Origin of the sequence: Pseudomonas sp. SWRI81, from assembly GCF_014268545.1 — a bacterium.
Classification (GTDB): Bacteria; Pseudomonadota; Gammaproteobacteria; order Pseudomonadales; family Pseudomonadaceae; genus Aquipseudomonas; species Aquipseudomonas hamedanensis.
Genome location: NZ_JABWQS010000016.1, coordinates 54,699 through 112,218, shown reverse-complemented (window position 1 = coordinate 112,218; position 57,520 = coordinate 54,699). Strand labels below are relative to the sequence as shown.

Below are 57,520 nucleotides of genomic sequence, written 5' to 3'. Positions count from 1 at the left end.
CTGATACACCGCAATCGCGAGCAGGCTCACTCCTACATGGGATCTGTGTTTAAGCGGTTTTCCAGGTGATCTCTTCTTCTCCATCGGCGCTGATGCGAATCCAGCGGTCAGCCGTTTCTTCACCTTCTTCCTCAACCCACGTACCCGGTGCGCAACGCACTTCAACGTTCAGCGCGGCAAAGGCTGCGCGGGCACAGGCGATGTCGTCGTCCCACGGGGTCTGGTCGCTTTCCAGGTACAGGCTGTTCCACTTGCCCACGGCTTTCGGCAGCCAGGTCACCGGCACGTTGCCGGCCTTGCATTTATACGTCTGGCCTTTCTGCACCCAGTCGCTGCACGGGCCGAGTGCTTTGCCGAGCCAGGCGGCGATGGCCTTGTGGTCGACGTCGGCGTCTTTCAGGTAAATCTCGATGTCTGGTTGGCGCATGGATGTCCTCACTGCGGGTCTGAAAAATCCATTCGCGGATTTAGCCGGCCCCGGGCCTGTGCCCGAGACCAAAAGTTATTGAAGAACGAAATAATCGTAGCGCATCGACACGGTGGTCACGAACGGCTCGGCCTGTTCGATCACCGCTGCGCGGCGTTCGGCACTGGCGCGCCAGCCGTGGGGCGTCATCGCCAACAGGTTGGCGCGATCCTCAGGCTTGTCCAGCGTCAGCTTGAACGCCAGGGTTTCACTGTGCGCCAATGCCATGCCCTCAGGCACCAGGGCCAGGTGCTTGTCATCGGTGTATTCGCGCACTTCGTCGTACAGGCGTTCGCGCAGTTCCATCAGATGGCCGCGGGTCGGGCCGACTTTCATCAGGCCGCCGCCGACGCTGAGCAAGCGCTTGGCCTCTTCCCAGTCCAGCGGACTGAAAACACTCGCCAGAAACTGGCAACTGCCCGAGGCCAATGGCACACGCGCCATGCTGGCAATCAACCAGGTGATCGCCGGATTGCGTTTGCAGGCGCGTTTGACGGCTTCGCGCGAGATATCCAGCGCATAGCCATCGGCGTTGGGCAGAGCCTCGGCGATTTGCGCGGTGTAGTAACCCTCGCCACAACCGATGTCGACCCAGCGCTCCGGCGCATAACCGGCCGCCAGTTCAGCCAGACGCCTGGCGACCGGCGCGTAATGCCCGGCGTTGAGGAAATCACGCCGCGCCTCGACCATTGCCTGATTGTCGCCGGGGGCGCGGCTGTTCTTGTGCTGCACTGGCAGCAGGTTCAGATAACCCTGGCGCGCGCGGTCGAAACGATGCCCGGCGGGGCAGGCCACGCCGTTGTCCACCGTGTTGAGCGGTTCACTACAGATCGGGCACGCGAGCATCAGGCAAGCAACTTGATCAGGGTCTGGTAGTAGATCTCGGTCAGTACGTCGAGATCCGCTGCCAGTACGCGTTCGTTGACCTGGTGAATGGTCGCGTTGACCGGCCCCAGCTCAACCACTTGCGTGCCCATGGTCGCGATGAAGCGGCCATCGGATGTGCCGCCGCTGGTCGACGCCTTGGTTTCGCGGCCGGTGATGTCCTTGATGCTCGATGACACGGCATCGAGCAACGCGCCCGGCTCGGTGAGGAACGGCAGACCAGACAGCGCCCAGTCGATGTGCCAGTCCAGACCATGTTTGTCGAGAATGTCGGCAACGCGTTTCTGCAGGCCTTCGACAGTGGATTCGGTGGAAAAACGGAAGTTGAACACCGCCACCAGATCGCCGGGAATCACGTTGGTCGCGCCGGTGCCGGAATTGAGGTTGGAAATCTGGAAACTGGTCGGTGGGAAGAAATCGTTGCCGTGGTCCCAATGCTCGGCGGCCAGTTCTGCCAGTGCCGGAGCGGCGAGGTGGATCGGGTTCTTCGCCAGATGCGGGTAGGCCACGTGACCTTGCACGCCTTTGACCGTGAGCTTGGCGCCGAGGGAGCCGCGACGGCCATTTTTCACCACATCGCCGACCAGCGTGGTGCTCGATGGCTCGCCAACGATGCACCAGTCCAGACGCTCGTTGCGCGCGACGAGCCGCTCGACCACCGCTTTGGTGCCGTGATGCGCCGGGCCTTCTTCGTCGCTGGTGATCAGGAAGGCGACCTTGCCCTTGTGGTTCGGGTAATCCGCAACGAAGCGTTCGGCGGCGACGGTCATCGACGCCAGGCTGCCTTTCATGTCCGCTGCGCCACGACCGCAGAGCATGCCGTGCTCGTCGATCACGGCGTTGAACGGATCGATCTGCCACGCGGTGACCGGACCCGTCGGCACTACATCGGTGTGGCCGGCGAAGCACAGCACCGGGCCCTCGTTGTTGCCGTGAGTGGCCCAAAAGTTATCCACATCTTCGATGCGCATCGGCTCCAGAGTGAAACCGGCATCGCCCAGGCGCTGCATCATCTGCTTCTGGCAGTCAGCATCGACCGGGGTCACGGAAGGACGGCGGATCAGGTCGATGGCCAGTTGAAGGGTCGGCGATAGGTCGGCGTGGGCCGTCATGGAAAACTCCGGATCATGGGGTATGGGCTTGGCTTCTAATGTGGGAGCGAGCCTGCTCGCGAAAGCGGTGTATCAGACAACCTAAAGGTTGAATGTTACAAAGCCTTCGCGAGCAGGCTCGCTCCCACAGGGGCAGTGCCGTCAGTCAGACCGGATGCCGCGCCAAGCCCCGCAAAATGGCGGTTATCTTAAAGCAAAACGGCGACCATTGGCCGCCGTTTAGTGCATCGGTACGGATTTAGACGACCGGCGCCGGTTCCGCCACTGCCGCAGGTTTTGGCAGCGACGACAGAAACGCCATGATCAGCGCCGCCACGTACGGCAGCGACTGCACCAGCAACATGGCGACCCAGAAGCGCATGTCGTTGCTCGGCATGCCGTTGACCAGATAGATCCCCAGTGCCGCGCCCCACAACAGCAGCATGATGAACAGCTCTTCCCGCGCTTCGGAAATCGCCACCCAGAAGCCATGGTTGTCGGCGTTTTTCGGCGTGCGGAAGAACGGAATGCTGCTGGTGAAGAAACCGTACAGCACCGCTTTGGCGATGGTGTGCGACAACGCCAGCCCGGCCAGTGCCGCGCAGAACGCATCCTTCAGATTCACACCGACGGCGCGGCGATAAAGAAAGATGATCTTGCCGACCTTGAACACGAACAGCGCCAGCGGCGGGATCGCGAAAATCAGCAACGGCGGATCGACCCGTTGCGGCACGATGATCATCGCCGCCGACCACAGCAACGCGCCGACGGTGAAGAAGATGTTCATGCCATCGGCGACCCACGGCAGCCAGCCGGCGAGGAAGTGATAGCGCTGACCGCGCGTCAGTTCGGTGTCCTTGCCGCGCAGCAGGCTGCGGGTGTGGCGCTTGATGATCTGGATCGCGCCGTACGCCCAGCGGAAGCGCTGTTTCTTGAAGTCGATGAAGGTGTCGGGCATCAGGCCCTTGCCATAACTGTCGTGGTAATACGCCGCCGACAGGCCTTTTTCGAACACACGCAGACCCAGTTCGGCGTCTTCACAAATGCACCAGTCGGCCCAGCCCAGTTCTTCCAGTACCGAGCGCCGGGTCATGGTCATGGTGCCGTGCTGGATGATCGCGTCCCGGTCGTTGCGGGTGACCATGCCAATGTGGAAGAAGCCTTTGTACTCGGCGTAGCAGAGCTTCTTGAAGGTGCTTTCGTTTTGGTCGCGATAATCCTGCGGCGACTGCACCACGGCGATTTTCGGATCGGCGAAGTGCGGCACCATGTGCTTGAGCCAGTTCGGGTGCACGCAATAATCGGAGTCGATCACCGCAATGACTTCGGCATCCTTGGCCGTATGCGGGATCAGGTAATTCAGCGCGCCGCCCTTGAAACCGGCCAGTGGCGATACGTGGAAGAACTTGAAGCGCGGGCCGAGGGTGGCGCAGTAATCGCGCACCGGTTCCCAGACGGCCGGGTCCTTGGTGTTGTTGTCGATGATCAGGACTTCGAAGTCCGGGTAATCGAGATTGGCCAAGGCGTCGAGGGTCTGTTTGACCATCTCCGGCGGCTCGTTGTAGCAGGGCACGTGGATCGAGACTTTTGGCCGGTAATCGGAATCACCCAGCACTGGCAGGAATTCGCGCCGGCGTTTATGAATCCACACCGCTTCGGCCAGCTCGTGGGCTTCGGTCAGCAAAACGATGAACACACCCAGCGCGCCGAGCGCGAGCAGGAAGCCGACCGTCAGGCTGAACCACGTGCTGTATTGCTGGCTGTAGTCGTAGCCGATCCACACCAACACCGAACCACACAGAAACGCGATAAAGGTCAGGAACGTACGACCACGCTGGCGCAGGGCCGAACCGTCGATCATCAACAGGGTCAGCGACAGCAGCGCGAGCACCACGGAACCGATGGCCAGCACGCGCCATTGCGGAATCGCGACGACCGGGCCTTCGAAATTGAATTTCTGCTGACGCGCGGCGTTGAACACGCCCCAATAAGCGCCAACCGAGCCTTCGTCACTGGCCTTCCACGGCTGATCGAAGGCTTCGATCACGAAATAGTTGAAGCCCTGGCGGTTGAGCTTGTTGACCAGCGTGCGCAGGTAGATCGCCTGATCGGCTGGCGACGCATCGGCGCCACCGCGCATGCGCCCGTTGCTCGGCCAGCCGACTTCAGACAACAGCAACGGTTTTTTCGGGAAGAGCTTTTTCAGATCGCGAGCGCGATCCAGAACGAACTGGCCGGCCTTGTCCACCGGAATAAATTCCCAGTAGGGCAGAACGTGGGCGGCGATCAGGTCGACGTGTCTGGCCAGTTGCGGGTATTTCTCCCAGATGTGCCACTGCTCGGACGTGGTCACCGGAACCTTGACGGCGGCACGCACGCGATCCAGCAGGACGATCAAGGCTTCAGGGGTAATCTCTTCGCGGAACAACGCCTCGTTACCGACCACCACCCGCACCACGCTGCGCGAGGTGTTGGCCAGTTCGATGGCTTTGCTGATTTCCCGCTCGTTGCGCTCCTGGTCGGGGCTGATCCAGATCCCGAGCGTGACGCGCAGGCCGAACTCTTCAGCCAGTTTCGGGATGTTCTGCAGCGAACCGTCGACCGAATAGATGCGGATGTTGTCGGTCAGCTTGCTCATGATCTCCAGATCACGGCGCATCTCGTCATCAGACGGGTACTGATCCTTTTGCGGGTATTGTCCCTGCTGGAACGGCGAATAGGAGAAGCCGGAGATTTGCTGTGGCCAGTTCGGCGCCGAGACCGGGCGGTTGACCAACGCCCAGAAACCGGTGAACAGGGCAGCGATGGCCAGCACCACTACCAGGTTGAGTCCAAATTTACGCGATGACATAGCTGTTTCGGGTTCCAAAGGCTGTGGAACGAAGATTCGGTCGGATAGACGCCCGACGGGCGCGCATCCTACACCGGCGGTTAACCAGCCGTACAACTGACGGGAAAATTCCTGACATTGGGCAGCCGTCTCTGACTTAAGTTCTTACACTTGTCGCTTGCAGCTTAAAACTTGCCGCTGCGTAGCCCTATAATGCGCGCCGGTTTTTGGGGTAATGATCATGAGTACAGAAGATCCGCGGTTTGCAGGCATCGCCCGTTTATACGGCATCGAAGGCATGGAGCGCTTGCGCGCGGCCCATGTGGCGATCGTCGGCGTTGGCGGCGTCGGTTCCTGGGCGGCGGAAGCCATTGCCCGCTGCGGCGTTGGCGAGATTTCGCTGTTTGACCTGGACGACGTTTGCGTCAGCAACGCCAACCGCCAATTGCACGCGCTCGACAGCACCGTCGGCAAGCCCAAGGTCGAGGTGATGGCCGAGCGGCTGCGCGGAATCAACCCCGATTGCACGGTGCACGCCGTCGCCGACTTCGTTACCCGCGAGACCATGGCCGAATACATCACGCCGGACATCGACTGCGTGATCGACTGCATCGACGCGGTCAACGCCAAAGCGGCACTGATTGCCTGGTGCAAACGCCGCAAGATCCAGATCATCACCACTGGCGGTGCAGGCGGACAGATTGATCCGACGCTGATTCAAGTCTGCGATCTCAACCGCACCTTCAACGATCCGCTGGCCTCGAAAGTGCGCTCGACCTTGCGCCGCGATTACGGCTTCTCCCGCACCATGACCCGCCATTACAGCGTGCCGTGTGTGTTCTCCACTGAACAACTGCGCTACCCGAAACCGGATGGCAGCATTTGTTTGCAGAAGAGTTTTGTCGGTGACGGCGTCAAGCTCGACTGCGCTGGCGGTTTTGGTGCGGTGATGATGGTGACGGCGACATTTGGCATGGTCGCGGCGACCAAGGCGGTGGACAAGATTGTGGCGGGGGTGCGGCGGCCTTCGGACCGGGTTAAACCTCAGGCTTGATGTCCGGGCTGAAGACCCAATCGCGAGCAGGCTCACTCCTACAGGGGAATGCGTTTCAAATTGTAGGAGTGAGCCTGCTCGCGATGGCTGCGAAGCAGCCGCTTTTATTTCGCCAACTCATTCATCCGCTTGAGCACGGCATTCAACCCATTGCTGCGCGAAGGCGACAACTGCCGCGACAGCCCCAACTGATTAAACCAGTCCGGCAAATCGACCTGCCGCAACTCAGCCGCCGACAGCCCGTTGACCCGCAACAGCAGTAACGCCACCAGGCCACGAATCATCCGCGCATCGCTGCTCGCTGCAAATTGCCAGTGGCCGTCGCGCAACTCGCCCACCAGCCACACTTGGCTTTCACAGCCATGCACGCGATTGGCCTCGCACTTATCCGTCTCGCTCAACGCTGGCAAGCGATCGCCAAACTGCATCAGCAATCGCGCCCGCTGCTCCCAGCCCGCGGCGCTCTGGAAGGTTTGCAGGGCGTCGGCGGCTTCAGCCGGCAACGTCATCGCAGCATCTCCAGCGCCTGGTCGAGGGCTTCAAAGAAGCGCTCCAGGTCCTCGGAATCGTTGTACAACGCCAGCGACACGCGAATCGCGCCGGCCAGTTCGAAGCTTTTCATCAATGGCATGGCGCAATGGTGCCCGGCGCGCACGGCGATGCCTTGCTCGGTCAACAGGTGCGCCAGATCGGCGTTATGCACGCCTTCGACAACAAAACTGGCCAGCGCCAATTGCGGCTTGCCCAGCAGACGAATGCCGTTGCGTGCGGCGAGGCCGCGCAGCAGATAGTCGTGCAGTGCCGCTTCATGGGCGGACACCGCGTCCTGGTCCAGGCCGGCCAGGTAATCGAGGGTCGCACCGAGGCCGACCACGCTGGCAATCGGCGGTGTGCCGGCCTCGAAACCCAGTGGTGCAGGGCGGAAGCGGGCGCTGTGGAAGGTCGCGTCTACAACCATCTCGCCACCGAATTGCCAGGGCCGCAGTTGCTCCAGCGCGTCGTTGCGCCCGAACAGCACGCCAAGGCCTTCGGGGCCATACAGCTTGTGGCTGGAAAACACATAGAAGTCGCAACCGAGCGCCTGCACGTCATGGCGCCCGTGGACGACACCCTGCGCACCATCGATCACCGTCAGGGCGTTGTGCGCCTTGGCCATGGCCAGCAGGGCGGGCAACGGCTGCCAGGCGCCGAGCACGTTGGACAATTGGCTGACTGCCAGCAAACGGGTGCGCGGGCCGATGACGGTGAGCGCGACCGCGAGGTCAATCAGCCCGTCGCTGTCCAGAGGCAACACAATCAGCTTGAGATCGCGTCGTTGGGCCAGTTGCTGCCACGGCAGCAGGTTGGCGTGATGCTCCAGCGCGCTGATGACGATCTCGTCGCCCGGCTGGAAAAGATGCTCCAGGCCATAAGCCAAGAGGTTCAGCGCACTGGTGGCGCCATGGGTGAAGATGATCTGGCCGCTGTCGCCTGCGTTCAGCCACTGCGCAACCTTCAGCCGACTGTCTTCGAACGCCTGCGTGGCATGGGCGCCGGGCAAGTGTTGCGCACGGTGCACATTGGCCGCGCCGTTGGCGTAGTAATGCGTCAGGGCGTCGAGCAAAGCCTGGGGTTTCTGCGTGGTGGCGGCATTGTCCAGATAGGTCTGGTCTTGCCGTTGCAGGGCGGCGATGGCTGGAAAATCGGCACGCCAAGGGGAGGGAATCATCATCTGTTCAGCCCTGTGAAATTGGGCGGGGTGTACCGGACCTTGTGGGAGCGGGCTTGCTTGCGAAAGCGTAGTGTCATTCTGCACAGTTGTTACTGACAGGACGCCTTCGCGGGCAAGCCCGCTCCCACAGGGGATCGATCGTATGGCTGCTTAGTTGTGAGCGTGCAGCGCTTCGTTCAGTTCGATCGCCGATTTGTGGGTCTTGCACTCCACCGCACCGGTTTGCGAATTGCGACGGAACAGCAGGTCGGTCTGGCCGGCCAGCTCACGCGCTTTAACAACCTGAACCAGATTGTTGTGCTCATCGAGCAGCGCCACCTTGGTGCCGGCCGTCACGTACAGGCCCGACTCGACCGTGGTGCGGTCGCCCAACGGAATACCGATACCGGCGTTGGCGCCGATCAGGCAGCCTTCGCCAACCTTGATCACGATGTTGCCGCCGCCCGACAGGGTGCCCATGGTCGAGCAACCGCCGCCCAGGTCCGAACCCTTGCCGACAAACACGCCAGCGGAGACACGGCCTTCGATCATGCCCGGGCCTTCGGTGCCGGCGTTGAAGTTGATGAAACCTTCGTGCATGACGGTGGTGCCTTCGCCCACGTAAGCGCCCAGACGCAGGCGCGCGGCGTCAGCGATACGCACACCGGCCGGAACCACGTAATCGGTCATTTTCGGGAACTTGTCCACCGAGAACACTTCCAGCAGCTCACCGCGCAGACGCGCTTCGAGTTGCATCTCGGCCAGTTCGCTCAGGTCGATCGCGCCCTGGCTGGTCCAGGCGACGTTCGGCAGCAGCGGGAAAATACCGGCGAGGCTGACGCCGTGCGGCTTGACCAGACGGTGCGACAGCAAGTGCAGCTTGAGGTAGGCCTCAGGCGTCGAAGTCAGTTGCGCATCTTCGGCCAGCAGGGTGGCGACCAGCGGCTTGTGGCTTTCGGCCAGACGGGTCAGCAGCTTGCCTTGCACGGCGTCGATGCCTTTGACCGCTTCAGCCAGTTGCGCGGCCTGTGCGGTGGTGAAGCTGATGGCCTGGTTGCCTTCGGTGTAACCGAGGATCGGCGCAACGGCAGCGACCAGTTCGGCCGAAGGGTTGAGCAGTGGCTGTGCGTAGAACACTTCGAGCCAGGCGCCTTGACGGTTCTGAGTGCCGACACCAAAGGCGATGCTGAACAGGGAATTGGACATGTGAATACCTCTACAAAGAGTGACGGGCTGCTTACTTCAGAGCGGCCGCGTAGATGTCTGGCTTGAAGCCAATCAGGGTTCGGTCACCGAGATCGAGCACCGGGCGCTTGATCATCGAGGGTTGCGCGAGCATCAGTTCGATGGCTTTCGACTGGTCGAGATCGGCTTTGCGTTCGTCGTCGAGTTTGCGAAAGGTCGTGCCTGCACGGTTCAACACCGTTTGCCAGCCGTGCTCGTCACACCATTGCGTCAGGTGCGCACGGTCGATACCGGCCGTTTTGTAATCGTGAAAGTCGTAGCTGACAGCGTGTTCATCGAGCCAGGTGCGCGCCTTCTTCATGGTGTCGCAGGCTTTGATGCCGAAAAGGTGCAACGTTTTACTTGAAACGGCCAAGGAATCGCCCCCTTTACAGGTGCTGGAGAAAAATGGTGACGGATTATGCCATGACCAAACGGTTTCGTCGGCCACGGTTGTCGTAACGCTGTAAAACCTGTGGGAGCGAGCCTGCTCGCGAAGGGGGCGTGTCAGTCGACATTGATGGTGAATCTTCCACCGCTTTCGCGAGCAGGCTCGCTCCCACAAGGGAGTTGCGTTCCAGCCGTGCGACATAGGTGCAACGGTCATCCACAGCCTAAGGCGCTAATATGGCAGTTCAACGCTGTCGATCGCCTGAGATACTGCTTTATGCAAACTGCTTACACCGTCCTGATCCTGCTGATGCTGGTCAGCGTCTCGCGACTGGTTGGCCGGGTCATCCCGCTGCCGCTGCCTTTGGTGCAAATCGCCGCTGGCGCCTTGTTGGCCTGGCCGACGCTGGGCCTGCACGTGGCCCTCGATCCGGAGCTGTTCCTGTTTCTGTTCCTGCCGCCGTTGCTGTTTTCCGACGGCTGGCGCATGCCCAAACGCGCGCTCTGGCAATTGCGCGGGCCGATTCTGACCCTGGCCGTGGGCCTTGTTTTGTTCACCGTGGTCGGTGCCGGCTATTTCATTCATTGGCTGTTGCCGACGATTCCGCTGCCAGTAGCCTTTGCCTTGGCGGCCGTATTGTCGCCCACCGACGCCGTAGCGGTTTCAGCGATTGCGCAGAACCGCTTGCCGACGCCGCTGATGCACATGCTGCAGGGCGAGGCGCTGATGAACGACGCCTCCGGTCTGGTGACTTTCAAGTTCGCCCTGGCAGCGGCGGTGACGGGGGTGTTCTCGCTGACCAACGCCAGCCTGACCTTCGTCGCGGTGGCGCTGGGTGGTCTGGCGGTCGGCGTGGCGCTGAGCTGGCTGGTTGGACGCCTGCGCGTGTGGATGATCGCCCGTGGCTGGGATGATCCGGCTACTCACGTAGTGTTCATGTTGCTGTTGCCCTTCGCTGCTTATGTATTGGCCGAGCGCTTGGGCGCATCGGGCATTCTTTCAGCGGTCGCAGCGGGAATGATGCAGAGCTGGCTCGACCTGCTGCCACGGCAGACCAGTACCCGGCTGCTCAATCGCAGTGTCTGGTCGCTGCTGGAGTTCGCCTTCAATGGCCTGATCTTTCTGCTGCTCGGCCTGCAATTGCCGGACATCATCAAAGCGGTGGTCAGTCACGAGCCGACGCTGTGGCCGACGCTGTTCTACCGTTGCCTCGATGTGCTGGCGATTTTCCTCGCGCTGGTGTTGCTGCGGTTTGTCTGGGTGCAGAGCATCTGGCGCTTGTCGGTACTGCTGCGGCGCTTGCGCGGCAAAGGCGAGCTGACGCAAGTGCCGACGGCGCGTTCCTGCTGGCTGCTGACGGTCGGTGGTGTGCGCGGGGCGGTAACGCTGGCAGGCGTAATGTCGGTGCCAATGTTGATGGGCGCGCAGGCGTTTCCCGAGCGAGACCTGCTGATCTTTATCGCGGCCGGGGTGATTCTGCTGTCGCTGGTGTCGGCGTGTATCGCCTTGCCCTTGTTACTGCGCGGGATCGAAAAAAGCCCGGACGATAAACGCCGCCAGGAAGTGCGCGATGCCTGGCGCAAAACCGCCGAAGCCGCGATCCACTCGCTGGAAACCGAGGAAGTGGTGCCTCAGGATGCGGCGCAGGCGGCATTGTCCGCTGAACTCAAGGCGCGAATCATGTCCGAGTATCGCCATCAGCTCGATGTCTTCAATGACTCCGCCGAAGCCCAGGCTTTGGCGTTCCAGATGGATCTGCTGGAACGTCGGCTGCGTCTGAAGGCGCTGCGGGCGCAACGCCTTGAGTTGTATCGCCTAAGCCGCCAGCACCAGATCGGCGATGACGTGCTCAGGGAAGTATTGGGCGAACTCGATCTGAGTGAGGCCAATCTGGGGCAGGTCAAATAGACGGCGTTACTTGGGATAGAGCAGTCGCATCAGGCGTTTGTCCTTCTTACTGATCTTGCGGTTGACCGGTATTTCCCAGTCGCCCAGAGTCAATGTGTTCGCCACCGGGTGATGCATGATCGAGTGCTTGTCATAGGCGGTGTAGATCGCATCAAGCGTATCGAAGGAGGCAAAGAGGTTGCGGTCGACCTGTTCGCGGGTCAGCGGATTCATCTGCCGATTCTGATAAAACTCATACACCTTGGGCTTATCCCACGGAATGTTCGCCTGGGGATGCTGGTGTTCATGCAGGGCGCCCAGTGCGTGACCGAATTCGTGGGTGACGATCACCTCGAAGTCGACATGGTCGGGGCTGACCCCCAGATTCATGGTTGGATGGTCGGGATGAATCAGCAGCGCATCGGTGCCGAGCATGGCGCTGTTGTCATTGTTTTTTGTGGCGATGCGAATATCGCCCTGGCGCTCTTCGACGAATTCAAACTTGAGGTTGATGTAGGGCAACCAACGGCTGGCCGCGGCGATGATCTTGCTTTTGTGCTCAGGCGCAGGCGCATCCATGAAGGCAATCTTCAGCGTGCGGCCGTTGGCCCACAATTTCGAGTAGTTGAGCACGGCGCGCTTGCGCCGCGTACCGCTGGTGCGGTCGCTGTCGGCATTCGCCGGATTTTCGCTGATGGCGGCCGCGTAGGCTGCCTGATCGTCTGGCCACTGTAGGAGTTGGCAATCCAGGAGTTCTTGCATTTCACTTCTTCCATGAAGTCTGGGGCGGTGGTTTTGAGACGCGACGAACCGCGCAGCCCAAGACTAACGTCTGGCCGGCGCAGGGACGGGAAATAAGATCGGGCGAACTGTTACGCGATATTTGCAGCGCCTGTGCCGGATTGCCCGGCACAGGCGTTCAGGCCTCAGCGGCGACGCTGGATGAAATCGCGAATACGCTCAGCCGCTTCGACACACTCGGCCAGCGGCGCAACCAGTGCCATGCGCACGCGGCCGGCGCCCGGATTGACGCCATCGACCTCGCGCGAAAGGTACGAGCCCGGCACCACCGTCACATGCTCCTGCTCGAACAGATCGCGGCAGAATTGCGCGTCATCGCCGTTCACGTTCGGCCACAGGTAGAAGCTGCCGTCCGGGCGCTGCACATCCAGCACCGGGCCAAGAATCGCCAGCACCGCATCGAATTTCTCGCGGTACAGCGCGCGGTTGGCGCGCACGTGGACTTCGTCGTTCCAGGCGGCAACGCTGGCCAGTTGGGTTTGCACCGGCATTGCGCAGCCGTGATAGGTGCGATACAGCAGAAAACCCTTGAGGATCTCGGCGTCGCCGGCGACGAAACCGGAACGCAGGCCCGGCAGGTTGGAACGCTTGGACAGACTGTGGAATACCACGCAACGCTTGAAGTCCTGACGACCCAGTTCCACACAAGCGCTGAGCAGGCCCGGCGGCGGCGTCTGCTCGTCGAAGTACAGCTCGCTGTAGCATTCGTCCGCGGCAATCACAAAATCGTACTGGTCGGCCAGGGCGATCAGCTTTTTCAACACATCGACCGGAATCAATGCGCCGGTCGGGTTGCCCGGCGAGCACAGGAACAGGATCTGGCAGCGCTGCCAGATGTCCGGCGACACCGCATCGAAATCCGGGTTGAAGCCGTCTTCATCCAGGCACGGCAGGTAGTGCGGCTTGGCCCCGGCGAGGAACGCGGCGCCTTCGTAAATCTGATAGAACGGGTTCGGGCTGACCACCAGGGCGTCGTCGCCACGGTTGACCACGGTCTGGGTAAACGCAAACAGCGCTTCGCGGGTGCCGTTGACCGGCAGCACGTTGCGCGCCGGATCGACCCAGCCGCTTGGCACGCCAAAGCGCCGCTCACACCAGCCAGCGATGGCTTCACGCAGCGCCGGGATGCCGAGGGTGGTCGGGTACACCGCCATCTGCTCCAGATTATTGGCCAGCGCTTCGGCGACAAAGCTCGGCGAGCGATGCTTCGGCTCGCCGATCGACAGGGCGATCGGGCGCTTGTCCGGGTTCGGGGTCACGGTGCCGAGCAGTGCGCGGAGCTTTTCGAACGGGTAGGGCTGGAGCTGGTTCAGAGCGTTGTTCATGGGGGCCTCGGTCAAGGTGGGGCAAAACGCCGATACTGGGCCGTTCACCAGACCTGTAGGAGTGAGCCTGCTCGCGATGAGGGCTGCACATTCAATATGTGTGCAAGCTGATGCATCGTCATCGCGAGCAGGCTCACTCCTACAAGGAATTTGATTAACAGGCTGGAATCGGAGTGATCCTTCCCACCGGGGTAATGGGTTAATTCAAATACTGATACGCGAAAGCTTGATATCCGGTTCCTGATTGACGCTCAGTTGTTCAACGATCGCATCCTGCAAGCGGCTGCACAGCAAGGGATCGGACAGCGGCTGGTTGTGCGCATCGGTGATAAAGAACACGTCTTCGACCCGTTCGCCCAGGGTCGCGATCTTGGCGTTCTGCAGCGACAGGTCGAACTCGAGGAAAATCCCGCCGATGCGCGCCAGCAGGCCCGGGCGATCGGGCGCGGTCAATTCCAGCACCGTCACCGGGCGTTGCGCATCGTTGTGGATGGTCACCTGTGGCGCGAAGGCAAAATGCTTGAGCTGGCGCGGCACCCGGCGCTGGATGATCGTCGGGTAGTCGTCCGGGTTGCGCAGGGCTTCGGTCAGCCCTTCGCGGATCTGTTTGACCCGCACCGGATTGTCGCCGATCGACTCGCCGTCGTTGTCGAGCACGATGTAGGTGTCGAGGGTGAACTGGCTGCTCGAGGTAATGACCCGGGCGTCGTGAATGTTCAGGTTGAGCTGGTCCATCGCGGCCACGGTCACAGCGAAGAAGTCGTGTTGGTCCGGTGCATAAATGAAGATCTGCGTGCCACCCTCGAACTCGCGTTGGGTGGTTTCCTTGATCAGCACCAGCGGCCCGCCATTGACCGGTTGCTGCAGGATCGCATCGCTGTGCCAGGCCACGTCGCCAGCGGTGTGCCGCAGGAAATAGTCATCGCCCAGTTGCGCCCACAGTTGCTCGACATCGTCCGGGTCGGTGCCGCCGCGCACCAGAATGTCCAGTGCGGCGCTCTGGGTCTGACGAATCTGCTCTTCGCGATCCACCGGGTTTTCCAGGCCGCGGCGCAAGGCGCGCTTGGTTTCGGTATAGAGCTGGCGCAGCAGGCTGGCGCGCCAGGAGTTCCACAGCGTCGGGTTGGTCGCGTTGATATCGGCGACGGTCAGCACATAGAGATAGTCGAGGCGGGTTTCATCGCCGACGGCCTGGGCAAAATCATGGATCACCTGCGGATCGGACAGATCCTTGCGCTGGGCGGTGGTCGACATCACCAGATGGTTCTGCACCAGCCAGACGATCAGGCGGCTGTCCCACACCGGCAGTTGGTGGCGCTGACAGAATGCTTCGGCATCGACCGCGCCGATTTCCGAGTGGTCGCCATGCCGGCCCTTGCCAATGTCGTGGTAGAGGCCAGCCATATAAATGAGTTCGGGCTTGGGCAGCTTGGCCATGAGCTTGGCCGCGAGCGGAAATTTCTCCGAGACCTGGGTGTACTGCAGTTTGCGCAGGTGCTTGATCAGATTCAGCGTGTGCGCATCGACCGTATAAATGTGGAACAGGTCGTGCTGCATCTGCCCGACGATAAAACCGAACTCCGGCAGATAACGCCCGAGAATGCCATATCGGTTCATCCGCCGCAGATTGCGGTGGATGCCGATCTTGCACTTGAACAGCTCGATAAACAGGCTGGTGTTACGAATGTCGTTACGGAAGTTGTCGTCGATCAGGTGACGATGCTCACGTAGCAAACGGATGGTGTCGGCGCGCACGCCTTTGATTTCCGGCTGCTGGGCCATCAGCACGAAGATTTCCAGCATGGCGAACGGCGTGCGGCGGAACACGTTGTCGTTGCGTGCCTCGATGTAGCCGTCGTGCAACTGGAAGCGCGCGTTAATCGGCTGCGGCGGCGCCTCGTCTTCCGGGGCGAGAATGACTTCCTCGAAGTGCTGAATGATCAGGTCACTCAGTTGCGCAATGCTCATCACCGTGCGGAAGTACTGCTGCATGAAGTTTTCGACCGCCTGTTTGGCGTCGTCACCTTCAAAACCGAGCAGGCCGGCAATGGTGCGCTGATGATCGAACAACAAGCGATCTTCGGAACGGCCGGCAAGCATGTGCAGGGCATAGCGCACTTTCCACAGAAATTCCTGGGAAGAGGCAAGCAGGGCGTTCTCGCTTTCGACCAAAAAACCTTCGCCGGCAAGGGCGCGCAGGTTAAGGGTGCCGTACTGACGGCGGGCGACCCAGAGAATCGTCTGGATATCGCGCAGGCCACCGGGCGAACCTTTGACGTTGGGCTCCAGGTTGTACTCGGTGTCGTTGTACTTGTGGTGACGGGCCTTCTGTTCGGCATGCTTGGCGAGAAAAAACTCCTTGGCCGGCCACATGTGTGCGGTGCTGGTGACCTCGAGCATGCGCTGGCGCAGGCGCTCGGGGCCGCAGATGGTGCGGCTTTCCATGAGGTTGGTGACCACGGTCAGGTCGGCACGGGCCTCAACGGCACATTCATCGACCGAGCGCACGCTTTGACCGACCTCCAGGCCGATGTCCCACAACAGCGTCAGAAAACGCTCGATGGAATCGCGGAAAACTTCGTGATCGGCGCTGTCCAGCAGGATCAGCAAGTCGATATCGGAATAGGGGTGCAGTTCGCCCCGGCCGTAGCCGCCGACCGCGACCAGCGCGATGTCGGCGTCTTCGCTCCAGTTGAACTGGTCCCAGGCCTTTTGCAGGATGTTGTCGACGAACCAGGCGCGGTCTTCGATCAGCCGACGGATGTCGCGGCCGCTGCGAAAACGCGCGTCAAGCACCTCGCGGGCCTGGCGGATCGCCTTCTTGAACGCCGCGATAGGACTCGCTTTGAGCGCCAGTTCAGCCTGGAACTGGCCACGGTCGAAGAGTTCGGGATCCACCTGCGGCATCGATTGGCTTTCCTTCTATAAAGCTGGGAGCGTTTGGTGTCTCAGGCCGAGACGCGCGCGATGGTGTCATCGCTGCGCAGGGTGAAGATCTCGTAGCCCGTGTCGGTGACCAGCAGGGTGTGTTCCCACTGCGCCGAGAGCTTGCGGTCCTTGGTAATCGCGGTCCAGCCGTCGCCCAGTACCTTGGTGTCGGCCTTGCCCTGGTTGATCATCGGCTCGATGGTGAAGGTCATGCCGGCTTTCAGTTCCATGCCGGTGCCCGCGCGACCGTAATGCAGGATCTGCGGTTCTTCGTGGAATACCTTGCCGATGCCATGGCCGCAGAACTCGCGAACTACCGAAAAACCGTTCTTTTCCGCGTGCTTCTGAATCACTTCGCCGATGTCGCCGAGGCGGCAGCCGGGTTTGACGATCTCGATCGCCTTGTACATGCATTCCTGAGTGACTTGCGACAGGCGCTCGGCCCACACCGGCACCTCGCCGACATGGAACATGCGGCTGGTGTCGCCGTGGTAGCCGTCCTTGATCACAGTGACGTCAATGTTCAGGGTATCGCCGTTTTTCAGTGGCTTGTCGTTCGGGATGCCATGGCAGACCACATGGTTGATCGAGGTGCAGATCGACTTCGGGTAACCCTTGTAGTTGAGCGGGGCAGGGATGGCCTGCTGCACATTGACGATATAGTCGTGGCAGATCTGATTCAACTGATCGGTGGTCACGCCCGGTTTGACATGTTCGGCAATCATTTCCAGCACATCGGCGGCCAGTTTGCCGGCGACACGCATGCCAGCGATGTCCTCGGGGGTTTTGAGGTTGACGGTCATACAGGCTCTCTCTGCGCTCGGCGGCGCTTGCTGATACAAATAGGGTGGCACGTGTGCATTTGGCGACCCTGAAAAACGCGATTCTAACAGACGGAAGGTGCAAATCCGCGCCTGCGTGCATCGCTTCTGTCTATACAATGGTGGGCATCAGGCCGATTCCAAGGGGGCTGCGTCTGTGTCCCGGTACCGTTAGATATTCCGGGTTCCGTTTTTGCGCACCCTGTGGTATAAAATGCGCCGCTTTCCGGGGATGCCCCGAAAAGCTTAAATCCACACACGTGTCGACACGATGACCTGGGTGCCTTGGGCTTTTATGCCTCTGGTTGGTCATTGGGATACGTGGAGGCCAAACCCGACTTATCAAGGAACTATCATGTCCCAAGTCAATATGCGCGATATGCTGAAGGCCGGTGTGCACTTCGGTCACCAAACCCGTTACTGGAATCCGAAAATGGGTAAGTACATTTTCGGCGCGCGTAACAAGATTCACATCATCAACCTTGAAAAAACCCTGCCAATGTTCAACGAAGCTCTGACTTTCGTAGAGCGTCTGGCCCAGGGCAAAAACAAGATTCTGTTCGTCGGCACCAAGCGTTCCGCTGGCAAGATCGTTGCTGAAGAAGCAGCACGTTGCGGTTCGCCGTACGTCGATCACCGCTGGTTGGGCGGCATGCTGACCAACTTCAAGACCATTCGTGCTTCCATCAAGCGTCTGCGTGACCTTGAAGTTCAAGCCGAAGACGGTACTTTCGCCAAGCTGACCAAGAAAGAAGCGCTGATGCGCACTCGCGATCTTGAGAAGCTGGATCGTTCGCTGGGCGGTATCAAGGACATGGGCGGTCTGCCAGACGCACTGTTCGTGATCGACGTTGACCACGAGCGCATCGCGATCACCGAAGCCAACAAGCTGGGCATTCCGGTCATCGGCGTTGTCGATACCAACAGCAGCCCGGAAGGCGTTGACTACATCATCCCAGGCAACGATGACGCCATCCGCGCTATCCAGCTGTACATGGGTTCGATGGCTGACGCAGTTATCCGCGGTCGCAACAACAATGCTGGCGGTACTGTTGAATTCGCAGCTGAAGAAACTCAGGCTGCAGCTGAGTAATTGACGCCCTGGCGTTGACTCAGTAAGCAAAAAGGGGGCTTGGCCCCCTTTTTGCCACCTCGAAAACCATTTGTCGGCGCCCACGTCTCTGTTTGTAATGTGCGGCAGCTAACAAGGGTGGTTCGGGAAGAATTGAACGCCCGTTCGGTCGGGTGGAATGGTTGAAAACCTATCCAAGAGGAATTTGAAAATGGCAGCAATTACTGCAGCGTTGGTCAAAGAACTGCGCGAGCGTACCGGCGAAGGCATGATGGATTGCAAGAAAGCCCTGGAAAAGGCTGACGGCGACATCGAAAAAGCCATTGATGACATGCGTGCTTCGGGCGCGATCAAGGCTGCGAAAAAAGCGGGCAACGTTGCCGCTGAAGGCGCAATCGCAATCAAGGACGACGGTAAAGCTGCCGTTATCCTGGAAGTGAACTCGCAGACCGACTTCCTCGCTCTGCAAGACGACTTCAAGAACTTCGTTGCTGACAGCGTTGAAAAAGCCTTCGCTGACAAGCTGACCGACGCTGCTCCGCTGATCGCCGCTCAAGAATCTGCTCGCGAAGCACTGGTTGGCAAAGTAGGCGAAAACGTCAACATTCGTCGTCTGACCCGCATTGAAGGTGACGTTGTAGGTTCGTACCTGCACGGCAACAAGATCGGTGTTGTTGTCGCTCTGAAAGGCGGCGACGTCGAGCTGGCCAAAGACATCGCGATGCACGTAGCGGCAAGCAACCCTGAGTTCCTGCTGCCTTCGCAAGTTTCGGCTGAAGCGATCGAGCGTGAAAAAGCTGTGTTCCTGCAGCTGAACGAAGAGAAAATCAAAGGCAAGCCAGAAAACATTGTTGAGAATATGGTCAAGGGCCGTATCAGCAAGTTCCTGGCAGAAGCTAGCCTGGTTGAGCAGGCGTTCGTCAAGAACCCTGAAATCAAGGTTGGCGAGCTGGCCAAGAAAGGCGGCGCAGAAATCGTCTCCTTCACTTACTACAAAGTAGGTGACGGCATCGAGAAGCCGGTCGACAACTTCGCTGAAGAAGTTGCTGCCCAGCTGGCTGCCGCCAAGCAATAAGACGGTTTTTCAACTGTCGCCCGAGAGAGGCTGCCCGCTTACGCGCGCAGCCTCTTTTCAGATGGGGTACCAATTTTTATTTGGTTTCCGCCCGGAACTGACTTACAAAGCCATGTTCCGATGGCGCTGCAGCAGCGCCAAGCTAGAGTGAACGCCAGCTGTAAACAGCTCGCAAAGAATTTTTTAATACGCCGCAGGAGAGATTCGCAATGGCTCAGCAGGGCAGTGGTTATCAGGCTCGCTATAAACGCATTCTACTCAAGCTTAGCGGCGAGGCCCTGATGGGCTCGGAAGAGTTCGGGATCGATCCAAAAGTGCTGGATCGGATGGCACTGGAAGTCGGCCAACTGGTCGGCATCGGTGTGCAGGTCGGTCTGGTGATCGGCGGTGGCAACCTGTTCCGCGGCGAAGCCTTGAGCAAAGCCGGCATGGATCGGGTCACAGGCGACCACATGGGCATGCTGGCCACTGTGATGAACGCCCTGGCCATGCGCGACGCGCTGGAACGTGCCAATATCTCGGCCATCGTCATGTCGGCCATTTCCATGGTGGGTGTGACCGATCACTATGATCGCCGCAAAGCCATGCGCCACCTGAACTCCAAGGACGTGGTGATCTTCGCCGCCGGTACCGGCAATCCGTTTTTCACCACCGATTCGGCGGCGTGCCTGCGCGCAATCGAAATCGATGCCGATGTCGTGCTCAAGGCGACCAAGGTCGACGGCGTCTACACCGCTGACCCGTTCAAAGACCCGCATGCCGAGAAGTTCGATCATCTGACTTATGATGAAGTGCTGGATCGCAAGCTGGGTGTAATGGACCTGACCGCTATTTGCCTGTGCCGCGATCACAAGATGCCGCTGCGCGTATTCAACATGAACAAACCCGGCGCCCTGCTGAACATCGTACACGGCGGCGCTGAAGGGACTTTGATCGAGGAAGGCCAACAATGATCAACGAAATCAAGAAAGACGCCCAAGCGCGTATGCAGAAATCCCTGGAATCTCTGAGCCATGCATTCGGCCAGATTCGCACCGGCAAGGCTCACCCGAGCATCCTCGGCAGCGTGATGGTGCCTTACTACGGCACTGACACCCCGTTGAGCAGCGTTGCCAACGTCACCGTGAAGGACTCGCGCACCCTGCAAGTCGTGGCTTTCGAGCGCAACATGCTGGCGGCCGTCGACAAGGCGATCCAGAGCGCCGGTCTGAACCTCAACCCGACCAACCTGGGCGAGTTGCTGCTGATCCCGATGCCGGCCCTGACCGAGGAAACGCGCAAAGGCTTCACCAAGCAGGCCCGCAGCGCCGCCGAAGACGCGCGTGTTGCCGTGCGCAATATTCGTCGCGATGCCTTGGGCGAGCTGAAGAAACTGGTCAAGGACAAGGAAATCAGCGAAGACGAAGAGCGTCGTGCCGTCGCTGATATCGATAAGCTGACCAAAGACTCCGAGGCCCAGATCACCAAGGCCACGGAAGAGAAAGAAAAAGACCTGATGGCCGTATAAGGGTCGAGCGTTAAATGGACAAGACCAAGCAGTCTGCGCCGTCCGCGGTGCCGCGCCATGTCGCGATCATCATGGATGGCAACAATCGCTGGGCGAAAAAACGCTTTATGCCGGGTGTCGCCGGGCATAAAGCGGGCGTGGATGCTGTGCGGGCGGTGATTGAGGTGTGTGCCGAGGCCAAGGTTGAAGTGTTGACCCTGTTCGCCTTTTCCAGTGAAAACTGGCAGCGCCCGGCCGATGAAGTCAGTGCCTTGATGGATCTGTTCTTCAAGGCCTTGCGTCGTGAGGCCAAGCGCCTCAACGACAACAACATCAGTTTGCGCATCATTGGCGATCGCTCGCGCTTTCATCCTGAGCTTCAGGCGGCAATGCGCGAGGCCGAGGCCATGACGGCCGGTGCCAATCGTTTTATCCTGCAGATCGCGGCCAATTATGGCGGTCAGTGGGATATCGCGCAGGCGGCTCAGCGTCTGGCGCGTGAGGTTCAGGCCGGGCACCTGCGTCCGGAGGACATCACGCCGGATCTGCTGCAAACCTGTCTGGCGACCGGTGACTTGCCATTGCCTGACCTGTGCATCCGCACCGGTGGCGAGCATCGCATCAGCAATTTCCTGCTGTGGCAGCTTGCCTATGCCGAGCTGTACTTCTCCGACCTGTTCTGGCCGGACTTCAAACACGAGGCCATGCGCAATGCGCTGGCTGATTTCGCTTCGCGTCAGCGTCGGTTCGGTAAAACGAGCGAGCAGATCGAAGCTGGAGCCCGGGTTTAATGCTTAAACAACGAATCATCACTGCGCTGATCCTGCTGCCGATCGCCTTGTGCGGGTTTTTCCTGCTCAAGGGCTCCGGTTTCGCCCTGTTCATTGGTCTGGTGGTGAGTCTTGGCGCCTGGGAATGGGCGCGTCTTGCGGGCTTCACCGCGCAATCGTTCCGTGTCGGCTTTGCAGCCGTCGTCGCCCTGATGCTGTTCGTCATGTACGTACTGCCCGGTCTCGCGCCGTGGGTGCTGGGGGCGTCGGTGCTGTGGTGGGCTGTCGCGACGTACCTGGTGCTGACCTATCCGCACTCCAGCAAGCGCTGGTCCAGTGCCGCCACCAAACTGATGATCGGCTTGCTGATTCTGCTGCCTGCGTGGCAAGGACTGGTGCAGATCAAGCAGTACCCGCTGGGCAACTGGCTGATCATGGCGGTGATGGTGTTGGTCTGGGGGGCGGACATCGGTGCGTATTTCTCCGGTCGCAAATTCGGCAAGCGCAAACTGGCGCCGCAGGTCAGCCCGGGTAAAAGCTGGGAAGGCGTTTACGGTGGTCTGGCGCTGAGTCTGGTGATCACCGCCATCGTCGGGCTGGTGCGCGACTGGACCGTCGCCGAACTGCTTAAAGGCTTGATTGGCGCCGCGCTGATCGTCTTCATTTCCGTTGTCGGCGACCTCACTGAAAGCATGTTCAAGCGCCAGTCCGGCATCAAGGACAGCAGTAACCTGCTGCCCGGTCACGGCGGCGTGCTGGATCGCATCGACAGCCTGACCGCGGCCATTCCGCTGTTTGCCGTCCTGCTGTGGATGGCTGCACCGTGAGTCGACCACAACAGATTACGGTGCTCGGGGCCACCGGCTCGATCGGTCTGAGCACCCTTGATGTCATTGCCCGTCATCCTGAGCGTTATCAGGTATTCGCGCTGAGTGGTTTTACTCGCCTCAATGAATTGTTCGCCTTGTGCGTGCGTCATGTGCCGCAATTTGCTGTGGTGCCGCACATCGAGGCTGCACGCCGATTGCAGGATGATCTGCGCGCCGCTGGGCTTTCGACCCGCGTGCTGGTCGGGGAGGAGGGGTTGTGTGAGGTTGCCTCTGCGATTGAAGTCGATGCAGTAATGGCGGCAATTGTCGGCGCTGCGGGCCTGCGTCCGACGCTGGCGGCGGTCGAGGCGGGCAAGAAGATCCTGCTCGCCAACAAGGAAGCGCTGGTGATGTCCGGCGCTCTGTTCATGCAGGCAGTGCGCAAGAGCGGTTCGGTGCTGCTGCCAATCGACAGTGAGCACAATGCGATTTTTCAGTGCATGCCGCAGGATTTTGCGCGTGGCTTGAGTTCGGTAGGTGTGCGAAGGATTTTACTTACAGCTTCTGGCGGCCCCTTCCGGCAGACGCCGATGGCTGAGCTGGTGCATGTTTCACCTGAGCAGGCCTGTGCGCATCCGAACTGGTCCATGGGGCGCAAGATCTCCGTGGATTCGGCGAGCATGATGAACAAGGGGCTTGAGCTGATCGAGGCCTGCTGGCTGTTCGATGCCAAGCCTTCGCAGGTTGAAGTGGTGATCCATCCGCAGAGCGTCATTCATTCGCTGGTCGATTATGTGGATGGCTCGGTGTTGGCGCAGTTGGGTAATCCCGACATGCGCACGCCGATTGCCAATGCCCTGGCGTGGCCGCAGCGTATCGACTCCGGTGTAGCACCGCTGGATCTGTTTGCCATTGCGCGACTGGATTTCGAAGCGCCGGATGAGCAGCGTTTTCCTTGTCTGCGTCTGGCGCGTCAGGCCGCAGAAGCCGGTGACAGTGCGCCAGCGATGCTTAATGCGGCCAACGAGGTGGCGGTGGCGGCGTTTCTCGACGGACGGGTTCGCTACCCGGAAATCGCGAGTATCATCGAGGAGGTCCTGAATCTCGAACCGGTGGTCGCGCTGGATGATCTCGATGCCGTGTTCACGGCGGACGCCAAGGCGCGAGTGCTGGCGGAACAATGGTTGAGTCGGCACGGCCGATAGGATCAGCAACACAATGGCTGCACGCGACACTGAACAGGATTGCGGAGAAAGTAGATGAGCGCGCTCTATATGATTGCCGGCACCCTGATCGCCTTGGGAGTGTTGGTTACTTTTCACGAATTCGGCCACTTCTGGGTCGCGCGTCGCTGTGGCGTCAAGGTCATGCGTTTTTCCGTGGGCTTTGGCATGCCGCTGCTGCGCTGGCACGACAAGCAAGGCACCGAGTTCGTCGTGGCGGCGATCCCGCTGGGCGGCTACGTCAAGATGCTCGACGAGCGCGAAGGGGAAGTGCCGGTCGATCAGCTCGATCAGTCGTTCAATCGCAAGTCCGTGCGTCAGCGCATCGCCATTGTCGCCGCCGGTCCGATCGCCAACTTCCTTTTGGCGTTGGTGTTCTTTTGGGTGCTGGCGATGCTTGGCAGCGAGCAGGTGCGCCCGGTCATCGGGGCTGTCGAGTCCGGCAGCATCGCCGCGAAGGCGGGTTTGACCTCGGGTCAGGAAATCGTTGCCATCGATGGTGAACCGACATCCGGCTGGGCGGCGGTGAATTTGCAGCTGGTCCGTCGTCTTGGTGAAAGCGGTTCGGTGCAAGTGGTCGTGCGCGAGCAGGGTTCAACCGCTGACTCGCCCCGTGAACTGGCCCTGGATAATTGGCTCAAAGGTGCCGACGAGCCGGATCCGATTCGTTCGCTCGGTATTCGCCCATGGCGTCCGGCGTTGCCACCGGTGCTCGCTGAACTCGATCCGAAAGGCCCGGCGCAGGCGGCCGGGCTGAAGACCGGTGATCGCTTGCTGGCCCTCGACGGTCAGGCGCTGAACGACTGGCAGCAAGTGGTCGATACTGTTCGTACGCGCCCTGATACCAAAATCATGCTGCGCATCGAGCGCGATGGTGCTCAAATCGACGTCCCGGTGACGCTGGCGGCGCGCGGTGAAAGCAAATCGCCGAGTGGTTATCTGGGCGCTGGCGTCAAAGCCATCGACTGGCCGCCGGAAATGATCCGCGAGGTCAGTTATGGCCCGCTGGCCGCGATTGGCGAGGGCGCCCGTCGCACTTGGACCATGAGCATTCTGACGCTGGATTCACTGAAGAAAATGCTCTTCGGCGAGCTCTCGGTAAAAAACTTGAGTGGACCGATAACCATTGCTAAAGTGGCGGGCGCTTCTGCCCAGTCGGGCGTCGCTGATTTCCTGAATTTCCTTGCTTATCTGAGTATTAGCCTGGGGGTTCTGAATTTGCTGCCCATCCCGGTACTGGATGGGGGGCATTTGTTGTTTTATCTGATCGAGTGGGTGCGTGGTCGCCCCTTGTCGGATCGGGTGCAAGGTTGGGGGATACAGATCGGTATCAGTTTGGTGGTCGGGGTGATGTTGCTTGCTCTGGTCAACGATCTGGGTCGTCTGTAACGCTTCGCTGAATTGCGAATCTGCCGCATTTTGCGGCAGTTTGTTTATTGCCAGTTGGAATAAGAAAGGACTTCATGAAACGTCTGCTGCTAACTGCGGTTCTCACCGTATTGATGATCGCCGAAGTTCACGCCGAGTCCTTCACTATCTCTGATATTCGCGTCAATGGCCTCCAGCGGGTCTCCGCGGGTAGCGTCTTTGGTGCCTTGCCGTTGAACGTCGGCGAGCAGGCGGATGATCGTCGCCTGGTGGAATCCACTCGTGCGTTGTTCAAAACCGGTTTCTTTCAAGATATCCAGCTGGGCCGCGAAGGCAACGTTCTGGTCATCACCGTGGTCGAGCGTCCATCGGTCGCCAGTATCGAGATCGAAGGCAACAAGGCGATCTCGACCGAAGACCTGATGAAGGGCCTCAAGCAATCCGGTCTGGCCGAAGGCGAAATCTTCCAGCGTGCCACCCTCGAAGGCGTGCGTAACGAGCTGCAACGTCAGTACGTCGCGCAAGGTCGCTACTCGGCGACCGTCGACACCGAAGTGGTGTCGCAGCCGCGTAACCGCGTCGGTCTGAAAGTGAAGATCAACGAAGGTACCGTTGCCGCCATCCAGCACATCAACGTGGTGGGCAACACGGTGTTCCCCGAGGAAGACCTGACCGACCTGTTCGAACTGAAAACCACCAACTGGCTGTCGTTCTTCAAGAACGATGACAAGTACGCCCGTGAAAAACTGTCCGGTGACCTGGAGCGTCTGCGTTCCTACTACCTGGACCGTGGCTATATCAACATGGACATCGCTTCGACCCAGGTATCGATTACCCCGGACAAGAAGCACGTCTACATCACTGTCAACGTGACGGAAGGCGAGAAGTACACCGTTCGTGACGTCAAGCTCAGCGGTGACCTGAAAGTCCCGGAAGACCAGATCAAGTCCCTGCTGCTGGTGCAGAAGGGCCAGGTGTTCTCGCGCAAGCTGATGACCACCACCTCCGAACTGATTACCCGTCGCCTGGGTAACGAGGGTTACACCTTCGCCAACGTCAACGGCGTGCCTCAACCGCACGACGACGACCACACCGTGGACATCCTGTTCGCTGTTGATCCGGGCAAGCGTGCCTACGTCAACCGCATCAACTTCCGTGGTAACACCAAGTCCGAGGACGAAGTGCTGCGTCGTGAAATGCGTCAGATGGAAGGTGGCTGGGCCTCGACCTACCTGATCGACCAGTCCAAGACCCGTCTGGAACGTCTGGGCTTCTTCAAGGAAGTCAACGTTGAAACTCCGGCCGTGCCAGGTGTCGACGACCAGGTTGACGTGAACTACGCCGTTGAAGAACAGGCGTCCGGCTCGATCACCGCCAGCGTCGGTTTCGCCCAGAGTGCCGGTCTGATTCTGGGTGGTTCGATCACCCAGAACAACTTCCTCGGCACCGGTAACCGCGTCAGCGTCGGTCTGACCCGCAGCGAATACCAGAGCCGCTACAACTTCGGCTACGTTGACCCCTACTGGACTGCCGATGGCGTAAGCCTGGGTTACAACGCGTTCTATCGCACCACTGACTACGATGAACTCGACGCCGATATTTCGAGCTATGCGGTCGACAGTCTGGGTGCTGGCGTCAACGTCGGTTACCCGATCAGCGAGACTTCGCGTCTGACCTTCGGTCTGTCGGCCCAGCAGGACAAGATCAACACCGGTCGCTACACCGTTGACGAGATTTTCGATTTCGTTGAGAAGGAAGGCGATAACTACCTGAACTTCAAGGCGTCGGCCGGCTGGTCCGAGTCGACCTTGAACAAAGGTGTACTGCCGACCCGTGGCCGTTCCCAGAGCCTGACACTGGAATCCACTATCCCGGGCAGCGATCTGTCGTTCTTCAAGCTTGATTACCGCGGCCAGCTGTTCCAGCCGATCACTGAGAATTACACCCTGCGTCTGCACACCGAGCTGGGTTATGGCGACGGCTACGGTTCGACCGACGGCTTGCCGTTCTATGAAAACTACTATGCCGGTGGTTTCAACTCGGTACGTGGCTTCAAGGACAGTACGCTTGGCCCGCGCAGTACGCCGAGCCGGGGCACCAACCCGGGGACCATCGCGGACCCGGACCAGGATCCGCTGCCGTTCGGTGGTAACGTCCTGATCCAGGGCGGTGTTGAAGTTCTGTTCCCGCTGCCATTCGTCAAGGATCAGCGCTCCCTGCGTACTTCGGTATTCTGGGATGTCGGTAACGTGTTTGACTCGCAGTGCAAGGACACTACGAACGCGAACGGTTCCTCGTCCAACACCAAGTGCAATGACATCAGCCTGAGTAACATGGCCAGTTCCGTCGGTGTCGGCGTGACGTGGGTCACCGCGCTGGGTCCTCTGAGCTTCGCACTGGCGATGCCGATCAAGAAACCGGATGAAGCTGAAACTCAAGTGTTCCAATTCTCCCTCGGCCAGACGTTCTAAGCGTCTGACCCAAGATAACGACAATGGATTTTGTAGGAGTGCATCGTGCGTAAGTTGACTCAATTGGTTCTCCTGGCCTCCGTACTGGTGGCAGGCCCGGCGTTTGCCGACATGAAAATTGCCGTGCTGAACTATCAGATGGCCTTGCTGGAATCCGACGCGGCCAAGAAGTACGCCGTGGATGCCGAGAAGAAATTCGGCCCGCAACTGACCAAGCTGAAAACCCTGGAAAGCAGCGCGAAAGGCATTCAGGACCGTCTGATGGCCGGTGGCGACAAGATGCAGCAGGGCGAGCGTGAGCGTCTGGAGCTGGAATTCAAGCAAAAGGCTCGTGACTTCCAGTTCCAGTCCAAGGAACTTAATGAAGCCAAAGCCGTTGCCGACCGCGAAATGCTCAAGCAGCTGAAGCCGAAGCTGGACAGCGCTGTGGAAGAAGTCATCAAGAAAGGTGGTTTTGACCTGGTGTTCGAGCGTGGCGCAGTGATCGATGTCAAGCCTCAGTACGACATCACGCGCCAGGTTATCGAGCGCATGAATCAGCTGAAGTAACCCATGACCGTGACTATCAAACTCGGCCAGTTGGCCGAGTACCTCGGCGCCACCCTGCGTGGCGACCCGGAGAAGCAAATTACTGGGCTAGCCACTTTGCAAGAGGCTGGCCCAGCTCAGTTGAGCTTTCTGGCAAATCCCCAATACCGCAAATACCTGGCCGGTTCGCAGGCGGCTGCACTGCTGCTCAAGGAAGCCGACGCTGAAGGTTTTGCCGGAAATGCGTTGGTGGTGCCGGATCCTTATCTGGCTTACGCGCGCCTCTCGCATTTGTTCGATCCAAAGCCCAAGTCCGCTTCGGGTATCCATCCGACAGCGGTGATTGCGGCGGACGCGGTAGTCGATCCAAGTGCCAGCATCGGCCCGTTCGTGGTGATCGAAGCCGGCGCGCGGATTGGCGCAAACGTGACGCTGGGCGCGCATTGCGTCGTCGGTGCTCGCAGTGAAATCGGCGAAGGTGGCTGGCTCGCGCCGCGCGTGACGCTGTATCACGATGTGCGCATCGGCAAACGCGTGGTCATCCAGTCCGGTGCGGTGCTCGGCGGCGAAGGTTTCGGTTTCGCCAACGAGAAGGGCGTCTGGCAGAAAATTGCCCAGATTGGTGGCGTGACCATCGGCGACGATGTCGAGATCGGCGTGAACACCGCCATCGACCGCGGCGCGCTGGCCGATACCGTGATTGGCAATGGCGTGAAGCTCGACAACCAGATCCAGATTGCGCACAACGTCCAGGTCGGTGATCACACCGCCATGGCCGCCTGTGTCGGCATTTCCGGCAGCACCAAAATCGGCAAGCACTGCATGCTCGCCGGTGGGGTCGGTCTGGTCGGCCACATTGACATTTGCGACAACGTTTTCCTGACCGGGATGACCATGGTGACCCACTCGATTACCGAGCCGGGCGCTTACTCATCCGGTACAGCCATGCAACCGGCGGCCGAATGGCGCAAAAGCGCGGCCCGCATTCGTCAGCTCGATGACATCGCGCGACGGTTGAAACAGCTGGAAAAGCGCGTCGGGGAAGTGACCCCTGACGGTAATGCTTCATCTGATGGCTGATACCATTTCCATATCAAGTGTGCACAGCCTCTAGACTGCCTCCTTGATTTGCTAGAGGAGTGCGCGTCAGTCGCGCTCCCAATCTTTACATAGGCTTTCCCCTGAAATGATGGACATCAACGAGATTCGCGAATACCTGCCTCACCGTTACCCGTTCCTGCTGGTGGACCGGGTGGTGGATCTGGACACTGAAGGCAAGCGCATTCGCGCCTACAAGAATGTCAGCATCAATGAGCCGTTTTTCAATGGTCATTTCCCGGCGCATCCGATCATGCCGGGCGTGCTGATCATCGAAGCGATGGCTCAGGCTGCCGGGATCCTCGGTTTCAAAATGCTCGACGTCAAACCGGCCGACGGCACCCTGTACTACTTCGTCGGTTCCGACAAGCTGCGCTTCCGCCAGCCTGTCAAACCGGGCGACCAGTTGATCCTGGAAGCGACCTTTATCAGCTGCAAGCGCAAGATCTGGAAATTCGAGTGCCAGGCTTCGGTGGATGGCAAGCCGGTCTGCTCGGCCGAGATCATCTGTGCGGAACAAAAAGTATGAGTTTGATTGACCCTCGCGCAATCATCGATCCGTCTGCCGTCCTGGCTGACGGCGTCGAGGTCGGCCCGTGGTCGATCATCGGCGCAGGTGTGGAAATCGGCGAGGGTACCGTGATCGGGCCGCATGTGATCCTCAAGGGGCCGACCCGCATTGGTAAACACAATCGCATCTACCAGTTCTCTTCGGTAGGCGAAGACACCCCGGATCTGAAGTACAAGGGCGAGGAAACCCGCCTGGTGATCGGTGACCACAACGTCATCCGCGAAGGCGTGACCATTCACCGTGGCACCGTTCAGGATCGCTCGGAAACCACGCTGGGTGATCACAACCTGATCATGGCCTATGCCCACATCGGTCACGACAGTGTCATCGGCAACCACTGCATTCTGGTCAACAACACCGCGTTGGCGGGCCATGTGCATGTTGATGACTGGGCGATCCTCTCCGGTTTTACGCTGGTACATCAGTATTGCCACATCGGCGCCCACAGCTTTTCCGGCATGGGCACGGCGATCGGCAAGGACGTTCCGGCGTTTGTCACGGTATTCGGCAACCCGGCCGAAGCCCGCAGCATGAACTTCGAAGGCATGCGCCGTCGTGGCTTCAGCGAAGATGCGATCCATGCGCTGCGTCGCGCCTATAAAACCGTCTATCGCCAAGGGCTGACGGTCGAGCAGGCGTTGGCCGAACTGGTCGAACCTTCTGCGCAGTTCCCTGAAGTCGCCGTGTTCCGCGATTCGATCCAGGCGTCGACTCGCGGCATCACCCGCTGATTATGGCCAGTCTGCGTATTGCGCTGGTGGCGGGTGAGGCTTCCGGTGACATTCTCGGCGCCGGCCTCATGCGTGCGCTCAAGGCTCAACACCTGGCGATCGAATTTATCGGCGTCGGCGGTCCGCTGATGCAGGCCGAAGGCCTGACGTCGTATTTCCCGATGGAACGCTTGTCGGTCATGGGCCTGGTGGAAGTTCTCGGTCGGCTGCGCGAGCTGCTTAAACGCCGCAAGGACCTGATCGCCACGCTGATCGCTCAGAAGCCGGACGTGTTCATTGGCATCGACGCGCCGGACTTCACCCTCAATATCGAACTCAAGCTGCGTCAGGCCGGGATCAAGACCGTGCACTACGTCAGCCCGTCGGTGTGGGCGTGGCGACAAAAGCGTGTGCTGAAGATCCGCGAAGGCTGCGACCTGATGCTCACGTTGCTGCCGTTCGAAGCCCGATTCTATGAAGAAAAAGGCGTGCCGGTGCGTTTCGTCGGCCACACCCTGGCCGATACCATTCCGCTGGAAGCCGATCGCGCCGCCGCGCGTGCCGAGCTGGGCTTGCCCGACGGGCCGCTGGTGGCCCTGATGCCGGGCAGCCGTGGCGGTGAAGTCAGTCGCCTCGGCGCGCTGTTCCTCGACACTGCCGAACGCCTGCGCGCGATGCGCCCGGGGTTGCGTTTTGTGATTCCGTGCGCCAATCCTGAGCGTCGTGAGCAAATCGAAGCCCTGCTGGCCGGTCGAGATCTGCCGGTGACGCTGCTCGACGGCAAATCGCATCTGGCCTTGGCCGCCTGCAACGCCGTGTTGATCGCCTCCGGCACCGCGACCCTTGAAGCGCTGTTGTACAAGCGGCCGATGGTGGTGGCGTATCGTCTGGCGCCGCTGACGTTCTGGATTCTCAAGCGCCTGGTCAAGAGTCCGTACGTCTCGTTGCCGAACCTGCTCGCCCAGCGCTTGCTGGTGCCCGAGCTGTTGCAGGATGATGCAACGGTCGAGGCCTTGGCGCAGACCCTGTCGCCATTGATCGATGGCGGTGAGGAGCAGACCCGTGGCTTCGACGAGATCCACCGCACGTTGCGGCGCGATGCTTCCAATCAGGCGGCGGACGCCGTCCTTAACCTGATCGGCGAAAAACGATGAGCAAGGCAAGCATGCAGATGGGCCTGGATTTCACCCTGGTCGCTGAAGTCGAAGAATTGGTCGCCGGTGTCGATGAAGTCGGCCGCGGCCCGTTGTGCGGTGCAGTCGTGACGGCGGCGGTAATCCTCGACCCGAACCGGCCGATCCTTGGTCTCGACGACTCGAAGAAACTCACCGAGGCCAAGCGTGAAAAGCTCTATGACGAGATTTGCGAAAAGGCCCTGAGCTGGTGCATTGCCCGTGCCGAGGTCGAAGAAATCGACGAGCTGAACATCCTCCACGCGACCATGCTGGCGATGCAGCGTGCGGTGGCCGGCCTGCACATCCAGCCGAAACTGGCGATGATCGACGGCAACCGCTGCCCGCAACTGCCGATGCGCGCTGAAGCGGTGATTCAGGGCGACGGCAAGGTGCCGGCGATCGCGGCGGCGTCGATTCTGGCCAAGGTCAGTCGCGACCGCGAAATGGCAGCGTTCGAATTGATCTATCCGGGCTACGGCATCGGCGGTCATAAAGGCTACCCGACCCCCGTTCATCTGGAAGCGTTGGCACGGCTCGGTCCGACGCCGATTCACCGCCGCTCGTTCGCCCCGGTACGTCTGGCTTACGAGGCGCTGGAAAGCCTGACGCAGGTTTAGTCGCAAGGCTGATGTTTTGTTCGAGGCCCGGTACAATCCGGGCCTTGTTGTTTCCATGTAACTGGACAGGATCACTATGCCGGCTTCATTCGTTCATCTACGCCTGCACACTGAATACTCCCTGGTCGACGGGCTGGTGCGAATCAAGCCGCTGGTCAAGGCGCTGACGGGCATGAACATGCCGGCGGTCGCGGTCACCGACCAGAACAACATGTGTTCGCTGGTCAAGTTCTATAAAAACGCCATGGGCGCAGGCATCAAGCCGATCTGCGGCGCCGACCTGTGGCTGGCGAACAAGGATCCGGATGCGCCGCTGAGCCGCATCAGCCTGTTGGTGATGAATGCCAAGGGCTATCGCAACCTGACCGAGTTGATCTCGCGCGGTTTCATTGAAGGCCAGCGCAACGGCATGGTCATCGTCGAGCGCGAGTGGGTCGCCGAGGCCAGCGAAGGCCTGATCATGCTGTCCGCCGCCAAAGAAGGCGAGATCGGCATGGCCATGATCGGTGGCAACCCGGCCGAGGCCGAGGCCTTGGCGCGCGAGTGGATGGCGGTGTTCCCGGATCGTTTCTATCTGGAAATCCAGCGCACCAACCGTCCCAACGACGAAGAGCAACTGCACGGCGCTGTGACGCTGGCCGACAAGCTCGGCGCGCCGCTGGTGGCGACCAACGATGTGCGCTTCATCAAGCAGGAGGACTTCGCCGCCCACGAAACCCGCGTGTGCATCGGTGAGGGCCGTGCCCTCGACGATCCGCGGCGTTCGAAGAATTACAGCGATCAGCAGTACCTGAAAAGCGCCGAGGAAATGATCGAGCTGTTCAGCGACATTCCCGACGCTGTCGAAAACACCGTCGAGATCGCCAAGCGCTGCAACATCGAAGTGAAACTGGGCACCCACTTTTTGCCCAACTTCCCGATTCCCGATGGCATGACCATCGACGAATATTTCCGCAAGGTCTCCTTCGACGGTCTCGAAGAACGACTGGCGGTGCTGCTGCCCAAGGACACCACCGAAGATTACGAAGCCAAGCGTCAGGTCTACGTCGACCGCTTGAATTTCGAACTGGATATCATCATCCAGATGGGCTTCCCCGGTTACTTCCTGATCGTGATGGACTTTATCCAGTGGGCCAAGAACAACGGCGTGCCGGTCGGTCCTGGCCGGGGGTCGGGTGCCGGCTCGCTGGTGGCTTACGTACAGAAGATTACCGACCTCGACCCGCTGGAATATGACCTGCTGTTCGAACGTTTCCTCAACCCGGAACGGGTCTCGATGCCCGACTTCGACGTCGACTTCTGTATGGACGGTCGTGACCGGGTGATCGACTACGTGGCCGAGAAGTACGGCCGCAATGCGGTAAGCCAGATCATCACGTTCGGTTCCATGGCCGCCAAGGCTGTGGTCCGCGACGTGGCGCGGGTCCAGGGCAAGTCGTACGGCCTGGCCGATCGTCTGTCGAAGATGATTCCGTTCGAAGTCGGCATGACCCTGGAAAAGGCCTACGAGCAGGAAGAAATCCTGCGTGACTTCATCAAGGTCGATGAAGAAGCGGCGGAAATCTGGGAAATGGCGCGCAAGCTCGAGGGCGTGGTGCGTAACGTCGGTAAACACGCCGGTGGTGTGGTCATCGCCCCGACCAAGCTGACCGACTTCTCGCCGATCTACTGCGACGAGGCCGGCGACGGTCTGGTGACCCAGTTCGACAAGGACGACGTTGAGGCGGCCGGTCTGGTGAAGTTCGACTTCCTCGGTCTGCGAACCCTGACGATCATCGACTGGGCGCTGAAAACCATCAACCGCGACCGCGCCAAGGTCAACGAGCCGCCACTGGATATCGCGTTTATCCCGCTGGACGACAAACCGACCTACACGCTGCTGCAAAAAGCCGAAACCACGGCGGTGTTCCAGCTTGAGTCGCGGGGCATGAAAGAGCTGATCAAAAAGCTCAAGCCCGACTGCCTGGAAGACTTGATCGCACTGGTGGCACTGTTCCGTCCAGGCCCGCTGCAATCGGGCATGGTGGACGACTTCATCAACCGTAAGCACGGTCGCGCCGAATTGGCCTACCCGCACTCGGACTACCAGTACGACGGCCTCAAGCCAGTCCTGGCACCGACTTACGGCATCATCCTGTACCAGGAACAGGTGATGCAGATTGCCCAGGTCATGGCCGGTTATACCCTCGGCGGTGCGGACATGCTGCGGCGAGCCATGGGTAAGAAAAAACCCGAAGAAATGGCCAAGCAGCGCGGCGGCTTCATTGAAGGTTGTGCGACCAACGGCATCGACGCCGATCTGGCCGGTAACATTTTCGACCTGGTGGAAAAATTCGCCGGTTACGGCTTCAACAAATCCCACTCCGCCGCCTACGGCCTGGTGTCGTACCAGACCGCCTGGCTGAAAGCCCACTATCCGGCGCCGTTCATGGCCGCGGTACTCTCGGCGGATATGCACAACACCGACAAGGTCGTGACCTTGATCGAAGAAGTGCGCACGATGAAGCTGCGCCTCGACGCGCCGGACGTGAACACCTCTGAGTTCAAGTTCACGGTGAACGACGACGGCCGCATCGTCTACGGCCTCGGCGCGATCAAAGGCGTCGGTGAAGGTCCGGTGGAAGCGATCACTGAAGCGCGTCAGGCCGGTCCGTTCAAGGATCTGTTCGATTTCTGCGCCCGCGTCGACCTCAAACGCATCAACAAGCGCACCCTCGACGGTTTGATCCGCAGCGGTGCCCTGGATCGTCTGGGCCCGTACTTCCATGACGAGCAAAAGGCTTATCAGGCCAACATCGACCGCAACCGCGCCGTGCTGCTGGCGGCGATGGAAGAGGCGATCAAGGCTGCCGAGCAGACCGCGCGTACCCACGACTCCGGTCACGCCGACTTGTTTGGCGGCTTGTTCGTCGAGGAAGACGCCGATGTTTACGCCAGCCATCGCAAGGCCAAGGAGCTGACCCTGAAGGAACGCCTCAAAGGTGAAAAAGACACCTTGGGCCTGTACCTGACCGGTCACCCGATTGACGAGTACGAAGGCGAGATTCGCCGTTTCGCCCGTCAGCGCATCATCGACCTGAAACCGGCCCGCGACACCCAGACCGTGGCGGGAATGATCATTGCCCTGCGGGTGATGAAGAACAAAAAGGGCGACAAGATGGGCTTCATCACCCTCGACGACCGCTCGGGGCGGATCGAGGCGTCGCTGTTTGCCGAAGCGTTCCATTCGGCGCAATCGTTGTTGCAGACCGACGCGATGGTGGTGGTCGAAGGCGAAGTCAGCAACGACGACTTCTCCGGCGGCCTGCGCCTGCGGGTCAAGCGGGTGATGAGCATGGAAGATGCGCGCACGAATCTGGCTGAAAGCCTGCGCTTGAAGTTGCACACCCAGGACCTCAAAGGCGATCAGCTACGCTGGTTGGGTGAGTTGCTCAAGCGTCATCGTGGCGCCTGCCCGATCACCATGGAGTACACCAGCCCCGAAGCGAAGACCTTGCTGCAGTTCGGCGAGACCTGGCGGATCGACCCGGCGGATGCGTTGATTCAAGCACTGCGTGACCAGTTCGGGCGAGACAACGTCTTCCTCCAATACCGTTGACCGGCAAGTGCCATTATTGCGCTTGTGCACAACCTGAATTTTTAATCTCGACCTCAGCGCGCCTCTCCCTTAAGGTAGGGCGCGAATAGACAACCGGCCGGCCCAAGCTCATTTGGGACACGACCCAAGACGGACGCCTATGAACCCGAATTTTCTAGATTTCGAACAGCCGATCGCCGACCTGCAAGCCAAGATCGAAGAGTTGCGCTTGGTCGGTAATGACAATTCGCTGAATATCGGCGATGAGATCTCCCGCCTGCAGGACAAGAGCAGAACGCTGACCGAAGACATCTTCGGCAAGCTGACCAGCTGGCAGATCGCACGCCTGGCGCGCCACCCGAAACGCCCTTACACCCTCGATTACATCGAACACATCTTCACCGAGTTCGATGAACTGCACGGTGACCGTCACTTCTCCGACGACGCTGCCATTGTTGGTGGTATCGCCCGTCTGGAAGACCAGCCGGTGATGATCATTGGCCACCAGAAGGGCCGTGAAGTCCGCGAAAAGGTACGCCGCAACTTCGGCATGCCGCGTCCGGAAGGCTACCGCAAGGCTTGCCGTCTGATGGAAATGGCCGAGCGTTTCAAGATGCCGATCCTGACCTTCATCGACACCCCGGGCGCCTACCCTGGTATCGACGCTGAAGAGCGCAACCAGAGCGAAGCGATCGCCTGGAACCTGCGTGTGATGTCGCGTCTGAAAACCCCGATCATCGCCACTGTGATCGGTGAAGGTGGTTCCGGCGGTGCGCTGGCCATCGGTGTCTGCGATCAGTTGAACATGCTGCAATATTCCACCTACGCGGTGATCTCGCCGGAAGGTTGCGCCTCGATCCTGTGGAAAACCGCAGAAAAAGCACCGGATGCCGCCGAAGCGATGGGCATCACCGCTGAGCGTCTGAAAGGCCTGGGTATTGTCGACAAGGTGATCGGCGAGCCACTGGGCGGCGCGCATCGTGATCCGGCGGCTGCTGCGGCGTCGATCCGTGCCGAGCTGAGCTCGCAACTGGCGATGCTCAAGCAGTTCGATAACGAAGCGCTGCTCAAGCGCCGTTACGATCGCCTGATGAGCTACGGTCTCTAAAGCCGAGCGCTACCCCTTGTAGGAGTGAGCCTGCTCGCGATAGCGGTGTAACATTCAACCCATGTGTTGGCTGTTACACCGCTATCGCGAGCAGGCTCACTCCTACATTCGATTGGGGCTAAGAGAAAGATATGGGTCAGTCCCCGATTGGTTTTCCATCCCGGCTTCTGCTGAACCTTGAGCCTTGGCGCCACGCCGCTCACTGGCGCATCGCCTTCTCCGGTGGCCTCGATTCCACTGTCCTCCTGCACCTTCTTGTCACTCTGGCAAAAAACGAATCCCTCCCTGCGCTAAGCGCTATCCACATCCATCACGGTCTTCAAGCTGCGGCAGATGCGTGGCCGCAACATTGCCAAGCCGTTTGCGATGCTTGGGGTGTGCCGTTGCAAGTGCAGCGGGTGAGGGTGCAACCGGGGGCGAGCCTTGAGCGGGCGGCGCGGGATGCGCGGTATGCGGTGTTCAGTTCGCTGACGCAGACCAATGAGGTACTGCTGACCGGCCAGCACCGCGACGATCAAGCGGAAACGCTGCTGTTTCGGCTGTTACGCGGTGCCGGTGTGCGCGGGCTTTGCGGGATGCCGCCGCAGCGGCCAGTGGGGCAGGGCGTGTTGGTTCGTCCGTTACTGGATGTTGGCCGCGCCGAGCTGGAACGTTATGCACAGGCTCATCAGTTGCGCTGGATCGAGGACCCGTCGAATCAGGATCAGCACTTCTCACGAAACTTTCTGCGCCAGCGGATCATGCCGACGTTGACCGAGCGCTGGCCGCAAGCGCAGGCCAGCCTGTCGCGCACGGCTGCGCATCTGCGTGAGGCGCAAGGCTTGCTGGATGAACTGGCGCGGATCGACCTGGCACAGGCCGAAACTGCCCATGAATTCGACTGGCTGGGTGTGCCATCGCTGGCGCTGGCACCGTTGGCCGCCTTGTCCGCCGCGCGCCAGCGAAACGCCCTCAGTCACTGGCTCGAACCGCTGACTCGTCTGCCCGACACTGACCATTGGTCGGGTTGGACCCATCTGCGCGACGCGGCCCAGGATGCTGCACCGGTCTGGCGACTGGCCGATGGCGAACTGCACCGCGGCGCTGGCCGCCTCTGGTGGCTCAGCGGCGACTGGCTGCAAGTTCCAGCGATCGGCGGCGAATGGCAGGCGCCGGCGTCAGCGCTACGCTTGCCGGGTAACGGTCGCGTCATGTTCTGTGGGCAGCCTCCCCAGGGGCCGCTGCGGATTGCTTACCGGCAGGGCGGCGAAGTGCTGCGGCTGACCGACCGTGGTCGGCGTGATCTAAAGCGCCTGCTCAACGAGCGCGCGGTGCCGGGTTTCTTGCGTGGCAGATTGCCGCTGCTGTTGCGTGGCGATGAATTACTCGCGGTGGCCAACCTGGCGGGCCTTGATGGCGATACGCACGACAACTGGAAATTGCATTGGCAGCCAACAGACGAAGATCAAGGTTTGAGATGAAAGGGGCATTCCGGTAGACTACGCTCCCTTCTTGATACAACTTCTGTGGATTCGCCTGAATCGCAGGAGTTGCCGATTACCAAGCAGTCTTTGCTGGGCGATTCCAAAAAATGTGTAGCGAGCAACCTACCGGTGTTTCATCTGCCGGTCTGTCCCAACGCGGCGGTTTTTTTGAAAGGTGCACTGTGATTAATGCAGGTGATCGGGGGCTTCGGCCTTCCTTCGCTTTCCCCGGCGGCTCGTACCGCTTTAACGCAGACTTCTAGGGTTTTTCATGACGCGCTACATATTCGTCACGGGCGGTGTTGTTTCTTCATTGGGGAAAGGCATTGCCTCGGCTTCATTGGCGGCCATCCTGGAGGCGCGGGGGCTTAAGGTCACCATGCTTAAGCTGGATCCGTACATCAACGTCGACCCGGGCACCATGAGCCCGTTCCAGCACGGTGAAGTGTTCGTTACCCACGACGGCGCCGAGACTGACCTGGACCTGGGCCACTACGAGCGGTTCATCCGCACGACCATGACCCAGAACAACAACTTCACCACCGGCCGTGTCTACGAGCACGTGCTGCGCAAAGAGCGCCGTGGTGACTACCTGGGTGCAACCATCCAGGTGATTCCGCACATCACCGACGAAATCAAGCGCCGCATCATCAAGGGTGCCGGTGACGCCGATGTGGCAATGGTCGAAATCGGCGGCACCGTCGGTGACATCGAGTCGCAACCTTTCCTCGAAGCCATCCGTCAATTGCGTTTCGAGGTCGGCGCCAAGCGCGCGATGCTGATGCACCTGACGCTGGTGCCGTACATCGCCACCGCTGGCGAGACCAAGACCAAGCCGACCCAGCACTCCGTCAAGGAACTGCGTTCGATCGGCCTGCAGCCAGACGTGCTGGTGTGCCGCTCCGATCACCCGATCGACATCTCGTCGCGTCGCAAGATCGCGCAGTTCACCAACGTTGAAGAGCGTGCGGTCATCGCGCTGGAAGACGCCGACACCATCTACAAGATCCCGGGCATCCTGCACTCGCAGGGTCTGGACGACTTCGTCGTCGAGCGTTTCGGTCTGCAATGCGGCAGCGCCGATCTGTCCGAGTGGGAAGCGGTGGTTGACGCCAAGCTGAACCCGGAACACGAAGTGACCATCGCCATGGTCGGCAAGTACATGGAGCTGCTGGACGCTTACAAGTCGCTGATCGAAGCGATGAGCCACGCCGGTATCAGCAACCGCACCAAGGTCAATCTGCGCTACATCGACTCCGAAGACATCGAGAACCAGGGCACTGCGCTGCTCGAAGGTGTCGACGCGATTCTGGTGCCGGGTGGCTTCGGTCTGCGTGGCGTGGAAGGCAAGATTACTGCCGTTCAGTACGCTCGCGAAAACAAGGTGCCGTACCTGGGCATCTGCCTGGGCATGCAAGTGGCGGTCATTGAATTCGCCCGTAACGTGCTGGGCTGGAAAGACGCCAACTCCACCGAGTTCGATCGTGCCAGCGGCCATCCGGTTGTCGGTCTGATCACCGAGTGGGAAGACGCCACCGGCGCCGTTGAAGTGCGTACCGAATCGTCGGACCTGGGCGGCACCATGCGCCTGGGCGCGCAGGACTGCTTGCTTGAGCCGGGCTCCAAAGTGCACGACTGCTATGGCAAGGACGTGATCGTCGAGCGTCACCGTCACCGTTACGAAGTGAACAACAACCTGCTGCCGCAGATCATCGAGGCCGGTCTGAAGATTTCCGGTCGCTCCGCCGATGCTGCGTTGGTCGAAGTGGTTGAAGCCCCGGATCATCCTTGGTTCGTCGCCTGCCAGTTCCACCCTGAGTTCACTTCCACACCACGCGACGGCCATCCGCTGTTCAGCGGTTTTGTCAAAGCCGCGTTGGCTCAACACCAGAAGAAGGCGTAACCCGATGGCACAGAAGATTATCCGCGTCGGCGACATCGAGATTGCCAACGACAAACCCATGGTGCTGTTCGGCGGCATGAACGTGCTGGAAAGCCGTGACATGGCCATGCAGGTTTGCGAAGAGTATGTGAAGGTCACCGAAAAACTCGGTATCCCTTACGTGTTCAAGGCCAGCTTCGACAAGGCCAACCGTTCTTCTGTGACCTCCTACCGCGGTCCTGGCCTGGAAGAGGGCATGCGCATCTTCCAGGACATCAAACAGGCCTTCGGCGTGCCGATTATCACCGACGTCCACGAGCCGGATCAGGCCGCGGTCGTCGCTGAGGTCTGCGACATCATCCAGTTGCCGGCCTTCCTGTCGCGCCAGACCGATCTGGTCGTCGCGATGGCCAAGACCAACGCCGTGATCAACATCAAGAAAGCCCAGTTCCTCGCGCCCCAGGAAATGAAACACATCCTGAACAAGTGCGTCGAAGCGGGTAACGATCAACTGATTCTCTGCGAGCGCGGTTCGAGCTTTGGCTACAACAACCTCGTGGTTGACATGCTCGGCTTCGGCATCATGAAGCAGTTCGAATACCCGGTATTCTTCGACGTGACCCACTCGCTGCAAATGCCCGGCGGTCGTTCCGATTCCGCCGGCGGTCGCCGCGCGCAGGTCACCGATCTGGCCAAGGCCGGCATGAGCCAGTCGCTGGCGGGTCTGTTCCTCGAAGCACATCCGGATCCGGACAACGCCAAATGCGACGGCCCTTGCGCCTTGCGTCTGGACAAACTGGAGCCATTCCTGGCCCAGCTCAAGGCTTTGGACGAACTGGTGAAGAGTTTTCCGACGGTAGAAACCGCGTAACGCTCGATTCTCCGGTAAAGTACCGCACGATTTGTCGCTCATGCCCTCGGGCGTGAGCGCTGTCGTCTGCAAGTCTGCCCGCTGTACTTCGCTTGCCGACGATAAAGATTTCCTCTAGCTGCGTCGTTTTCGTCAACTTTGGAGTGTTTACAACAATGGCAAAAATCGTCGACATCAAAGGTCGTGAAGTTCTCGACTCCCGTGGCAATCCCACCGTGGAAGCGGACGTGCTTCTCGACAACGGCATCATCGGCAGCGCCTGCGCGCCGTCCGGTGCATCCACTGGCTCGCGTGAAGCACTCGAGCTGCGTGATGGCGACAAGAGCCGTTACCTGGGCAAGGGCGTGCTCAAAGCGGTAGCCAACATCAACGGTCCGATCCGCGATCTGCTGCTGGGCACCGACCCAAGCGACCAGAAAGCCCTCGACCACGCGATGATCAAGCTCGACGGTACCGAAAACAAAGCGACCCTGGGCGCCAACGCCATCCTCGCGGTGTCCCTGGCTGCGGCCAAGGCGGCTGCTCAGGATCAGGACCTGCCGCTGTACGCACACATCGCCAACCTCAACGGCACCCCGGGTGTGTACTCGATGCCGGTGCCGATGATGAACATCATCAACGGTGGCGAGCACGCCGATAACAACGTCGACATCCAGGAATTCATGGTGCAGCCGGTGGGCGCCAAGTCGTTCTCGGAAGGTCTGCGCATGGGTACCGAGATTTTCCATCACTTGAAAGCCGTGCTGAAGGCCCGTGGCCTGAGCACTGCCGTTGGCGACGAAGGCGGTTTCGCACCGAACCTGGCGTCCAACGAAGACGCGCTGAAAGTGATCTCCGAAGCCGTGGCCAACGCCGGTTACAAGCTGGGCACTGACGTGACCCTGGCGCTGGACTGCGCCGCGAGCGAATTCTACGAAGACGGCAAGTACAACCTGTCCGGCGAAGGCCAGGTGTTCACCGCTGAAGGTTTCGCCGACTACCTCAAGGGCCTGACCGAGCGCTACCCGATCATCTCCATCGAAGATGGCCTGGACGAGTCCGACTGGGCTGGCTGGAAAATCCTCACCGACAAGATCGGCGAGAAAACCCAACTGGTCGGCGACGATTTGTTCGTGACCAACACCAAGATCCTGAAAGAAGGCATCGATAAAAAGATCGCCAACTCGATCCTGATCAAGTTCAACCAGATCGGCACCCTGACCGAAACCCTGGAAGCCATCCAGATGGCCAAGGCTGCCGGTTACACCGCAGTGATCTCGCACCGTTCCGGCGAAACCGAAGATTCGACCATTGCCGACCTGGCTGTTGGTACCTCGGCTGGCCAGATCAAGACCGGTTCGCTGTGCCGTTCCGACCGCGTTTCCAAGTACAACCAACTGCTGCGTATCGAAGAGCAGTTGAACGGCAAGGCCAAGTACAACGGTCGCGCCGAGTTCCGCGGTTAAGCGCAACCTGATCAAAGGACACCGGATTGTGTCGAAAAAGTCGTGACAGCGATGGATTTGCCACTAATCTGATGCCTTAAGCACAAGCCTGGACCTTTCCAGGCTTCGTGCTATCAGATGCTTCAAAGTTGTGGCGTGGCTGTCTTTTTTCACTGGATACCTGATATTCGATGCGCAGTCCTTACTGGTTGTTTCTCGTTTTGCTCTTGCTGCTGGCCGGTCTGCAGTACCGCCTGTGGGTGGGCAATGGCAGTCTGGCGCAGGTCGCCGAGCTGAAACAGCAGATTGCCGACCAACACGCCGAGAACGAAGGCCTGCTGGAGCGCAACCGGGTCATGGACGCCGAAGTCAGCGAACTGAAAAAGGGCATGGAGACCGTTGAAGAGCGGGCTCGTCACGAACTGGGCATGGTCAAGGACGGCGAAACCCTTTACCAGTTGGCCCAATGATCGATTCCCTGCCGGCCTTCTGGGCCGTGATTCCTGCCGCGGGCGTCGGTGCCCGGATGGCCGCGGACCGTCCCAAGCAATACCTGCAACTGGGCGGGCGCACAATTCTCGAACACAGCCTCGGCTGTTTCCTTGATCACCCAAGCCTGAAGGGGCTGGTGGTCAGTCTTGCTGTTGACGACCCTTATTGGCCGCACCTGGCGTGCGTCAACGATCCGCGGATTCAGCGGGTTGACGGCGGAGCGGAGCGTTCTGGCTCGGTGCTCAACGCCTTGCTGCATCTGCATGCGCACGGTGCTGATGACGAAGATTGGGTGCTGGTGCACGATGCGGCACGGCCCAACCTGAGCCGCGATGATCTCGACAAGTTGCTCGCTGAACTGGCAGATGATCCGGTCGGTGGACTGTTGGCGGTTCCCGCGCGCGACACGCTTAAACGGGTCGACAAGACCGGCCGTGTCGTCGAAACCGTGGACCGCAGCGTGATCTGGCAGGCGTATACGCCGCAGATGTTTCGCCTCGGCGCGTTGCATCGGGCGTTGGCCGACAGTCTGGTGGCGGATGCCGTGATTACCGATGAAGCTTCGGCGATGGAGTGGGTCGGTCTGGCGCCGCGCCTCATCGAGGGGCGGGCGGATAACCTCAAGGTGACCCGGCCTGAAGATCTGGAGTGGTTGCGCCAGCGGTGGGCTAATCGCCGCTGAGTGCGGTGGTGTCGGTCAAGCCGCCATCGCGAGCAGGCTCATTCCTACATTTTGAAATGCATTCCCTCTGTAGGAGTGAGCCTGCTCGCGATAGCGCCCGTCCGGGCAACACATGTTTTATTCCCTGTACTCCGGCCGCTCAGCCAACCCCAGCTTCAGAAAGTCCACCAACTTGCGCACCTTCGGCGACAAATGCCGCTGCTGCGGATACAACGCCCACACCGCCGTATTCGGCGGCTGGTGCGCCTCCAGCAAGGAAATCAACGCGCCGCTGTGCAAATGTTCGAGCACGTAATAATCCGGCAACTGACACAACCCCACCCCTTGCAACGCCGCGTCCAATACCGCCTGCCCACTGTTGCAACGCCAGTTGCCCTGCACCCGCTGGGAAAATTCCCGCCCGTTCTGTTCCAGTTGCCAGATGTCCGAGCTGCCAATCAGGCAATTATGCCGACTCAGTTCCGACAAACTGTGTGGGCGACCGTACCGTTCCAGGTAGGACGGCGATGCGCACAGGTACATTCGCCGTGGTGCCAGACGAGTGGCGACCAGCCGCGAATCCTGCAGCCGGCCGAGGCGGATTGCCAAGTCCAGCCCCTCGTGCACCAGGTCCAGTTGGCGATTGCTCAGTTCGATATCGATGCGCAGTTGCGGGTAAAGCCCCATGAATCGCGTCACCAGCGGCACGATAAACCGCTCGCCATACGCCACGGCGCAGGTCATGCGCAGCATGCCTTTCGGTTCACTGGTCAGGTCGCCAACCGCGCGCAACGCCTCTTCGCGGCCATCCTGCAAGCGCTGACAATGCTGGAGGAAGGTCTGCCCTGCCTCGGTCAGCGTCACTCGCCGGGTGCTGCGATACAGCAGGCGCGTCTGTAAACGCTCCTCCAGCCGGACGATTTGGCGACTGACGTGCGAGGACGAAACCCCGAGTCGCTCTGCCGCTGCGGTGAATTGGCTGCATTCGGCGACGGCAACGAACTCGTCGATGCCTTCCCAACGGTTTTCCGACATGAAGATTGTCCCTGTACAGCAATAATATTTTGCATTTGTCCGGATTATTAATCACTGAGCGCTGAACTACACTGGTTGTCTGTTTTTATTCTATGGATTCACTGGAGAGTCAGCATGATCAAGTCACGCGCCGCCGTTGCCTTCGAGGCCAAGAAGCCGCTGGAAATCGTAGAAGTCGATGTCGCCATGCCCAAGGCCGGTGAAGTGCTGCTGCGCGTTGTCGCTTCCGGGGTTTGCCACACGGACGCCTACACTTTGTCCGGCGCCGATCCGGAAGGCATCTTCCCGTCGATTCTCGGCCACGAAGGTGGCGCCATCGTCGAAGCCATTGGCGAGGGCGTGACCTCGGTCGCTGTTGGCGATCACGTCATTCCGCTGTACACCCCGGAATGCGGCCAGTGCAAATTCTGCAAGTCGGGCAAGACCAACCTGTGTCAGGCGATTCGTGCGACTCAGGGCAAGGGTTTGATGCCTGACGGCACGTCGCGTTTCTCCTACAAGGGTGAGACGATTTTCCACTACATGGGCACCTCGACGTTCGCGGAATACACCGTGCTGCCGGAAATTTCCGTGGCCAAGATCGCCAAGGACGCGCCACTGGAAAAGGTCTGCCTGCTCGGTTGCGGCGTGACTACCGGCATTGGCGCCGTGCTCAACACCGCCAAGGTCAAGCCCGGTGACACCGTGGCGATCTTCGGCCTCGGCGGTATCGGTTTGTCTGCCGTGATCGGTGCGGTGAAAGCCAAGGCTGCACGGATCATCGCGATCGACATCAACCCGGCCAAATTCGAAATCGCCAAACAACTGGGTGCCACCGATTGCGTCAATCCGAAGGACTTCGATCGTCCGATCCAGGAAGTCATCGTCGACATGACCGATGGCGGCGTGGACTTCTCCTTCGAATGCATCGGCAACGTGCAACTGATGCGCGCCGCGCTTGAGTGCTGCCACAAAGGCTGGGGCGAGTCGGTGATCATCGGCGTTGCCGGCGCCGGCCAGGAAATCGCTACCCGGCCGTTCCAGTTGGTCACCGGTCGCGTCTGGCGCGGTTCGGCATTCGGCGGTGTGCGTGGCCGCAGCGAATTGCCGAGCTACGTCGATATGGCCCAGAGCGGCGAAATCCCGCTGGACACTTTCATCACCCACACCATGGGTCTGGAAGACATCAACAAGGCTTTCGACCTGATGCACGAAGGCAAGAGTATCCGCACTGTCATTCATTTCTAAGGAGCGGCGACAAGCTACAAGCCATAAGCTGCAAGCAGGCGCAACGCCCTCTTGCAGCTTGAAGCTCGCAGCTTGCGGCTGAAGTGCTATGAATCTGGAAAACATTTCCTGTCAGAAGAGTTTCGGCGGTTGGCACAAGCGCTATCGCCATCGCTCCGAGGTGCTTGATTGCGACATGGTGTTCGCCGTGTACCTGCCGCCGCAGGCAGAGCAGGGCGGCAAGCTGCCGGTGCTGTACTGGTTGTCGGGTTTGACCTGCACCGATGAGAATTTCATGCAAAAGGCCGGTGCGATGCGCATGGCCGCCGAGCTTGGTTTGATCATCGTCGCACCGGACACCAGCCCGCGTGGCCCGGATGTCCCGGACGATGCGGACAAGGCTTGGGATTTTGGTCTCGGCGCCGGGTTTTATCTGAATGCCACGCAGGAACCCTGGGCGCGCCACTATCGGATGCATGACTATGTCGTGCAGGAATTGCCTTCACTGGTTGAAGCGCATTTCCCCGCTTCCGACAAACGCAGCATCAGCGGACACTCCATGGGCGGTCACGGTGCTTTGGTGTGTGCATTGCGCAATCCGGGGCGTTACCAGTCGGTTTCGGCGTTTTCGCCGATTACCCATCCGATTGATTGCCCTTGGGGTCAGAAAGCCTTCTCTCTTTACCTGGGCGAAGACCGTTCCAAGTGGAAAGAGTGGGACGCCTGTGCGCTGATCGCGGAGGCCTCGGAGAAGCTGCCGTTACTGGTCGATCAAGGTGATCGCGACGATTTCCTCGCGACCCAGCTCAAACCCGAAGCCCTGCAACAAGCGGCGAAACAGGCGGGCCACCCGCTGACGTTGCGCCTGCAACCGGGCTACGACCATAGCTATTTCTTCATCTCAAGCTTTATTGACGACCACTTGCAGCATCACGCGCGCGCTCTAGGCGCCTAATGTCTGACAAAGCAGGTAGAATCACGCCCTGACAAAAATCGGGGCGTTTTTTTTATGCGTATTGGCCACGGCTATGATGTGCACCGTTTCGCTGAAGGCGATTTCATTACTCTGGGCGGCGTGCAGATTGCACACAGCTTCGGGCTGCTCGCTCATTCCGACGGTGACGTCCTGCTGCACGCCTTGAGCGATGCCTTGCTCGGCGCAGCGGCGCTGGGTGATATCGGCAAACACTTCCCGGACACCGACCCGCAATTCAAGGGCGCCGACAGTCGAATACTGCTGCGTCATGTGGTCAGCCTGATCCATGCCAAGGGCTGGAAGGTCGGTAACGTCGATAACACCATTGTTGCCCAGGCGCCGAAGATGGCCCCGCATATCGAATCGATGCGCGCGCTGATCGCTGCGGATCTTCAAGTAGAGTTGGATCAAGTGAACGTGAAAGCTACCACCACCGAAAAGCTCGGCTTTGTCGGTCGCGAAGAAGGCATCGCGGTGCATTCCGTTGCCTTGTTGCTGCGCGCATGAATGAACTGCAATTGCTCGGCCCACGGGCTTACGGTGAACCCCTCGGCACAGCGGTACTGAAAGCCATTGCCGAAGATTTTCAGGTCGATGAAGTTCTCGATATCCCGTTCAGTGGCGACGGCGAACATCTGTGGATCTGGGTGGAAAAGCGTGGCTTGAATACTGAAGAAGCCGCACGGCGTATCGCCAAGGCTGCCGGCGTGCCCTTGCGCACTGTCAGCTATGCCGGTCTGAAGGATCGTCAGGCCCTGACTCGCCAGTGGTTCAGCGTGCAGTTGCCGGGCAAGGCCGATCCGGACCTGTCGGCGGCGGAAAACGACACGCTGAAAATCCTCAAGACCACGCGTCACAAGCGCAAGCTGCAACGCGGCGCGCACTCGGCCAATGGCTTCACCTTGCGCCTGACTCAGTTCGCCGGCGATGAGGCTGCGCTGGAACAGCGCCTGCAACTGATCGCCAGACAAGGTATCCCCAATTATTTCGGCGCTCAGCGCTTCGGCCATGACGGCGGTAACGTCGTTGATGCGCGGGCGTGGGCGGCGCGCAAGGCCTTGCCGGAACAGCGCAACGTGCGCTCGCGGCTGTTGTCGACCGCGCGCAGCTATCTGTTCAACCAGGTGCTGGCGGCACGTGTCGCCGATGGCACCTGGCAAACTGCGTTGGTCGGCGACCTGCTGGCGTTCACCGACAGCCGCAGTTTTTTCCCGGCCGGTGAAGCCGAGTGCAGCGACCCGCGACTGGCGATTCTCGATCTGCATCCGACCGGTCCGCAGTGGGGGGCAGGTGACTCACCGGCCACAGGGACAGTCCATGATCTGGAGCAGGGGATCGCCGCGCGTGAAGCGGATCTGCGTGATTGGTTGATTCACGCGGGCATGAGCCACGAACGTCGCATCCTGCGACTGCCCATTGGCGGGTTGACGTGGCATTATCCCCAGCCTGACATTCTGCAACTGGAATTCGTCCTCCCGGCCGGATGCTTCGCCACCGTATTGGTGCGCGAACTCGTTGATCTGGTGCCGGTGGGGCAGACGGACAGCCCATGCGTATTCTGATTTCTAACGACGATGGGGTAACCGCACCCGGTCTCGCCGCGCTTTATGCTGCGCTGGCGGATTACACCGAGTGCGTGGTTATCGCCCCCGAGCAGGACAAAAGCGGCGCCAGCAGTTCGCTGACGCTCGACCGTCCGTTGCACCCGCAATACCTGGCCAATGGCTTCATCAGCCTCAATGGCACGCCGACCGACTGTGTGCACCTGGGCCTTAACGGTCTGCTGGAGCGCGAAGCGGACATGGTCGTTTCCGGCATCAACCTCGGCGCCAACCTTGGCGATGATGTGCTGTATTCCGGGACGGTGGCGGCGGCCCTGGAGGGACGTTTCCTCGAACGCCCCTCGTTTGCCTTTTCGCTGGTCTCGCGTCAGGTGGATAACCTGCCGACGGCGGCCTACTTTGCGCGCAAACTGGTCGAGGCGCATGCCGGGCTCGATTTGCCGCCGCGCACGGTGCTCAACGTGAATATTCCCAATCTGCCGATCGATCACATCCGTGGCATCCAGCTGACCCGACTCGGCCATCGCGCCCGAGCGGCGGCGCCGATGAAAGTGGTCGACCCGCGTGGCAAGGCCGGTTACTGGATTGCAGCGGCCGGCGATGCCGAAGACGGCGGCCCGGGGACGGACTTCCATGCAGTGATGCAAGGTTACGTTTCCATTACCCCGTTGCAGCTCGATCGCACCTTCAACGATGCCTTCAGAAGTCTTGACGGTTGGCTGGGAGGACTCGGCTGATGGCGCGTGAACACGAAGATCGCCTGCGTAGCGGCATCGGCATGACGTCCCAGCGCACACGCGAGCGCCTGATCCAGCGCCTGTATGAAGAAGGCGTGAGCAACGCCAAGGTGCTGGAGGTTATTCGGCGAACGCCGCGTCACCTGTTCGTCGATGAAGCGCTGGCCCATCGCGCTTATGAAGACACCGCATTGCCGATTGGCAACAACCAGACCATTTCCCAGCCTTATATGGTGGCGCGCATGAGCGAGCTGCTGCTGGAAGCGGGGCCGCTGGATAAAGTACTGGAAATCGGTACCGGCTCCGGTTATCAGACGGCGGTGCTGTCGCAACTGGTCGAGCGGGTGTTCTCGGTCGAGCGGATCAAGGTGCTGCAGGATCGCGCCAAGGAACGTCTGGTCGAATTGAATCTGCGAAACGTGGTGTTTCGCTGGGGCGATGGCTGGGAAGGCTGGCCGGCGCTGGCACCATACAACGGCATTATCGTCACGGCGGTCGCAACCGATGTACCGCAAGCCTTGCTCGATCAACTGGCGCCTGGCGGGCGCATGGTGATTCCGGTGGGGTCGGGCGAGGTGCAACAACTGATGCTGATCGTGCGCGAAGAACACGGCTTTTCCCGCCACGTTCTGGGCGCTGTGCGCTTCGTGCCTTTGCTCAACGGGCCACTGGCCTGAGCATTTGTTTGCCGCTGTTGAATTCCTTTCAACGGCCTCGGTCTTACAGCGGCAATGTCGGATTAAACGTAGCGTATTGCCAGCTGGCAAACGTGTGCGCACAGCGGTTTCGCTTCATTAAGGGTAAAGCCGGTTCTGCCCGTTATACTTGCGACATTTGATGCCGGGTACCGGTATCACACATTTTTCAGCCACCACAAAGGGAGCGGCGGGTGAGTCTCAGAGTCATTGCGCAGCGTATGGGTAACACGAGCTTTCAGCGCCTGGTGACTGGCCTTGTCTTGAGCACCCTGCTGGTCGGTTGCTCCAGCACCAAATCGAGCAACGTGAGTGTCGTCGATCGCAACAAGGCGGTGGCCCAGCGGCCGACCGTAACGACCGGGCAGTATGTAGTCCGTCCGGGCGACACGCTGTTTTCGATCGCGTTTCGCTACGGCTGGGACTACAAAGCCCTCGCTGCGCGGAACAATATTCCTACGCCGTATACGATCCACCCAGGTCAGACAATTCGCTTTGACGGGCGTAGCGGATCAACGTCGACAGCCGTGGTGAGAAACACCAGTTCTTCGCCTTCTTCGTCGAGCAAAACCACAGTAATCCGGCGCCAGGCCAATGGCACGACGACCACCACAACCACCGGTTCTGCCGGGGCTGTACCGTCCGTCGCGAACAAGCCAACCCCTGCACCATTGCCCCCGGCAGGGCCGGCCCCGACCGGCTGGGGATGGCCATCTAATGGCATTCTTATTGGGAAATTCTCTTCAAACGGTAGTTTGAATAAAGGAATTGATATCGCCGGAGATTTGGGACAGCCTGTTTTAGCTGCGTCTGATGGGACGGTCGTATACGCCGGGAGTGGCTTAAGGGGCTACGGCGAATTGGTCATCATCAAACACAGCGAAACCTACGTCAGTGCCTACGGTCACAACCGCAGGCTGTTGGTTCGGGAGGGACAGCAGGTCAAGGTCGGACAGACAATTGCCGAAATGGGGTCAACGGGTACGGACCGGGTGAAACTGCACTTTGAGATTCGCCGCCAAGGTAAACCTGTGGATCCACTGCAGTTCCTGCCAAGACGTTGATTTGTAAGCCAGCCTGTTCCGTCGCGTAGAGGGGACAGGCTCCAGCGCTGCCAAGGATAAAGGCGTCGCTTGAGCTTGGGGTCGAACTCACCAAAGGACTATAACAATGGCTCTCAGTAAAGAAGTGCCGGAGTTTGACATCGACGATGAGGTTCTCCTTATGGAGACCGGCATCGATTCGGATTCGATGTTGAATGATGAAGGGGCTGCTCCACCTTCCGTTCGTTCCAGATCCAAACACTCCGCTTCACTTAAACAACACAAGTACATCGACTACACGCGTGCACTTGATGCCACGCAGTTGTATCTCAACGAAATCGGCTTTTCCCCATTGCTCTCCCCGGAGGAAGAAGTTCATTTTGCGCGCTTGTCGCAAAGTGGCGATCCGGCCGGGCGCAAGCGCATGATTGAAAGTAACCTGCGGCTGGTGGTCAAAATCGCCCGGCGTTACGTCAATCGGGGGCTGTCGCTGCTGGATCTGATCGAAGAGGGCAACCTCGGGCTGATCCGCGCGGTAGAAAAGTTCGATCCCGAGCGCGGTTTTCGCTTCTCGACCTACGCGACCTGGTGGATTCGTCAGACCATCGAGCGCGCCATCATGAATCAGACCCGGACCATCCGGTTGCCGATTCATGTGGTCAAGGAGCTCAACGTGTACCTGCGGGCCGCACGGGAGCTGACGCAGAAGCTCGACCACGAACCTTCACCCGAAGAAATCGCCAACCTGCTGGAGAAACCGGTAGGCGAGGTCAAGCGTATGCTCGGCCTGAACGAACGGGTTTCTTCGGTCGACGTCTCGCTGGGTCCGGATTCGGATAAAACCCTGCTGGACACCCTCACCGACGACCGTCCGACCGATCCCTGCGAACTGCTGCAGGACGACGATCTGTCCCAGAGCATCGATCAGTGGCTGTCCGAGCTGACCGACAAACAGCGCGAGGTGGTGATACGCCGCTTCGGCCTGCGCGGTCATGAAAGCAGCACGCTGGAGGATGTAGGTCTGGAAATCGGCCTGACCCGGGAACGGGTCCGGCAGATCCAGGTAGAAGGCCTCAAGCGTCTTCGCGAAATTCTCGAGAAGAATGGCCTGTCGAGCGAGTCCTTGTTTCAATAAGCACTCGAGCGCCCGCCCGCGAAAAGCCCCGACTGGTTCGACCAGTCGGGGCTTTTTGTTTTTGCGTTGAGGAAAAGACCGACCCGGCACGAGCGAGGCACCGGACCAGCGGTCGGCACTTTCTGCGTTTGTAGTCTCCTGCTGTAAGCCATTGCTTACTGTGTCGTAAGTGTTCGTTATTTTTACACAGTGGCAGACGTCTATCGCGGCTGTGGGTACGGCTTAACCTATTGATTTGAAATGTTATTTTTTTATGTTAAGGGCTGATGACACCGCAGTCGCGCGCTCAGCGCCGATTGCTCCCGCCGGGGAACTCTCTAATATCTGAGTTGTGTCGACGGACAGACACGCCCTTTACGGATGAAGGGAACGGACATCGCAGGACGCGATTCATCAGGACGATGAAAAGGAATACAGGGAATAGGGAAAAAATGTGGGCGGGTCATACCGCCCCTTTTTTCGTCTGTAAAAAAGTAGAACCTTCAAAAAGCAAAAAGGCCCGCAAGGGGCCTTTTAAATCGAGCGCGGGGAAGATCAGCGTTCGAGGTCAGCAATTTTACCGGTCTTGCCATCCCACTCTTCAGCACCCGGCAACGGATCTTTCTTCTCAGTAATATTCGGCCAGATATCCGCCAGCTCGGCATTGAGCTCAATGAAGTTTTCCATGCCAGCCGGAATCTCGTCTTCCGAGAAGATCGCCACGGCAGGGCACTCTGGTTCACACAGCGCGCAGTCGATGCACTCATCCGGGTGAATCACCAGGAAGTTCGGGCCTTCGTAAAAGCAGTCCACCGGACAGACTTCTACGCAGTCGGTGTACTTGCACTTGATGCAGTTGTCGGTGACGACGAAGGTCATTTCTAATTCTCTCCTCAGGCGGCGGCAGCGTTGCCCCTTCACGGTTGGGGTCGCCAGGTTCGGGAGCGATACCTGCCAGCCAGGCTATTAGCCGGCAGCATCCCAAACCGCGCGAGATTCTAACAGCTTGAAGCCGTTTGCGTTATATCCGCTTCTTTAGTGCTTATATCCGGTTCTTCAGTGCATAAAGCATTTCGAGCGCACGGCGGGGCGTCATGTCGTCCAGATCCACTTTTGCCAGTTCGTCGAGTACCGGGTGCGGCAGGCTGGCGAACATGTCGCTTTGCTGCGGTGTCGACGGTTTGCCTTTGGCGGCCGGTTTCGGTGCCTCGTGAGGCAGGGCGGTGTCTTCCAGACGGCTCAAATGCTCACGGGCGCGCACGATCACTTCGCTGGGTACGCCGGCCAGTTGTGCCACCGCCAAGCCATAGCTCTGGCTGGCCGGTCCGGGCAGGACGTGATGCAGAAACACGATGCGCTCGTTGTGCTCGGTTGCATTGAGATGCACGTTGGCTACCAGAGGTTCGGCCTCCGGCAGTACCGTCAGTTCAAAGTAGTGCGTGGCGAACAGCGTATACGCGCGCAGATGCGCCAGGCGCTCGGCCGCCGCCCACGCCAGCGAAAGACCGTCGAAGGTGCTGGTGCCGCGTCCGACTTCGTCCATCAGCACCAGGCTGCGCTCGGTGGCGTTGTGAAGAATGTTGGCGGTTTCGCTCATTTCCACCATAAAGGTCGAGCGTCCGCCGGCGAGGTCATCACTGGAGCCGATTCGCGTGAAGATGCGGTCGACCAGCGACAATTCACAGCTCGCTGCCGGGACAAAACTGCCGATATGCGCCAGCAGCACGATGAGTGCGGTCTGCCGCATGTAAGTGGATTTACCGCCCATGTTCGGCCCGGTGATCACCAGCATCCGCGTGTTGTCATCAAGGCTCAGGTCGTTGGCCACGAACGGCGTCGTCAGCACTTGCTCGACCACCGGGTGACGACCCTGAGTAATGCGCATGCACGGTTCGCTGACAAAACGCGGGCAGTTCAGGTCAAGATTCAGCGCCCGTTCGGCGAGGTTGCTCAGCACGTCCAGTTCGGCCAGTGCTCCAGCGGTGTCTTGCAACGGCGGCAACTGGCTGATCAGGTCTTCAAGCAGCGCCTCGTAGAGCATTTTCTCGCGCGCCAGCGCCCGGCTCTTGGCCGACAGCGCTTTGTCTTCGAACTCTTTCAATTCCGGGGTGATAAAACGCTCGGCGCCCTTGAGGGTCTGGCGCCGGATGTAATCCGCCGGTGCCGATTCCGCTTGCTTGCTCGGCAGTTCAATGAAGTAGCCATGAATACGGTTATAACCGACCTTCAGATTCGCCAGACCGGTGCGGGCTTTCTCGCGGGCCTCCAGATCAATCAGGAACTGGCCGGCGTTTTCGCTCAGCGATTGCAGTTCGTCGAGTTCGCTGTCGTACCCGGTTTTCAACACGCCGCCGTCGCGGATCACCGCCGGCGGGTTGTCGATAATGGCTTTTTCCAGCAGCGCGGCGAGGTCCGGGTAGGTGCTGGTTATCGTTGCCAGCGATTGCAGGTGCGGCGCTTCCAGGTCAGCCATTGCTACTTGCAGCTCAGGCAGGGCGCCGAGGGCATCGCGTAAACGGGCAAGGTCCCGGGGGCGCGCATTGCGCAAACCGATTCGCGCGAGAATTCGCTCGATGTCGCCAATTTCCTTGAGCTGCGGCTGCAGTTTTTCGAATCGATAGCCGTCGAGCAGGCAACGGATCGAACTCTGCCGCGCCAGCAGCACGGTGAGATCGCGCAGCGGGCGGTTCAACCAGCGGGTCAGCAAGCGGCTGCCCATGGCGGTCTGGCAGCGATCCACCACCGATTGCAGGGTGTTGTCGCGACCGCCGGCCAGGTTGGTGTCGAGTTCCAGATTGCGTCGGCTGGCGCCGTCGAGCACCACGGTGTCGTCAAGGCGTTCGTGACGCAGGCTGCGCAAATGGGGCAGGGCGGTGCGCTGGGTTTCCTTGGCGTAAGCCAACAGGCAACCGGCGGCGCCGATGGCCAGGGTCAGGTTCTCGCAACCGAAACCCTTCAGGTCCTGGGTGGAGAATTGCTGGCAAAGGCTTTTCAACGCCGAATCACGTTCGAAATCCCACGGTGCACGACGACGGACCCCGCGACGTTTTTCCGCCGGCAGGTCTTTCGGCCAGTCATCGGGAATCAGCAGTTCCACCGGGTTGACCCGCTCCAGTTCCGCCAGCAGGTTTTCCCAGCCCTTGATCTCCAGCACGCTGAAGTTGCCGCTGGTGATGTCCAGCACCGCCAGGCCGAACAGGCGTTCGTCACCCAGTACCGCCGCGATCAGGTTGTCGCGACGCTCGTCGAGCAGCGCTTCATCGCTGACCGTGCCCGGCGTGATGATCCGCACCACCTGACGTTCGACCGGGCCCTTGCTGGTGGCCGGGTCGCCGACTTGCTCACAAATCACCACCGACTCGCCGAGCTTTACCAGTTTAGCCAGGTAACCTTCCGCTGCGTGGTAAGGAATCCCACACATCGGAATCGCCTGACCCGCCGACTGCCCGCGCGCGGTCAGGGTGATGTCGAGCAATTTGGCCGCCTTCTTCGCGTCTTCGTAGAAGATCTCGTAGAAGTCGCCCATGCGGTAGAACATCAGCTGATCCGGGTGCTGGTTCTTCAGGCGCCAGTATTGCTGCATCATCGGAGTGTGGGAGGACAGGTCGGAGACGGCTTTATTCATCGGATTGTCAGGCAACTCGTTAAAAGATGTAGGGCAAAAGCAAGGGCAACGGCCGGGCTTTTCCGTGATGGACGCAAGGTTACCATGGGCAGTCGGCGGGACGCAGGCGTCACGGTCGGGTGACAGCTTTCTGCTTGAAAATGATGATTTATGCATCTTTTATGCAAATCAGCATTTGTCTTCCGCAAAAACTTCAAGCACTATGCGCGTTATGCAAAAACGCAACGTATCCTCCGTCTTAAGAGCACTGCTCGATCAACACGGGATCTCCCCCACGGAGCTTCACCGTCGTACCGGCGTGCCGCAATCCACGCTCTCGCGAATTCTCAGCGGGAAGATCGTCGATCCTTCGGATAAACATATTTCGAAGATCGCCGAATACTTCAATGTAAGCACCGATCAGTTGCGCGGGCGCGCAGACGTCGCTCAGTCGGCGGCTGGCGCGCGCGATGATATGCATGCAGAACTCAAGGACATAAGCCTGTGGGACGACGATACCCCTGTCGATGATGACGAGGTGTCGGTGCCCTTTCTACGTGAGGTTGAATTGGCTGCTGGATCAGGAAGATTCGTCATCGAAGAGAGCGAACGCTCTAGCCTGCGCTTCGGCAAGCGCAGCCTGCGCCATAACGGCGTGCAGTTCGACCAGGCCAAATGCGTGACGGTGCGCGGCAACAGCATGCTGCCGGTGTTGCGCGATGGCGCCACGGTCGGCGTGAATGCGGGTAAATGCGGGATCGGCGACATCATCGACGGTGATCTCTACGCGATCAATCACAACGGCCAACTGCGCGTGAAACAGCTCTACCGCCTGCCCACCGGCATTCGTCTGCGCAGCTTCAATCGGGATGAACATCCAGATGAGGACTACAGCTTCCAGGAAATCCAGGAAGAACAGATTGTGATCCTCGGTCACGTCTTCTGGTGGGGCATGTACGCCCGCTGACCTTTCGCGATTCAACTGAAACCTGCCGCCCGGCAGGTTTTTTTTCGCCTGCACAAAACCCTCCAGCCCTTGTCCAGCGCGGTCTTTATGCGTCAGCGCAATTATTTTGCATAAATAAATGCATTTACGCATTGACTGTATATGCATCCATGCATATTCTTGCCACCAAGCCGCTCGACAAAGCGGCTGGCAAGACAAGCTCTTTAGTTCCACAAGAACAGGCAGCGATGAACCGGCCTCAACGGTTCAGAGGGTTGGCAACTGACCCGGGTGTGCAGCGTAAAGCACCAGAAGCAGTTATCCGGCGGGCAGGGACCGCGGTCGGAAAAACAATTTGAATGGACTCGTACCGCGCCAGTAGCGCCGAAAAGTCAGCTTCCTTCTTGAACACAGGATTTGAAGGAAGGCGAAGGAGCGCATTACTGAAAAGCCCGGCGTGCAAGCGCCGGGCTTTTTGGAATGCCTGCCGGATCAAACGCGACATCCATATTGAAAAGAACCTCATAACAAGGAATGCCCATGAATCTCTATGCATTGGTTGAATACAACAGAGTCGTCCAACTGAAAGAAAGTGAAGTCATGCCCGAAGCTCCGGCTTCGCCAACATCGATCTGGGTTGATGTCACCGGTAGCACGGATATGCGGGTGGGCTGGGGGGCGACGTTCAACGGCATCTGGACCTTCTCGGCACCCACCGATGAAGAGCTGCGAAACGAAGCCGAACAACAAAAATGGCA

General features: G+C 59.8%; 50 protein-coding genes (1 of these 50 running past the window's edge). 35 read left to right on the top strand and 15 right to left on the bottom strand.

Annotation, left to right across the window (positions count from 1 at the left end; genetic code table 11):
• Positions 1–49: 49 nt before the first annotated feature.
• The 4 genes from HU765_RS12995 to HU765_RS12980 form a co-directional block, all read right to left on the bottom strand.
• Complete coding sequence (locus HU765_RS12995; protein ID WP_186620967.1) at positions 50–427, bottom strand: hypothetical protein; 378 nt, start codon at positions 425–427, stop codon at positions 50–52.
• Positions 428–502: 75 nt separating this feature from the next.
• The gene (locus HU765_RS12990) at positions 503–1,312 is read right to left on the bottom strand and encodes a putative RNA methyltransferase (protein WP_186620965.1); all 810 of its coding nucleotides are present in this window, start codon (positions 1,310–1,312) and stop codon (positions 503–505) included.
• Positions 1,312–2,463 carry a succinyl-diaminopimelate desuccinylase gene (dapE, locus tag HU765_RS12985; protein ID WP_186620963.1) on the bottom strand — a complete coding sequence of 384 codons (1,152 nt, stop codon included), beginning with the start codon at positions 2,461–2,463 and terminating at the stop codon, positions 1,312–1,314. The genes HU765_RS12990 and dapE overlap by 1 nt, the downstream gene beginning before the upstream one ends.
• Before the next feature lie 238 nt (positions 2,464–2,701).
• Positions 2,702–5,293, bottom strand: a complete 2,592-nt coding sequence (locus HU765_RS12980) for a glycosyltransferase (RefSeq protein ID WP_186620961.1) — start codon at positions 5,291–5,293, stop codon at positions 2,702–2,704.
• A 214-nt stretch (positions 5,294–5,507) separates the two neighbouring features.
• Here HU765_RS12980 and tcdA point away from each other — a divergent pair, with 214 nt between their 5' ends.
• Positions 5,508–6,326 carry a tRNA cyclic N6-threonylcarbamoyladenosine(37) synthase TcdA gene (tcdA, locus tag HU765_RS12975; RefSeq protein WP_186620959.1) on the top strand — a complete coding sequence of 273 codons (819 nt, stop codon included), beginning with the start codon at positions 5,508–5,510 and terminating at the stop codon, positions 6,324–6,326.
• A gap of 104 nt (positions 6,327–6,430) precedes the next feature.
• On the opposite strand, the gene HU765_RS12970 is transcribed toward tcdA, so the two are convergent.
• The 4 genes from HU765_RS12970 to HU765_RS12955 form a co-directional block, all read right to left on the bottom strand.
• Positions 6,431–6,835 (bottom strand): SufE family protein, encoded by a 405-nt coding sequence (locus HU765_RS12970; protein ID WP_186620957.1) that lies wholly within the window; start codon positions 6,833–6,835, stop codon positions 6,431–6,433.
• Complete coding sequence (locus HU765_RS12965; RefSeq protein ID WP_186620955.1) at positions 6,832–8,037, bottom strand: cysteine desulfurase; 1,206 nt, start codon at positions 8,035–8,037, stop codon at positions 6,832–6,834. Before HU765_RS12965 ends, HU765_RS12970 begins: the two co-directional genes overlap by 4 nt.
• A 150-nt stretch (positions 8,038–8,187) precedes the next feature.
• Positions 8,188–9,222, bottom strand: coding sequence for a 2,3,4,5-tetrahydropyridine-2,6-dicarboxylate N-succinyltransferase (gene dapD, locus HU765_RS12960; protein ID WP_186620953.1), 1,035 nt, complete (start codon positions 9,220–9,222; stop codon positions 8,188–8,190).
• A gap of 31 nt (positions 9,223–9,253) precedes the next feature.
• Positions 9,254–9,616 (bottom strand): ArsC family reductase, encoded by a 363-nt coding sequence (locus HU765_RS12955; protein WP_189664121.1) that lies wholly within the window; start codon positions 9,614–9,616, stop codon positions 9,254–9,256.
• 291 nt (positions 9,617–9,907) lie between these two features.
• Here HU765_RS12955 and HU765_RS12950 point away from each other — a divergent pair, with 291 nt between their 5' ends.
• On the top strand, positions 9,908–11,539 hold the full coding sequence (locus HU765_RS12950; protein ID WP_186550164.1) for a Na+/H+ antiporter: 1,632 nt from the start codon (positions 9,908–9,910) through the stop codon (positions 11,537–11,539).
• A 6-nt stretch (positions 11,540–11,545) separates the two neighbouring features.
• Here HU765_RS12950 and HU765_RS12945 read toward each other — a convergent pair whose 3' ends face one another.
• The 4 genes from HU765_RS12945 to map all read right to left on the bottom strand — a co-directional run bounded on the left by HU765_RS12945 (position 11,546) and on the right by map (position 17,375).
• Positions 11,546–12,280 carry a M12 family metallopeptidase gene (locus tag HU765_RS12945; protein WP_186620949.1) on the bottom strand — a complete coding sequence of 245 codons (735 nt, stop codon included), beginning with the start codon at positions 12,278–12,280 and terminating at the stop codon, positions 11,546–11,548.
• Positions 12,281–12,444: 164 nt separating this feature from the next.
• Positions 12,445–13,644: a succinyldiaminopimelate transaminase gene (gene dapC, locus HU765_RS12940; RefSeq protein ID WP_186620947.1), complete on the bottom strand. Its 1,200-nt coding sequence runs from the start codon at positions 13,642–13,644 to the stop codon at positions 12,445–12,447.
• 204 nt (positions 13,645–13,848) lie between these two features.
• Entirely contained in the window at positions 13,849–16,551 is a 2,703-nt protein-coding gene (locus HU765_RS12935; protein WP_186550170.1) for a [protein-PII] uridylyltransferase, read from the bottom strand.
• A gap of 41 nt (positions 16,552–16,592) precedes the next feature.
• Positions 16,593–17,375, bottom strand: coding sequence for a type I methionyl aminopeptidase (gene map / locus HU765_RS12930; RefSeq protein WP_186620945.1), 783 nt, complete (start codon positions 17,373–17,375; stop codon positions 16,593–16,595).
• A gap of 373 nt (positions 17,376–17,748) precedes the next feature.
• On the opposite strand from map, the gene rpsB reads away from it, so the two are divergent.
• From rpsB to ispD, 23 genes are all read left to right on the top strand, one after another.
• Positions 17,749–18,486 (top strand): 30S ribosomal protein S2, encoded by a 738-nt coding sequence (rpsB, locus tag HU765_RS12925; protein ID WP_186533161.1) that lies wholly within the window; start codon positions 17,749–17,751, stop codon positions 18,484–18,486.
• 190 nt (positions 18,487–18,676) lie between these two features.
• Positions 18,677–19,540, top strand: a complete 864-nt coding sequence (tsf, locus tag HU765_RS12920) for a translation elongation factor Ts (protein WP_186533160.1) — start codon at positions 18,677–18,679, stop codon at positions 19,538–19,540.
• A 209-nt stretch (positions 19,541–19,749) separates the two neighbouring features.
• The gene (gene pyrH / locus HU765_RS12915; protein ID WP_003222124.1) at positions 19,750–20,493 is read left to right on the top strand and encodes a UMP kinase; all 744 of its coding nucleotides are present in this window, start codon (positions 19,750–19,752) and stop codon (positions 20,491–20,493) included.
• Complete coding sequence (gene frr, locus HU765_RS12910) at positions 20,490–21,047, top strand: ribosome recycling factor (RefSeq protein ID WP_186550174.1); 558 nt, start codon at positions 20,490–20,492, stop codon at positions 21,045–21,047. Before pyrH ends, frr begins: the two co-directional genes overlap by 4 nt.
• Before the next feature lie 14 nt (positions 21,048–21,061).
• Positions 21,062–21,817 carry a polyprenyl diphosphate synthase gene (uppS, locus tag HU765_RS12905; protein ID WP_186550176.1) on the top strand — a complete coding sequence of 252 codons (756 nt, stop codon included), beginning with the start codon at positions 21,062–21,064 and terminating at the stop codon, positions 21,815–21,817.
• On the top strand, positions 21,817–22,623 hold the full coding sequence (locus HU765_RS12900) for a phosphatidate cytidylyltransferase (protein WP_186550178.1): 807 nt from the start codon (positions 21,817–21,819) through the stop codon (positions 22,621–22,623). Before uppS ends, HU765_RS12900 begins: the two co-directional genes overlap by 1 nt.
• Entirely contained in the window at positions 22,620–23,810 is a 1,191-nt protein-coding gene (gene ispC / locus HU765_RS12895) for a 1-deoxy-D-xylulose-5-phosphate reductoisomerase (protein ID WP_186620943.1), read from the top strand. Before HU765_RS12900 ends, ispC begins: the two co-directional genes overlap by 4 nt.
• Positions 23,811–23,864: 54 nt before the next feature.
• Entirely contained in the window at positions 23,865–25,217 is a 1,353-nt protein-coding gene (gene rseP, locus HU765_RS12890) for a sigma E protease regulator RseP (protein ID WP_186620941.1), read from the top strand.
• Between the two features lie 74 nt (positions 25,218–25,291).
• Positions 25,292–27,667 carry an outer membrane protein assembly factor BamA gene (gene bamA, locus HU765_RS12885; RefSeq protein WP_186550184.1) on the top strand — a complete coding sequence of 792 codons (2,376 nt, stop codon included), beginning with the start codon at positions 25,292–25,294 and terminating at the stop codon, positions 27,665–27,667.
• 45 nt (positions 27,668–27,712) lie between these two features.
• Complete coding sequence (locus tag HU765_RS12880) at positions 27,713–28,216, top strand: OmpH family outer membrane protein (protein WP_003222140.1); 504 nt, start codon at positions 27,713–27,715, stop codon at positions 28,214–28,216.
• 3 nt (positions 28,217–28,219) lie between these two features.
• Positions 28,220–29,275, top strand: a complete 1,056-nt coding sequence (gene lpxD / locus HU765_RS12875) for a UDP-3-O-(3-hydroxymyristoyl)glucosamine N-acyltransferase (protein WP_186620939.1) — start codon at positions 28,220–28,222, stop codon at positions 29,273–29,275.
• Between the two features lie 106 nt (positions 29,276–29,381).
• Positions 29,382–29,822, top strand: a complete 441-nt coding sequence (gene fabZ / locus HU765_RS12870; RefSeq protein WP_042557884.1) for a 3-hydroxyacyl-ACP dehydratase FabZ — start codon at positions 29,382–29,384, stop codon at positions 29,820–29,822.
• Positions 29,819–30,595 (top strand): acyl-ACP--UDP-N-acetylglucosamine O-acyltransferase, encoded by a 777-nt coding sequence (lpxA, locus tag HU765_RS12865; RefSeq protein ID WP_064364255.1) that lies wholly within the window; start codon positions 29,819–29,821, stop codon positions 30,593–30,595. Before fabZ ends, lpxA begins: the two co-directional genes overlap by 4 nt.
• Positions 30,595–31,728 carry a lipid-A-disaccharide synthase gene (lpxB, locus tag HU765_RS12860; protein WP_186620971.1) on the top strand — a complete coding sequence of 378 codons (1,134 nt, stop codon included), beginning with the start codon at positions 30,595–30,597 and terminating at the stop codon, positions 31,726–31,728. The genes lpxA and lpxB overlap by 1 nt, the downstream gene beginning before the upstream one ends.
• An 11-nt stretch (positions 31,729–31,739) precedes the next feature.
• A complete protein-coding gene (rnhB, locus tag HU765_RS12855; RefSeq protein WP_186550332.1) occupies positions 31,740–32,366 on the top strand; it encodes a ribonuclease HII in 627 nt (208 codons plus the stop codon).
• Between the two features lie 76 nt (positions 32,367–32,442).
• Positions 32,443–35,964, top strand: coding sequence for a DNA polymerase III subunit alpha (gene dnaE, locus HU765_RS12850; RefSeq protein ID WP_186620936.1), 3,522 nt, complete (start codon positions 32,443–32,445; stop codon positions 35,962–35,964).
• 139 nt (positions 35,965–36,103) lie between these two features.
• Complete coding sequence (locus tag HU765_RS12845) at positions 36,104–37,051, top strand: acetyl-CoA carboxylase carboxyltransferase subunit alpha (protein ID WP_186620934.1); 948 nt, start codon at positions 36,104–36,106, stop codon at positions 37,049–37,051.
• 131 nt (positions 37,052–37,182) lie between these two features.
• A complete protein-coding gene (tilS, locus tag HU765_RS12840) occupies positions 37,183–38,511 on the top strand; it encodes a tRNA lysidine(34) synthetase TilS (protein ID WP_186620932.1) in 1,329 nt (442 codons plus the stop codon).
• Positions 38,512–38,785: 274 nt separating this feature from the next.
• Entirely contained in the window at positions 38,786–40,417 is a 1,632-nt protein-coding gene (locus HU765_RS12835; protein ID WP_186550194.1) for a CTP synthase, read from the top strand.
• A gap of 4 nt (positions 40,418–40,421) precedes the next feature.
• Positions 40,422–41,267 carry a 3-deoxy-8-phosphooctulonate synthase gene (gene kdsA / locus HU765_RS12830; RefSeq protein ID WP_007954807.1) on the top strand — a complete coding sequence of 282 codons (846 nt, stop codon included), beginning with the start codon at positions 40,422–40,424 and terminating at the stop codon, positions 41,265–41,267.
• 155 nt (positions 41,268–41,422) lie between these two features.
• Positions 41,423–42,712: a phosphopyruvate hydratase gene (gene eno, locus HU765_RS12825; RefSeq protein WP_016771461.1), complete on the top strand. Its 1,290-nt coding sequence runs from the start codon at positions 41,423–41,425 to the stop codon at positions 42,710–42,712.
• Between the two features lie 170 nt (positions 42,713–42,882).
• Positions 42,883–43,161 carry a cell division protein FtsB gene (gene ftsB / locus HU765_RS12820; protein ID WP_007964293.1) on the top strand — a complete coding sequence of 93 codons (279 nt, stop codon included), beginning with the start codon at positions 42,883–42,885 and terminating at the stop codon, positions 43,159–43,161.
• Positions 43,158–43,865: a 2-C-methyl-D-erythritol 4-phosphate cytidylyltransferase gene (gene ispD / locus HU765_RS12815; protein ID WP_186620930.1), complete on the top strand. Its 708-nt coding sequence runs from the start codon at positions 43,158–43,160 to the stop codon at positions 43,863–43,865. The genes ftsB and ispD overlap by 4 nt, the downstream gene beginning before the upstream one ends.
• 117 nt (positions 43,866–43,982) lie before the next feature.
• Here the strand turns inward: ispD and HU765_RS12810 are convergent, their stop codons facing one another.
• Positions 43,983–44,879: a LysR substrate-binding domain-containing protein gene (locus tag HU765_RS12810; protein ID WP_186620928.1), complete on the bottom strand. Its 897-nt coding sequence runs from the start codon at positions 44,877–44,879 to the stop codon at positions 43,983–43,985.
• Between the two features lie 114 nt (positions 44,880–44,993).
• Here HU765_RS12810 and HU765_RS12805 point away from each other — a divergent pair, with 114 nt between their 5' ends.
• From HU765_RS12805 to rpoS, 8 genes are all read left to right on the top strand, one after another.
• Positions 44,994–46,106 (top strand): S-(hydroxymethyl)glutathione dehydrogenase/class III alcohol dehydrogenase, encoded by a 1,113-nt coding sequence (locus HU765_RS12805; RefSeq protein ID WP_186620927.1) that lies wholly within the window; start codon positions 44,994–44,996, stop codon positions 46,104–46,106.
• Between the two features lie 88 nt (positions 46,107–46,194).
• Positions 46,195–47,040 carry an S-formylglutathione hydrolase gene (gene fghA / locus HU765_RS12800; RefSeq protein ID WP_186620926.1) on the top strand — a complete coding sequence of 282 codons (846 nt, stop codon included), beginning with the start codon at positions 46,195–46,197 and terminating at the stop codon, positions 47,038–47,040.
• 54 nt (positions 47,041–47,094) lie between these two features.
• Positions 47,095–47,568, top strand: coding sequence for a 2-C-methyl-D-erythritol 2,4-cyclodiphosphate synthase (gene ispF / locus HU765_RS12795; protein WP_186550205.1), 474 nt, complete (start codon positions 47,095–47,097; stop codon positions 47,566–47,568).
• Positions 47,565–48,623, top strand: a complete 1,059-nt coding sequence (gene truD, locus HU765_RS12790) for a tRNA pseudouridine(13) synthase TruD (protein WP_186620925.1) — start codon at positions 47,565–47,567, stop codon at positions 48,621–48,623. Before ispF ends, truD begins: the two co-directional genes overlap by 4 nt.
• A complete protein-coding gene (gene surE, locus HU765_RS12785) occupies positions 48,611–49,360 on the top strand; it encodes a 5'/3'-nucleotidase SurE (RefSeq protein ID WP_186550209.1) in 750 nt (249 codons plus the stop codon). The genes truD and surE overlap by 13 nt, the downstream gene beginning before the upstream one ends.
• Positions 49,361–49,401: 41 nt before the next feature.
• Entirely contained in the window at positions 49,402–50,037 is a 636-nt protein-coding gene (locus tag HU765_RS12780) for a protein-L-isoaspartate(D-aspartate) O-methyltransferase (RefSeq protein ID WP_160768345.1), read from the top strand.
• 212 nt (positions 50,038–50,249) lie between these two features.
• Entirely contained in the window at positions 50,250–51,119 is an 870-nt protein-coding gene (locus HU765_RS12775) for a peptidoglycan DD-metalloendopeptidase family protein (protein ID WP_186620924.1), read from the top strand.
• 106 nt (positions 51,120–51,225) lie between these two features.
• Positions 51,226–52,233 (top strand): RNA polymerase sigma factor RpoS, encoded by a 1,008-nt coding sequence (gene rpoS, locus HU765_RS12770; RefSeq protein WP_186620923.1) that lies wholly within the window; start codon positions 51,226–51,228, stop codon positions 52,231–52,233.
• A gap of 534 nt (positions 52,234–52,767) precedes the next feature.
• Here rpoS and fdxA read toward each other — a convergent pair.
• Positions 52,768–53,091 (bottom strand): ferredoxin FdxA, encoded by a 324-nt coding sequence (gene fdxA / locus HU765_RS12765; protein WP_186620922.1) that lies wholly within the window; start codon positions 53,089–53,091, stop codon positions 52,768–52,770.
• Between the two features lie 163 nt (positions 53,092–53,254).
• Positions 53,255–55,837: a DNA mismatch repair protein MutS gene (mutS, locus tag HU765_RS12760; protein ID WP_186620920.1), complete on the bottom strand. Its 2,583-nt coding sequence runs from the start codon at positions 55,835–55,837 to the stop codon at positions 53,255–53,257.
• A gap of 211 nt (positions 55,838–56,048) precedes the next feature.
• On the opposite strand from mutS, the gene HU765_RS12755 reads away from it, so the two are divergent.
• The gene (locus HU765_RS12755) at positions 56,049–56,783 is read left to right on the top strand and encodes an XRE family transcriptional regulator (RefSeq protein ID WP_186550220.1); all 735 of its coding nucleotides are present in this window, start codon (positions 56,049–56,051) and stop codon (positions 56,781–56,783) included.
• Between the two features lie 519 nt (positions 56,784–57,302).
• A protein-coding gene (locus HU765_RS12750; protein WP_186620918.1) for a tail fiber assembly protein crosses the window boundary here: on the top strand, positions 57,303–57,520 show its 5' portion. The gene runs 187 nt beyond the window's last position; the window shows 218 of its 405 coding nt (coding positions 1–218); the start codon lies at positions 57,303–57,305; its stop codon lies beyond the right edge, outside the window.

Coding starts and splice junctions, on each gene's coding strand:
- HU765_RS12995 (WP_186620967.1), bottom strand. CDS start 427: ATGCGCCAACCAGACATCGAGATTTACCTGAAAGACGCCGACGTCGAC.
- HU765_RS12990 (WP_186620965.1), bottom strand. CDS start 1,312: ATGCTCGCGTGCCCGATCTGTAGTGAACCGCTCAACACGGTGGACAAC.
- dapE (WP_186620963.1), bottom strand. CDS start 2,463: ATGACGGCCCACGCCGACCTATCGCCGACCCTTCAACTGGCCATCGAC.
- HU765_RS12980 (WP_186620961.1), bottom strand. CDS start 5,293: ATGTCATCGCGTAAATTTGGACTCAACCTGGTAGTGGTGCTGGCCATC.
- tcdA (WP_186620959.1), top strand. CDS start 5,508: ATGATCATGAGTACAGAAGATCCGCGGTTTGCAGGCATCGCCCGTTTA.
- HU765_RS12970 (WP_186620957.1), bottom strand. CDS start 6,835: ATGACGTTGCCGGCTGAAGCCGCCGACGCCCTGCAAACCTTCCAGAGC.
- HU765_RS12965 (WP_186620955.1), bottom strand. CDS start 8,037: ATGATGATTCCCTCCCCTTGGCGTGCCGATTTTCCAGCCATCGCCGCC.
- dapD (WP_186620953.1), bottom strand. CDS start 9,222: ATGTCCAATTCCCTGTTCAGCATCGCCTTTGGTGTCGGCACTCAGAAC.
- HU765_RS12950 (WP_186550164.1), top strand. CDS start 9,908: ATGCAAACTGCTTACACCGTCCTGATCCTGCTGATGCTGGTCAGCGTC.
- HU765_RS12945 (WP_186620949.1), bottom strand. CDS start 12,280: ATGCAAGAACTCCTGGATTGCCAACTCCTACAGTGGCCAGACGATCAG.
- dapC (WP_186620947.1), bottom strand. CDS start 13,644: ATGAACAACGCTCTGAACCAGCTCCAGCCCTACCCGTTCGAAAAGCTC.
- HU765_RS12935 (WP_186550170.1), bottom strand. CDS start 16,551: ATGCCGCAGGTGGATCCCGAACTCTTCGACCGTGGCCAGTTCCAGGCT.
- map (WP_186620945.1), bottom strand. CDS start 17,375: ATGACCGTCAACCTCAAAACCCCCGAGGACATCGCTGGCATGCGTGTC.
- rpsB (WP_186533161.1), top strand. CDS start 17,749: ATGTCCCAAGTCAATATGCGCGATATGCTGAAGGCCGGTGTGCACTTC.
- tsf (WP_186533160.1), top strand. CDS start 18,677: ATGGCAGCAATTACTGCAGCGTTGGTCAAAGAACTGCGCGAGCGTACC.
- pyrH (WP_003222124.1), top strand. CDS start 19,750: ATGGCTCAGCAGGGCAGTGGTTATCAGGCTCGCTATAAACGCATTCTA.
- frr (WP_186550174.1), top strand. CDS start 20,490: ATGATCAACGAAATCAAGAAAGACGCCCAAGCGCGTATGCAGAAATCC.
- uppS (WP_186550176.1), top strand. CDS start 21,062: ATGGACAAGACCAAGCAGTCTGCGCCGTCCGCGGTGCCGCGCCATGTC.
- HU765_RS12900 (WP_186550178.1), top strand. CDS start 21,817: ATGCTTAAACAACGAATCATCACTGCGCTGATCCTGCTGCCGATCGCC.
- rseP (WP_186620941.1), top strand. CDS start 23,865: ATGAGCGCGCTCTATATGATTGCCGGCACCCTGATCGCCTTGGGAGTG.
- bamA (WP_186550184.1), top strand. CDS start 25,292: ATGAAACGTCTGCTGCTAACTGCGGTTCTCACCGTATTGATGATCGCC.
- lpxD (WP_186620939.1), top strand. CDS start 28,220: ATGACCGTGACTATCAAACTCGGCCAGTTGGCCGAGTACCTCGGCGCC.
- fabZ (WP_042557884.1), top strand. CDS start 29,382: ATGATGGACATCAACGAGATTCGCGAATACCTGCCTCACCGTTACCCG.
- lpxA (WP_064364255.1), top strand. CDS start 29,819: ATGAGTTTGATTGACCCTCGCGCAATCATCGATCCGTCTGCCGTCCTG.
- rnhB (WP_186550332.1), top strand. CDS start 31,740: ATGCAGATGGGCCTGGATTTCACCCTGGTCGCTGAAGTCGAAGAATTG.
- dnaE (WP_186620936.1), top strand. CDS start 32,443: ATGCCGGCTTCATTCGTTCATCTACGCCTGCACACTGAATACTCCCTG.
- HU765_RS12845 (WP_186620934.1), top strand. CDS start 36,104: ATGAACCCGAATTTTCTAGATTTCGAACAGCCGATCGCCGACCTGCAA.
- tilS (WP_186620932.1), top strand. CDS start 37,183: ATGGGTCAGTCCCCGATTGGTTTTCCATCCCGGCTTCTGCTGAACCTT.
- HU765_RS12835 (WP_186550194.1), top strand. CDS start 38,786: ATGACGCGCTACATATTCGTCACGGGCGGTGTTGTTTCTTCATTGGGG.
- kdsA (WP_007954807.1), top strand. CDS start 40,422: ATGGCACAGAAGATTATCCGCGTCGGCGACATCGAGATTGCCAACGAC.
- eno (WP_016771461.1), top strand. CDS start 41,423: ATGGCAAAAATCGTCGACATCAAAGGTCGTGAAGTTCTCGACTCCCGT.
- ftsB (WP_007964293.1), top strand. CDS start 42,883: ATGCGCAGTCCTTACTGGTTGTTTCTCGTTTTGCTCTTGCTGCTGGCC.
- ispD (WP_186620930.1), top strand. CDS start 43,158: ATGATCGATTCCCTGCCGGCCTTCTGGGCCGTGATTCCTGCCGCGGGC.
- HU765_RS12810 (WP_186620928.1), bottom strand. CDS start 44,879: ATGTCGGAAAACCGTTGGGAAGGCATCGACGAGTTCGTTGCCGTCGCC.
- HU765_RS12805 (WP_186620927.1), top strand. CDS start 44,994: ATGATCAAGTCACGCGCCGCCGTTGCCTTCGAGGCCAAGAAGCCGCTG.
- fghA (WP_186620926.1), top strand. CDS start 46,195: ATGAATCTGGAAAACATTTCCTGTCAGAAGAGTTTCGGCGGTTGGCAC.
- ispF (WP_186550205.1), top strand. CDS start 47,095: ATGCGTATTGGCCACGGCTATGATGTGCACCGTTTCGCTGAAGGCGAT.
- truD (WP_186620925.1), top strand. CDS start 47,565: ATGAATGAACTGCAATTGCTCGGCCCACGGGCTTACGGTGAACCCCTC.
- surE (WP_186550209.1), top strand. CDS start 48,611: ATGCGTATTCTGATTTCTAACGACGATGGGGTAACCGCACCCGGTCTC.
- HU765_RS12780 (WP_160768345.1), top strand. CDS start 49,402: ATGACGTCCCAGCGCACACGCGAGCGCCTGATCCAGCGCCTGTATGAA.
- rpoS (WP_186620923.1), top strand. CDS start 51,226: ATGGCTCTCAGTAAAGAAGTGCCGGAGTTTGACATCGACGATGAGGTT.
- fdxA (WP_186620922.1), bottom strand. CDS start 53,091: ATGACCTTCGTCGTCACCGACAACTGCATCAAGTGCAAGTACACCGAC.
- mutS (WP_186620920.1), bottom strand. CDS start 55,837: ATGAATAAAGCCGTCTCCGACCTGTCCTCCCACACTCCGATGATGCAG.
- HU765_RS12755 (WP_186550220.1), top strand. CDS start 56,049: ATGCAAAAACGCAACGTATCCTCCGTCTTAAGAGCACTGCTCGATCAA.